The following is a 56,512-nucleotide window of genomic DNA, read 5'->3' as shown; positions in this document are numbered from 1 at the left end:
GGGGGTCATCGGGCTACGCCTCTCGGATGACCTGCCCTACTATTCGCGTAAGCTTGTCGAGCAGGTCACGCATGGCATCGAGCGAGGTGTGCTTGACCCCTTTGCGGGGGAGCTTCGTAGCCAGCTGGGCGTGGTGCAGCCGGCAGGGTCGCCCAGGTTGAAGGAGCAAGACGTTGTGTCCATGAGCTGGCTCAACGACAACATAGAGGGCACCCTTCCCGAAAACTGGCACCCCGTTGACGAGACGTCTGTGGGCGGAGGCTTGGTCTCATGAGGATTCTCGCCGTTGCCGACGTTGAGGAGCGTGCCCTCTGGGAGGGGTTTTGCCGCTCCCGCTTCGAGGATGTCGACCTCGTCCTTGCCGCAGGTGACCTTGATGCGGATTATCTCGAGTTTCTCGTCACGATGCTTTCGTGCCCGGTGCTCTATGTCCATGGCAACCACGACGAGGGCTACCGCCGAAAGCCGCCACTGGGCTGCATCTGCGTGGACGGCTCCGTCTACGTCTATCGGGGCCTGCGCATCGTGGGGCTGGGAGGCTCCATGCGCTACAAGGATGGCACCTACATGTCGACCGAGCGCGAGATGCGCAAGCGCATACGTAAGGTTGAGCCGCGGATCCGCCTGCTGGGCGGCTTCGACGTGCTGCTCGCTCACGCGCCTGCGCGTGGCATGGGCGACCTCGACGACCTGCCGCACCGGGGCTTCGAGTGCTTCAACGACCTGGCCGAGCGCTGGCGGCCCGCCCTTATGGTCCACGGCCACGTGCACGCGAACTACCTCACGAACTTCTCGCGCGAGCGGGAGCTTCCCTGCGGGACGCGAGTCGTGAACGCCTTCGGCCACGTTGAGCTGGACGCCCCCGTACCGCGGCAGCTCTCGTACGGCTGGAAGGAACACCTGGTAAACAGGCGTGCGCTGCGCGAGAGCGACGGCATTGCCTCGCAGGAGGAAGGACTTCTCGGCGCGGGGCAGTCCTATGGCCAGCGGTGGTAGTTCTGCGGCAGGCGGTGATGGGCTACCCTTCTGGGCGCCGCCTGGCGATGGGCGCCTTTCGAGGGGAGACACTGGGCATGTCAGTTCAGGACGTCCAGACTTACCTTGCGCCCTCTGGCGTTGCCGATAAGATCATCGAGTTCGACCAGTCGAGCGCCACGGTCGAGTTGGCAGCGCGTGACCTGGGGTGCGGGCCCGCGCGCATCGCGAAGACCATGGCATGCGTGGCGGGGGAGGGCGCCGTCCTCGTGGTGTGCGCGGACGACGCCAAGCTCTGGAGCTCGGCCTTCAAGCGTGAGTGCGGGACAAAGCCGCGCTTCGTGACGCCCGACGACCTACCCCAGGTGGTGGGCCACCCCATGGGCGGCATCTGCCCGTTTGCCGTAAAGCCCGGCGTGCGCACGTACCTGGACGTCTCGCTGCGCCGTTTTGACCTCGTGTTTCCTGCAGCGGGAAGCGAGAACAGCGCGATTGGCCTGACGCTTGAGCAGCTGGAGCGCTGCTCGGCGGCCGAGGGTTGGGTGGACGTGTGCAAGGGCTGGCGGGAGGAGAGCCCCCAAGGCGCGTAGGGCACAGGCCCCTTCCTTTCTCGCGTCTCAGCTCCAACAGAAAGGGCGAGCGGCCCTTGTGCCTTGGCGAGCGGTATGCGCGATGCTATCGCTAGGAACTTTCGTTTTCTTACGAAAACTTACGTATACTGTCTTCACGTACAGAGATTGTGATGGATGCATGGTTTAACGATGGTTTGTACGTGTAAATTACGTAGTTCTCTGGCATGCATCACGCACGTGCTGCATTGAGAGGAGCGAGGATGGCAAACGAGAACACCGCCTATGACCTCCTGGCTGTGACGGGATGCCCAACGGGTATCGCGCACACATACATGGCCAAGGAGGCCCTTGAGAAGGCTGCCAAGGACAGGGGCCTTACCATCAAGGTGGAGACCCAAGGGCAGGTTGGCGCCGAGAACGAGGTGACGCCTGCGGAGATTCGTGCCGCCAAGGCAGTCATTATCGCGGCGGACAAGGATGTCCAGCCCGAGCGCTTTGAGGGGAAGCCCGTCGTGAGCGCTGGCGTGACTGCCGCGATCAAGGACCCAAGCGGCCTTATCGACAAGGCGCTTGCAGCCAAGGCGAAAGGTGAGCTCTCTGAAGAGGTTGCCAAGGCCACGAGCGACGTCCCCGAGGAGAAGGAATCCGTCGCGCATATCATCTACAAGCACCTGATGAACGGCGTCAGCCACATGCTGGTCTTCGTTGTCGCCGGCGGCGTCCTCACGGCCATCTCGTTCCTCTGGGGCATCACCTCGTATGATTCCACCGCAGCCGACTACAACTCCTTCGCCGCCATGCTCAAGATCGTCGGCGGGATTGCCATGAACCTCATGGTCCCGGTGCTCTCGGCCTACATCGCCGAGTCCATCGGCAAGCGCCCCGCCTTGGTCCCCGGCTTCATCGCCGGCATGATTGCCATCCAGGGCCTGCCCGTCTCGCCTGAGACTGGTCTCATCGACGCGAGTGGCACCGGCGTCGGCTTTGGCTTCCTTGGCGGCATCGTCGGCGGCTTCCTTTCCGGTTACGTCATTCTCGGCCTCGAGAAGCTGCTGTCCGGGCTGCCCAAGAACCTTGACGGCCTGAAGGCCATCTTCCTCTACCCGCTTCTCTCTGCATTCGTGGTTGGCCTTGTGATGCTGGGCATCTCTGGCCCCATGGCTGCCATCAACACCGGCATGATGGATTTCCTGAAGGGCCTCGAGTCCTCTGGCCCCATCGTCCTCGGCCTTGCAATTGGCTGCATGTGCGCATTTGACATGGGCGGTCCCGTCAACAAGGCAGCGTACGTCACTGGCACCATGATGCTCACCGAGGCGCTTGCCGCAGGCGTTGGCACCGAGACGTACAACTTTGGCACGAACTTCATGGCCGCCGTCTCTGCCGCATGCATCGTCCCGCCCCTCATCACCACCTTTGCTGTGATTGTCGGCAAGAGGTACTTCTCCAAGGCCGACCACGATGCCGGCATCGTGAACCTGATCCTCGGCTGCACGCACATTACCGAGGGTGCCATTCCGTTCATGACAAAGAACATCTGGCCTGTCATGCCCATCATGATGCTCGGCTCGTCCATTGGCGCCATCCTCACGATCCTCTTTGGCGTGCATGACCCTGCGCCTCACGGCGGGTTCCTCGTCCTGCCCGTTGTCGACGGTGGCGGCCTCTGGGTTCTCGCGATTCTCGCCGGCACCGTCGTAGGCGGCATCCTCTACGTCATCTTCAAGAAGTACGAGTATGACAAGAGCGGCGGCGTCGTTGCGGAGTAGGGTGGTCCTGGCGTCCCTGGCACGACCCATCCCAACCCGTTCGTTTCCTCCAGGGGCCCGGCTTCTGCCGGGCCCCCTTGATGAGTCCGGCGATCCTGGAGGACCAATGATCTACACCCTCACCACCAACCCCGCGGTTGACATGAACGTCACGAGCGACCGCCCGTCGACCCAGCACGTCAACCGCACGCGCAATGCCGTGTACACCCCCAACGGCAAGGGGCTCAACGTGAGCTTCACCCTCAAGCACTACGGGGTGGACTCAAAGATCCTGGGGTTCTTCGGAGGCTTCTCGGGTGACTACATCGTCTGCGGTGCACGGAAGGTCTGCGAGGTGGAGCCCGTCCTTATCGACGGCATCACGCGCGTGAACCTCTTCATCGCGACTCCCGACGGCGAATACAAGTTCCCAAACGCCGGGGCTCCCGTGGGCAGAGAGAAGCAGGAGGAGATGCTCGGGCTTCTCCGCCAGGCCCAGGACCTCGACTGCCTGGTGGTGTCTGGCAGCCTGCCCCCCCAGATCGACCCGTCCTATTACGACGAGCTCATCGACGTGGTGCACGAGAGGGGCGCAGACCTTGTCCTTGACATCTCCCACCCGCACCTGGCCGAGCTTGTGGAGAAGCGCCCGCTGCTCATCAAGCCCAACGACGAGGAGGCTGCGGCAGTCTTTGGCGCTGATGTGGGCGACGAGTCAGCGATCCTTGTGGCGCTGGGAAAGATTCACGCGCGCGGTGCCCAGAACGTGCTGCTCACGCTGGGTGGCAACGGAGCGTACTTCTCCGACGGGGAGCATGTGTGGCGAGCCGAAGCCGTCCGCGTGCCCGTGTTGAGCACGGCCTGCGCGGGGGACGCCACGCTTGCCGGCTTCCTCTCGATCTGGTACGCGGACCGCAGCGCGATTGTGCCGGCGCTCGCGCGTGCAATGGCCACCGGGGCCAACGTTGCCATGAGCGCAGGGCTCGGAGACTTTGCTAAGGTGGAGGAGTTCGAGCGGGAGGTTCGCATCACCCAGGTTGCGTAATGCGCCTCGGCCGTGCGCTCTGTCGAGGAGGTATTGCACATGGGGACCACAGGGGGACGCCTGCTTGCCGAGGAGCGGCGGAAGCGCATCGTGGGCATGGTGGATGAGCGCCAGAGCGTGCTCGTCTCCTCCATATGCGAGGAGTTTGGCGTGTCTGCGGTCACGGCGCGCGGGGACCTCGACTACCTCGAGCAGGAGGGCCTTCTCAAGCGCACCCATGGCGGTGCGGTTGCCGTGACCCAGAACGTGATACCCCGCGTGTCGGAGAGGCTGCGCAAGAACGCCAGCGCAAAAAGGCTGATCGCCCGGCTGGCTGCAGAGCGCGTGCATGATGGCGAGATGATCCTCGTTGGCTCGGGCTCCACCACGCTCGAGTTTGTGATGGCGCTCGACAAGAAGCGCGACCTCACCATCGTGACGAATGCCTGTCACGTCATCGACTACGCAGAGGCCCACCTCCCCGATGTCACCATCATGAGTACCGGCGGCAAGCTCGAACGCAAGTATCGCCACTACTGCGGGCCTCTCGTGGTGGCTAGCCTGCGCGACGTGTACGCGGAGGAAGTGTTTCTCGGCGCGGACGGCTTTGAGCCAAGCTTCGGATTCCTTGCGGAGTACGAGCAGACGGCCATCGCGAAAGTTGAGTTTCTGAGGCACGCGCGCACGCGCACCATCCTCATGGATGAGTCGAAGGTTGGTGCGGGTAGGTCATTCGTGCGCTTCGCGAAGCCAGATGGCGTTGATGTGGTGATCATGGACGCGGACCCGGATGGCCTGGTCGCCTCTGTTGCGAAGAAGGTCGTCACCGCCGAGTAGGGCGTGGCACCAAAGGAGGAGAGCGCATGGCGGACGACTTCACATCAATCATGGGATGGCAGGGCATGGGTGCCATCGCGGTGGACGGGCTTGGTTTGGGTGGCACCGCGCCAGATGCTTCGGCGGAGGGCTTTTGACGCCATTCCCACGTGGGTCGCCGATATGGGCTTCCCAACGGCGCCATCGGTCACGCGCGCCATGGCCAAGCGAATCGAGCACCCGGCCTTTGGCTACTTCTCGCCGCGCGGTGAGTGCCACCAGGCCATCATTGACTGGCAGCGACGTCGTAACGGTGTGGATGGGCTTGAGCCCGGCCACATAGGCTACGAGAACGGAGTCCTTGGCGGCGTGGTCTCGACGCTCACGGCCCTTGCGGCGCCAGGCGACGCCGTGCTTCTCCACAGTCCCACCTACATAGGCTTCACGCATTGCATCGAGGAGAACGGCTACCGGATCGTGCTCTCGCCTCTCGTTCAGGGCGAGCGGGGCGTGTGGCGCATGGACTTTGACGACATGGCTGCAAAGCTGGAGGAGAACCACATCCACGTGGCGGTGCTCTGCTCGCCTCGCCGCACAACCCGTGCGGGCGCGTGTGGGAGCGCTGGGAGATCGAGCGCGCGATGGAGGCCTACCGAGAGCACGACTGCGTGGTGACCTCTGACGAGATTTGGTCCGACCTGGTGCTGCCCCAGGCATCATCACGTGCCGACCCAGTCTGTGGGCGACGACGCCCACAGACGTACCGTGGCGCTCTATGCGCCGAGCAAGACCTTCAACCTGGCAGGGCTCGTGGGGAGCCATCACATCATCTATGACGATTGCCTGCGCGACCGCGTGGCGTCCAGGGGCTCAAAGTGCCACTACAACTCGATGAACGTGCTCTCGATGCATGCGCTTATCGGCGCGTACAGCCGCGAGGGCGAGGAGTGGCCGGGCGAGCTTCTGCAGGTGCTGGACGGCAACGTGGCCTGGGCGTGCGACTTTATCTGCGAGCACTTCGAGGGCGTGCGCGTGAGCCGGCCCGAGGGAACCTACATGCTGCTTCTCGACTGCAGCGAGTGGTGCGAGAGGCACGGCCGCGACATCGACTGGGTTGAGCGCGCGGGATGGCGCGTGGGCGTGGACTGGCAGGATGGGCGTGTGTTCCACGGACCCTGCCACGTGCGCGTTAGCCTTGCGCTGCCGCTCTTGCGCGTGCAGGAGGCCTTTGGCCGACTCGACCGCTACGTGTTCAACGCATAGGCTACCCCGCAAGGCCCGCGATGACGCTCGCCATCGCGACAATGACGCCGACGATCGACTCGCCGCCAAGCACGCCAGAGGCCACAACAACGCCAGCCTCCTGCGCATCGGCATCGCGTGCGGCACGCTCGTCCTCGGGAAGCCCCGCGTTGCGAGTGGTGCGTGCACGGCCAATGGCCCACTTGAGCGCAGCGCCCAACGCAGCGGTGAACGACATGTAGAACGGCAGGTAGACGCCAAGTCCCAGCATCATGGCCGGCAGGCCCGCCCAGTAGAGGCCAATGCCTGCCACAAGTCCAATGGCAAACGCCGGAACGCTGGGAATGCCCGAGACCATCGTGGCCACAACGCTCGCCTGTGCCGAGACGAACTCCCTTCCCAGCCCAAAGGCGTCGGGCCCATAGGCGCTGACCAGCGCCATCATGACGGCAGCGGAGACAACCGCCCCCAGCACGCCACCGATCGCCTGCCCAAGCCACTGGGCGCGCGGGTCGGTGCCAAGGATGCTCCCGGCCTTGAAGTCGTTCATCACGTCGCCGGCAAGTCCGCATGCAACAGCCACCACGCCGGCAATAAAGAAGAGCTGTACGTCTCGTACCTGTGCAAACGCCGAGACAAGCAGCAGCACGATGAGGCCAAAGATCTCCATGGGGTCGATGCCCGTCTGTCCGCACGACTGCGCGCTCATCGCGGTGGTCACAAAGGCGAGAAGCACCACTACAACGCTTACCAGCGGCGAGAGGCCGAGTCCCATGCACATGAGGACCACGATGGCAGCGGCAATCACGGCGAAGGTGCCGGCGTCAGTGCGGACGCTGCCGGTGACGAGCGACCCTTGACCGCCTGCCGCGCCGTCCGAGGCGCTTGAGGGGCCTCGCACCCCACGCACGATGCCCGCAAGCTGCGGCAGGATGTCCTTTGCCACCACGGCCAGGCCAGCGCCCATCATGAGTCCCATGCCCAGGCTCTTCACGATGCCCTGCGCTGCGCCAACTTCCCAAAGCCCAGCGGCACTGCCCGCCACCACAACGCCAAAGTTGGCGAGAAGAGCCCCCGCAAACCACCAGGCCACGGCAGCGCCACCCACAAGGAAGCCCACCGAGACCATCATCGGCGAATTGTAGATGCCAAAGCTCACACCGGGGATGGGGAGCGTCGCCAGCATGGAGGGCACCGCGCCGAGGGCGTCGCGCAGCACGGCATAAATACCGGCAAGCCCCATCGAGGCGAAGAGGTGTCGTCCGGTCCTGCCGCCGGCCTCGGTCGCGCGCAGGGTCTGCGCCGCGGAGGCCCCCATGGGGAACTCGAGGTTTACATCAACGATGAAGTGCCGGTGGATGATAGCGGTGGCTACGAGGCCCAGTCCCGTGCCGGCAAGGGCCACAGCAAGCATCTGAACAAACCCCACTTCGCCGGCGTACCCGAGCATCCAGGCGCCAGGGATGGTGAAAGCAAGCCCGCCTGCGACCATGGCACCTGCGGACATGATGGTATGCGTGACGTTGGCCTCGTTGAGGCTGGCGTCTCCAAGAAGCTTGAGGAAGAAGAGCGAAACTATGGCTGCGAACACAATCGGCCACGGAAGCGCACCGAGTTTGAGCGCCGTGTATGCCGAGGATGCGGTGATAACGACGCAGCCAATGCAGCCAATGACGACGCCACGCGCCGTCAGCTGTCCACGCCACGTGGCGTGGCCGGAAGAATCGCCCATGTTGCTCTCCTTTGCGTATATCCGCTCCCCCTGGCGGCCGGCGAATGCAGGCCGAGGAGTCGGGTTACCTATGCCCATGCGCCGGACCAGCGCGCGGACTTGGTAGAGTATAGCGAAAGGGGCGATCCGTCAGCGTCGAGGGGAGTACGCATGGCAAAGGGCGAGCAGGCCGAGCGGTCAGTGCCTGTCGGCGAGGGGCACTGCGTCCTGGCCGTAGACGTGGGAAACACCTCCACCGGCTTTGGCCTTTTCTCGGCAGATGCTGGCGAGGCGGACGAGCCGCTGGGGACCTGGGAGCTCACCACGCCCGCAAGGATCACGGCCGATGAGGCCCGCATGCAGGTGGCGCAGGTCCTGGGCGTGCTTGCGCGTGACGTGGCCGGGCAGCGCTCGCTCTCGTCGGAGCGCGCGACAGCCGCCGAGCCGCCGCTTGACGCAGTCCTCTCGTGTGTGGTGCCGCCGCTTACCGAGGCGTGGTCGGCAGCGCTTGCCACGGCCTGTCATACGCGCCCCATTGTGGTGGGGCCGGGCCTCAAGACCGGCTTACGCATGCGCTACCGAGACCCCGCCGAGATTGGCCCCGACCGCATAGCCGACGTTGTGGCAGCCAAATCCGCATATGGCTCGCCCGTTGTTGTAGTGGACTTTGGGACAACCGTGAACATCGAGGTAATCGATGCCGAAGGTGTCTTTCTCGGTGGCATCATTGCGCCGGGCCTCGCACTTGGGGCACGGGCGCTCTCCCATGCGGCCGCCCGGCTGCCCGTCATCGAGCTGCAGGCGCCGAAGGAGGCTATCGGGCGCTCCACGCGCGAGGCCATGCAGTCTGGCGTGGTCTTTGGCGAGACTGCCCGCGTGGACGGCCTTCTCAGCCGCGTATTCGAAGAGCTTGGTGGAGAGGCCCGCGTCGTTCTTACAGGCAGCAGCGCCAGTCGCGTGGCGCCGCTCATGGCCCATGCCGCCAAGGTGGACGAGACGCTCACGCTGCGCGGGCTTCACCAGCTGCGGCTTGGAGCGAACCGGCGCGGCTAGCGCTGCGGACCGCAAACTGTTCGGCTGCACCATACACAACGACGGCCCGGGCGGGGTTTCCGCCCAGGCCGTCGCGAGCCTCCCATGCGCTTGGTGCCAGCGCTCTCGCCTGCGCTTCTCGCCGGCGCCTAGAAGCGCGGATAGAGCATGGTTGGGTAGGTGGTCACATTCTCCTGCGGGCCACGCTGGCCACGAACCTTGTTCACGATTACCTGCGCCGCTGCCGCTGCGAGCACGGTACCAAAGAGCAGCGCAAGCATGATGAGGAACACGGTTAGGATGATGGGCGGGCTGGATGTGGAAATGATGGGCATATGCCGTCACCTGCGACTTTCTTGAGCGGCCTTCAACTTTGCACCTCTTTTGTAACACGTCGGCAATATTGTTTCAAGTATGTTACGAGAAGTACGGGCAACGGTCTCTCCTGCCGGCTTGCCGGTGGCTCTGGCCGATGCAAAGACCACGTGAACCGCACGCATAACGCTAGTCGGGTGAGCGAATGGGGTACGATTTGGCTGCGGCGCATCTGCGCGCGCCCGAAGGGAAGGTTCTCATGATTATGTTGCTTCTCGCATCAGCCCTTGCCGTTGTCTTGGCGCCGGTCATGCTCGCCGTGCTGGCGGTCTGGCTGGTCTTTGCCCTTGTTGTGGGCATCTTCCGTGCCCTGGGATGGGTGATTGGCGCGGGGCTTCGGGCGTTTTGGTGGCTCTTCGCCGCGTCGCTCGTTCTTGGGCTCATTGGATTTGCGCCTGCCATTCTCTTGGCAATTGTTGTCGCCGTTGCGGCTTGCGCGCACCCCACGCGTGTAGGATGAGGGCATGATTATCATTTGGATTTTGATGGGGGCGTGCGCGTGAACGGTACGATGCTCCAAGGCTTCTCCTGGTACCTAGACGCAGATGGCAGGCACTGGCGTCGGCTGGCAGAAGACGCCCGGCTCTTTGCCGACAACGGAATAACTGCCGTATGGCTGCCGCCTGCCTACAAGGGGATGGCTGGGGTAGACGATGTTGGCTATGGCGTGTATGACACGTACGATCTAGGAGAGTTTGACCAGAAGGGCTCCGTGCGCACGAAGTATGGTACGAAGGAAGAGTACCTTGCCGCGATAGACGCCCTGCACGCGGCGGGCATGGAGGTTCTCGCCGACGTGGTTCTCGACCACCGCATGGGCGCCGATGGCACTGAGCGCGTGCGCGCAACAGAGATGGCATCGTACAACCGCGAGCAGCCCACATCGGCCCCGCGTGACATTACCGCTTGGACGCGCTTCGACTTTCCGGGGCGCGGTGACACGTATTCTGGCTTCAAGTGGAACTGGACCTGCTTTCACGGGGTCGACTATGACGAGGCCACCCACACAAATGCGATTTACCTCTTTGACGGCAAACACTGGAGCGAGCAGGTCGATCATCACGACAACGGCAACTATGACTATCTCATGGGCTGCGATGTGGACGAGATGTACCAGCCTGTCTATGACGAGCTCCTGCGCTGGGGCGAATGGTACCTCTCAACCTGCAACCTTGACGGCTTCAGGCTCGACGCGCTCAAGCATATGGGCCGGCAGTTCTTTCTCCGCTGGCTTCCTGCGCTTAGGCAGGAGTTTGGCAAGGAGCTTTTCACGGTGGGGGAGTACTGGTCGCCCGACCTGGGAGAACTCAAGGCCTACCTAGGTGCCGAGCGTGCCATGAGCCTCTTTGACGTGCCCCTTCACTACCACCTCTACGAGGCGTCCTGCTCCTTTGGCAACGTTGACCTGCGCCATCTCTTCGATGGGACCCTTGTGGGGTCAGACCCAATGCGTGCCGTTACCTTTGTTGAAAACCATGACACCCAGCCTGGCCAGGCGCTTCAGTCCTTTGTCCAGAGCTGGTTTAAGCCCTCGGCGTACGCGCTCATCCTGCTGCGCGAGGCGGGCTACCCTTGCGTCTTTTACGGTGACCTCTTTGGCATGCCTAATGACGGCAACATCCCCGCCGTTCGCGAGCTGCCTCTCCTCATGGAGCTTCGCCGTCGCTTTGCCTACGGCCCACAGCACGACTACCTGGACGACCCGGACGTTATTGGTTGGGCACGCGAGGGTGACGGGCGCCATGGCGGCTCTGGTGTTGCCTGCGTGCTTACCGATCGCGAGGGCGGCTCAAAGCGCATGTACGTGGGCGCTCGCCATGCCGGCGAGCGGTGGGTTTCCGTTCTTGGCGGAGAGTCTGATACCTGCGTGGGCGACGATGGCTGCGCAGAGTTCGTCTGCAACGGGGGGAGCCTCTCGGCATATCTGCCCGAGGATACGGCTGGCGTTCTCGAGAACGACATCGTGCGGTACGGCCAGGATGCCCCCGCAGACTTGAGCTCGCATCTGCCGGTTCCGAGTGCAGGGGAGAAGCGCGAGGCAGACCGCATCAAGCGGGATGCCGATCGCTACGCGTCCAACCAGGCAAGCAGGTAGTCCACCACCAGGCCGTATGAGGAGCCCCATCCTTTTCGCCAAAGCTCCTGAGGTAGGTGTCGTTGGCCGTGGTGCCCACGTCTTCAAAGGGGCCCTTGTAGGCCTGGTAGTGCTGCCGTGCGGCTGTTCGGTCTTGCAGTACAAGCTCAACGCCTGAGCCGTCCTCGCCCGCGGGAGCCTCTGAGACCACCCGCTGGGCACGCTTGGGGTTCTCTGCCAGCAGGGCGTTTACGCAGTGGTTGAAAGCGGAGTAGCAGCCAGAGTACGAGAGGCGCACGTCATCGCTACAAGAGCAGGCGAGAAAGGCCGAGAGGTTCGCCTCCCCTTCGTTGGCAGTGCCCAGGCGGTGGGCTGCCTCGTGGCACATCGTGAAGGGCAGCTCGGCGGTCGCGGTTTTGAGCGGTACGCTGGATTCTGCAGTGTCAAGAAGATACCTGTGTGGCCGCTGTAGAGCAGGGGCTCGTCAAAAAGCAGGTGCGACTTTATGGGTGCAGTGCTTCCCGAGAAGACCTCATAGCGCTGGGCGAGCGGGATATACGACACTTCGGCAATGCTTGCGAGCTCGTAGGAGTCCTGTTGGGGGAGTACCGTCCTCCTCGCGCGGAACCAGTGACGCGCGGCTGGCGGCTTGGCCCAGATAGTACGCGGTGACGCTTGCCAGCTGGCCCTCGCTGTGCTGAGCTTTCAAGGCCAAGGTCTCGGGAGAGTTCCGGCGCGTAGTGGTTGAGCGCCCATCCGGCGGTGCCGAGAAACGCGGTTACTGCTATGGTCAGAGCTACCATCGAGAGCCAGGGGAGAAAGCGCTTGCGGTGGCGTATGCGGTGAACCAGCGTGGCGATTGCCGCCGCCACGAGGCCAACGGTGTCCAGTCCCATATGGCGAAGGGGGCTATGCTTGCGGCCGTTGCCAGGGCAGCCATGAGAGACTTTGAGAACTGGCAGTAGCCGGGGAAGAGCATTGCCTGCAAGTCTTGGTCGAGAGAAAAGCGAGGCGAGTGCTGGGCTGGAAGAAACCGGCGGAGGCCATCGCCGAGGTGCTCGCCGAGGCGAACGGAAATCCGCAATGGCCGCGTTAATCCGCTGTCGGTTGTTGTCATTTTGCCAGTTCCGGCGTCGGTTTGACGCCGGAGCCTGCGTTTGCGCAGCCATCACAAGACCCCTTCGGCGCTGAAATGACATTGCGGAGCTCGTTCCCGCAGCAACTACGTACAAAAGCGCCCCTCCGTCATCAACGGTGCGCATCGCGCAGCCCTACCTGCAGCCGAACTCAATATCCAAGCGTAGTAAACTTAGAAAACCTTAGATTGCTTGTATAAAGAAACCATAGTGGGGAACATACAAGAATGGACCCAAAGAAGCCCAAAGAAGGGGCTTCCACCACATAGAAGGAGTGGTAACGATGGCTGGCATGATTCCTTATAGTGATTACGAGAAGGCACTTCGCAGGGCATGGCCGTTTGGAGCCTTCGACGACTTCTTCGCTCCTCTCGCAGCGATTAACGCCGATGATGCCTTCAAGATGAACGTCGAGGACGCGGGTGACAAGTACATTGTGACTGCGGAGCTCCCGGGTGTTAAGAAGGACGAGGTAGACGTCGAGCTCAACGAGGGCAGGCTTTCCATTAGCGTGGACAAGAAAGAGTCCGACGAGGAGGAGAACAAGAACTACCTGCAGAAGGAAACCTCTGAGTGGCAGGCAAGCCGTGGCGTGTATCTGAAGGATGCCGCGACTGAGGGTCTCACGGCCAAGATGGATGGCGGCGTCCTCACCATCAATGTTCCCAAGCAGGCCGAGAAGGCCAACGTCACGAAGGTTGCCATCGACTAACAGCGATGCGTTTGCCCCTTACAACACGCAACGCGTAAGGTGCCCCGGTTTCGGCCGGGACACCTCCTTTTGTGCATCGCTGTGCCATCGCGGCTGCCACTCACCTACTAGATTTGAACGTATTTCAAAAAGCGGACTCATCTCGCACGGCTTGGGGGATGATACTCTCTATGCGATGGGAACCACGGCTTCACGCGGCGTCAGGCATTCCGATAGTTGCCTTGAGGTGGTTGCCCGTAGAACCCGCAGGAGAAGGAGAGGCCCATGTCCGCGTTCACCTCCATCAAGGCCAAGGCCATCGGTGTTGCCGTCGACCAGGGAGTCAACATGCTCTACGATGACTTCGACGGCAACTTACCCAAGGTAGAGTCTCTCATCAACAAGTTTGCCGGCTCTGGTGACTCCATCAACGATGCCCAGCTCAAGCTCTTCAACATGGTCATGGGTTACATGAAAGACCCCACTAACAACTGGCGTCATCTGGTCGACAACATCATCAACAATGTTGACAGGGACGTCGTCAAAACCTTTGCGCATAACTTCTTCGTGAACTCCGTGACCATTGGCGGCGCACGCCAGCGCGAGGTCAACGACACCGAGGGCTGCAACTGCCCGTGGGCCATCCTCATGGACCCCACTACCCGCTGCAACCTGCACTGCAATGGCTGCTGGGCAGCCAACTACACTAGCGCCAACCACAAGGACCTCACGTTTGAGGAGCTCGACTCCATCATCACGCAGGGCAAAGCGCTGGGCACCTACATCTACCTCTTCACTGGCGGCGAGCCCATGGTGCGCAAGCACGACCTCATCCGCCTGTGCGAGAACCATCCGGATTGCTTCTTCTCGGCGTTTACCAACGGAACGCTCGTGGATGAGGCGTTTGCCGACGAGATGCTGCGCGTAAAGAACTTCATGCCCGCGTTTTCCATCGAGGGCTTTGAGGAGGCCACCGACTCCCGGCGCGGCAAAGGTACGTTCGAGAAGGTCACGCGTGCCATGGACATTCTCCGCGAGCGCAAGCTCCCCTTTGGCGCCTCCATGTGCTACACCAGCGAGAACTACGACTCCATTACCAGCGACGAGTACATCCAGCTCCTTGTCGACAAGGGCGTGCTGTTCGCATGGATCTTCACGTACATGCCTGTGGGCCTGGGCGCTCCGGTGGAGCTTCTCGCCACGGCGGAACAGCGCGCGGGGATGTATGACAAGGTGCGCAAGAACTGGCGCAACAATGTGCCCATCTTCTTCGCCGACTTCTGGAACGACGGCGAGTACACGGGCGGCTGCATCGCGGGCGCCCGCCGCTACATGCACATCAACGCTGCGGGTGACGTTGAGCCCTGCGCGTTCATCCACTACTCCGACTCCAACATCCGCGAGAAGAGCCTGCTCGAGTGCTACAAGAGCCCGCTCTTCAAGAGTTACCAGGCGCACCAGCCGTTTAGCTCCAACATGCTGAGGCCGTGTCCTCTACTGGACAACCCCGGCAAGCTCTCCGAGATGGTGCACGAGACCGGAGCCAAGTCCACGGATTACGTGCATCCCGAGGACGTGGACGAACTCGAGAGCAAGACGCAGGCGGCAGCTGCGGCATGGGCTGAGAAGTCCGCGCCCATGTGGGCCAACAGCCCTAAGGGCCGCCTGTCCGACCGCCTGGCCAAGGAAACCGGCGACCCAAACGCCTGGGTCAAGTACTGAGACAAGGGGGCAGTCCCTTTGTCTCATCCACGCGCGGCGCTAAGATATGGTCTGCTTGAAAACAGCGCCCTGCAAACGGGTGCCCCTTCCGAAAGGAACGTACATGATTCGCGAGCTCTGCAAGGACAACGCCATTCTCTCCAAGAAGTGCCAGCGCGCCACACCCGAGGACGCATCCCTGGCGCAGGATCTCATCGACACGCTGCACTCCATTGAGGATGGTGCCTGCTTGGCGGCCAATCAGATTGGCGTCACGAAGGCCGTCGCAGTCTACCTTGATGACAGCGGCGAGGCGCACGTGCTCTACAACCCGCGCGTCATGATGGGCCTCAACGCTGTGCGCACGGCCGAGGGCTGCCTCTCGCATGACGAGCCTGCCAAGGTCACGCGCTACGGCAAGGTCAAGGTCTCCTACGACGAGCTTGTCGACGGCCAGTTCGTGCAGCGCCGCCGCGACCTCACGGGCTGGGAGGCCCAGATGGTGCAGCACATGGTTGACCATTGCAACGGCAAGCTGGTCTAGGAGGTGCCCGTGGCTAACGAGGACGAGAAGGTCATCGATTTTGATCTTGCAGCAGGAGAGCTCTTCTCGAGCTATCCCGACCTCCCCGCGCTTCTTGAGGAGATGGGAATCGAGAACGTCGACACGGGCAAGACCATCCCCCAGATTGCCTCTGAGCTGGGCGTGGAGACAAGCGTTATCGCCTTGGCGCTCGAGGCGTCTGGTTTTGTCGTGCATGGCTTGGAGCCCTCGGCGGATGGCTACAAGAGCCCGCTTGACGATGTGGTGAGCGTGCTCTTCGACAACTCCTATCACGGCGAGCCGCTGCCAGACACCCCATCGTCCGGCCCCATGCTGGCTCACATGGAGATGGCCATTCGCCGCGCGCAGGACGAGGGCAAGCTTCCCAAGTGAGACAGAGGAACTCCCCTTGTCTCACTTCGTAAAGAGGGCGGTGAGGCGGTCGAGGAACGACTGGCTCTGCTGGCTGTCATCGGTTGCCTGCGAGGTTTGGCCGTCTGTGCTAGAGGAGTCAGACGAGCTGCTCACACCGTCTACCACGTAGACAAACTGCACCTCACGAACATTGGTGTTGGTGGGGTCGACAAAGGAGTGCAGCTGATAGCCACGCCCGAGCTCCTCGTCAATCGTGTCCTGAAGCTCGTCGAGGACCCTCTCGTCCATGCCGTCAACAGATTCTTGTAGTTCGTCGAGACCGTCGGACAAAGTGTGGCTGCCGCCTGCTGCCTGAGAGGTGCCATCGGCAAGCGTGCCCAGACCGTCGTCCAGCTCGTGGGCGCCCGCGGCAAGGCCCTTCGCCCCTGCGTCGAGCTTGGTGGAGCCGCTGCTCAGCGTGTCGAGCCCCGCGGCCAGCCGCCCAGCCCCATCCTTTGCCGAGGAGGCCCCGGCAGCAAGCGTGCCGAGCCCGGCGTCAAGGCCAGATGCGCCGGAAGCAAGCGCATCAACTCCGCCCTTGAGCCCGCCGCCCGTCTGCATCGACCCGGCCAGCGCGTCTACACCGGCAGACACCTGGTGCGCACCGTCGTTGAGCCTCTGGAGGCTCGTGACGTCGATACTGCCGAGCTGCTGCTGAGCGGCACCCACTATCTCCTGCGAGTTCTTTACGAGCTCGTCAGACTGCGTGAGTACGGCCTGAGACTGCGCGAGCATGCCCTGGATGCCCGTGCCATCGCCGGCACTGCCCTCAAGGGAGGAAAGCGTGCTGCTCAGTGCCTGCGAGTCTGTCTGGAGCTGTTGCGCTGCTGTGCTTACGCCCTGTATGCCCTGCGCAAGTGCTCGGATGGTGTCCGCCGCACTCTTTGCATCGCCGCCAGCGCTACCTGCAGCGCTGGCTGAGGTGGTGCCGGCGTCAGCTGCATTCTTCGCGGATGCCATGGCGCTCTCGACGGCGGACCTCTGGTCGTCAGTGAGCGTTGTGTCTTTATCGAGTGCAGCAAGCGTGCCGTAGGCATCCGAAGCGCTGCTCGCCGCCTGAGTTGCTGCGTCCTGCGCTGCTGCAGCCTCGCCGGCGGCGGCGCCTGCCTTCGTGGCTGCAGAGCCAAGCGCCTCTCCCATGCCTGAGGTGGCCTCCGAAAGATCCTCAAGGTCAGCCTTCACAGCCTCAGCCTGGGTCACGGCGGCCTGCCCCTCCTCGTCCATGCCCTGGGCGGAGGTCTGTATTGTCGCAAGCTCCTGCTGGATGCCATCTACAGATGTCTTAGCGGTGTTGAGCTTGGCGTTCATGCCTGCAAGCTGCTGTGGGAGCGTGCTAGATAGTGCGTCATAGAGCTGCTGCGTACCATCGGCAACCTGCGATGCCCCATCTTTCAGCGCCGTTAGCGAGCCGTCTTTCGCCTCGAGTGCTGCCCTGAGCTGTTCGGCACCGCTCGCAAGCTGAGAAGACCCCGCCTTCGCGCTCTGGGCTCCGGCGTCAAGCTGTGCGGTGCCGCCTGCGAGTTCGTGCCCGCCATCTGCAAGCTGCGACGTCCCGCTTGCGGCCTCCGCAGCTCCCGCCGCAAGCCCATCCGCACCACTTGCCAGCGAGCCAGACCCACTCGCCGCACTTCCGGCCCCGGCATTGATGAGGTCCAGCGTGCCTGCAAGCTCGCGCCCGCCAGAGTCAAGCTGGTCCACACCGTCTGTGAGCCTTGACGTGGCATCTGTGAGCTTTGACGTGTCGGCATCTCGTACGCTCACGTCCATGGAAAGCGGCATGGCGCTTATCTGCCAACCGGAGTACGTGAAGTCTTTGGCGTCACCCGTGATGTGCCAGTCTCCATTGGTACCAGGCAATAGCAGGTAGGTGACAAGGGTGTTGCTGCCTACCACGGCCACGGTGCCATCGTCGGAGTCGTCGAGGTCAAAGTTGTCGTTGGGGAAGGTGCCTTGCGCCTGCAGCATGAAGCTCTTGGCAAAGTCCGACTCCGGCGAGTTGCCATCCACGCCTGTGACCTTGAGCTCGATGTCGAGCTTGCCGCTCTTTCCAGAAAGCTCGTCAGGCGAGACAGGCTTCCCATCAAGGTGATACGTTACCTGTATGTCCCAAGGCAACTGCGTGGAGGCGTCAAGGTCTCCCTGGTAGTAGGTGGGCTCACCCGCCTGGGTGGTAAGGCTTACCGAGCCGTTCGCGTTGTCAAGCGCCTCTGTGGTCGAGAGGTTCTGCACCTTGGTGTAGGTGCCTGGGTCTTTTATGGTCTCTGCGGTGGCCGCCTGGAAATCGTTCACCACGTAGATGCCGCTCTTCTTTCCCGTTGCGTCCGTGCGCGCGTAGACAATCTCCGTCTTCGCGCTTTGGGGCTCGCCACTCTGGGTGTTGGTGTCGGGCTCGCTCGGCTGGTCGTTCATTTCGTCGGCAATCGCTTGGGTGGCGCCAAACGGAATGCTCATCGAGACGCCCATCAGCGCGCCCATGGTACCCGCAAGCGCCTTGCGACCAAGGGAGGCTACGCCCTTCTCGCTGCTGTATTTCATGGTCCTGCTCATTGTCCTCACTCCAAACGTGTGTGGTGGATGCTAGGCTGCCGTTGAGTCCGGTAGCGTCTGGTTCGAACCCTTGCCGGGCTCCTGGTAGAAGCCAATCTTATAGCTGGTGTGGCGCACAAAGCCATCGAGCAGCTGGAAGAGGAGCGGCAGTATGAAGAAGATTTCGATGACGGAGATGAGCGCACCACGGGCGATAAGCTCGCCCACCTGCTGAATCATGGGGCTTGAGACGGCAACCGTGATGCCCGCGCAAGCAAGGATCAAGATGGAGCTCGACGTGATGATGGGCTGGGCGGTCTTCTCGACAGACTGGGACGCTGCATCCTTCTTGACCATGCGCTTGCGCCGTGCGAGATACTCCTCGGTGAAGATGATTGCGTAGTCCACGGCTGCGCCAAGCTGGACAGCATCTATCACAAGGAATGCCACAAAGTTGATTGTGTCGCCCGCAAAGTAGGGTACGGCTTCGTTGATCCAGATGGAGACCTCAATGGCGCTCACCAGGATGATGGGAATCGAGATGCTCCTGAACATGACGAGCAGCACGGCACTAATGGCGAGAATGGAAGCCATCTTGACGGTGGTACTGTCTGTTGTGGTGACAGACTTGATGTCTGCGTAACTCACGGCGTTGCCCACGAGCCTGTAGTTGTCGCCATAGTGGCTCTGGCAAAGACTACGCACGGTATCCACCAGGTTAAAGGCGCCCTTGGACTCGTCGGGGATATTCGAGGTGAGCACGATGCGGCTCCAACCATTGTTGAGGAGCTGCTTAACCTGGCTCTCATCGGCAAGCTCGGAGGGGAGGGCAGAACCCGCAACGGTGGAGTACGAGAGCACGCTCTTGGTGGTTGGCAGTGTCTTTAGGTCATCGACCAGGCTATCCTCTTCTGCCCAGTTGCCCTCGGGTATCATGATGGCCCACGTCTGGGACTCGCCAAACGCATTGTTGATGATGTCGCCATCGATCTTGATTTGGGAGCTTTGGGCAATGTTTGCGGCCGAGCCATACGTGAAACTAACGGCGCTTGACGCCTTGAACGCAGGGACGGCAATCACCAAAGCGATGATGAGTGCAGGTACGGCTCCGGCACGGCATACCCTGGCCAAGCGGTTGAAAGATGAGAAGAACGGCTTGTGCGAGGTCTTCTCGACGGCTTTCCTCATGTTGTAGAGGATGCAAGGCATGAGTAGCGTAATTGAGAAGAACGAGCACACGATTCCCTTTGCCAGCGCGATGCCCATGTCGGCGCCAATGAGGAACTGCATGGCAGCAAGCGAGAGGAACCCAAAGAACGTGACGGCTGCCGAGGAGAGAATTACGGGGAAGGATTTGGTCATGGCCTTCACCATGGCCTCGAATTGGTCATCGGTATGCTGGCTGTAGCGACCAAAGTTCGTGAGTAGCACAATCGAGTAGTCCATCGAGACTGCCAGCTGCAGCACGCTTGCCACAAGCTGCGTGATCGAGGAGATGGTGCCGCGAAAGATGTTGGTGCCCATGTTGAGGGCGATGGCCACGCCAATGGTGAGAAGCATCACAATGGGGTGCAGGTAGCTCGTGGTGTTGAGCATGACCATCACGAAGACCACTATCACGGCGATGGTCAAAATCTTGGCCATGTCGGTATTGATGGTAGCGAGGTTTGCCGCATCGCTTACGGCCGAGCCATCGATTGCCACGGTCTGCGCGCCGGGGATTGCCTGCGCCATGGAGCGGATGGAGCCTATCTCAGACTGGTCCACGCTACTGGTGAAGACGCACTGATAGAGGTACCCCTTGCCGTCGTACCACTCTTTGACGGTGTCTGCGCCAGCAACTTCGAGCGGCTCGTCTAGGTCGACCTCGTCGCCGAGCCAGGTAACGGAGGTAACGCCAGGCTGGCCCTTGAGCTGCTCGTCAAACGAGGCCGCATCCACTTGGGAGATTCCCGTCACATAGACTCGTGCGTTTGTGATGTCGTTGCCGTAGATCTGCTTCATGGCATCGAGGTCTTGCGATGACTTTGCATTGAGTGGCAGGTAGTCACTCATGTTGGCATCGATTTTCACCTGGGGGATGCACGCCAGGCACAGGCAGGTGAGTATCACAAAGACCGTGATGACCAGTCTCCTGTGGCGAAGCACTCCGCGAAACAGCCGCTCCATCTCATTTCTTCTCTCTTTTATATTGGCCATCTGTATGTTGTCAAACACATGGCTGTTTTCTACCCAGGTTCAATTATCATGAATGTTACAGAGAGACTTCGGGTCACCGCAGCATTCACTTCGTCCGGACTTGTACACTAGCTTCGTCATCTGTTGTACTTTGGAGGGGGCACGAATGGCAGAGAGGGCCATGAACAGAAATGCGCAACGCTCCATACGCCTGCTCAAGGAGGCGTTCATGGAACTGCTCGCCGAGAAGTCCTACCAAAGCATCACGGTCTCCGACGTGGCTCGCAAGGCAGACCTTAACCGTGGCACGTTCTATGCGCACTTTGACAACGTGGATGACCTCATGAGGTCTGTAATGGCAGACGCAGCAGACAGGATCTCGGAGTTTCTCTCGAAGGCGGTGGAGACCGGTTTTCTCGAGGACCCCATGCCCGTGCTCACGCAGGTGGGCGACTACCTCGACCAGAACAGGGAGCTCACGCGCAAGCTCGTAGAGTCGAGAAGCGTAGAGCCATTTGTCTTTGCGCTTGAGGCCCGCTTTCGCGAGTGGGTGCAGCGGCGCATCCCCGTGCGTACGCCGCAGGAGAAGAGCGCCAGCGCCGTGCTCACCGACTACGTGGCCGGAGGCGTGCTGCAGACCTACCGGTCATGGATCGTGGGAGACTGCCCTGGCGTAGAGATTGGGGAGATAAACAAGTACCTCTGCGAGTTTGTGCGCTCGACAGGCGCGGGGCTTCAGGGGCTGCGTCTGGGATGAAGCTCTAATCTTGCTGCCCGCTTGCGAGGTCTTCTCGCACGCTCTTCGCTCGGCTGTACCGATGCGGGTTGCAATGGCGCACAATAGACGCATTGGGCACACGAGACGGAGGCAACATGGAGATCAAGGACTTCACCCTGCATCACGACGGTGTGGACGGGGACTTTGATGTGACGCTGTACGGCACCGCTGGGCGGCCGATCATTGTGTTCCCCGAGGGGGACTCCTCATGTGCAAGCTGGGAGGAAGGCGGCATGGTCGATGCCTTGGCCAGTCTCATCGACGCTGGCCGCGTGCGTCTCTTCTGCGTCGATTCGGCCGATGGCTCCAGCTGGTATGCAGGTTGTGCTCCCGTGGACTACCGCCTGGCGAGCCTTGGTGGGTACTTCGACCTTGTCGAGAACGAGCTTCGCAGGCTGGTGCGCGACGAGGCGCCCAACACCGAGGCGCCCATCGTTGCTGGCGCGGGCATAGGTGCGCTCAACGCGACCATAGCCATGCTGCGTCGGCCGGATCTTTACGGCGGGCTGCTTGCGCTCTCGGGCACCTACGATGCCGCATGGGTCGTGGGAGATGCCATGAGCGATGGCTGGCGTGCCTTCTCGCCCGTTGATGTTGTGCGCGGCCTGGGAGACAATCCGCTGCTGGTGGAGGCTCTGTCTGAGAAGCTGCTGACGTTTGTGTGCGGTACGGGCGCTGGCGAGGAGGGCGGAGAGACCCAGCGCACGCTCCAGGGCGAGCTTGCCTCCGCGGGCGTGGACGCGACCTTCGAGTACTGGGGCACAGATGTCGACCACAGCTGGGGCTGGTGGCAGGAAGAGGCCCGGCAGCTTCTCCCATGCCTGCTCGACGAGGGCGGGTTGCAGCGCAGGCATGCAGCTTCGGTTGTGGGGGATGCTCGTGCGGCTGCAAAGGCTGCGGGCGTGGACCTTGCCGGTGCCGGTGAGAGGCTTGAGCAGGCAAGGCATCACCTCGACGAGACGCGTGGCGCGCTGACCGCGGCAGAGGAGCGCAGCAAGGTAGAGCGGCAGTCTGTCTTGGGGCGCAAGAAGGAGGCGGAGCGCCTCGCCACTGTGGCGCGTGATGCGTGGGCTGAGAAGGACCGTCTTGCCGCACTGCTCGAGGATGCCATTAGGAAGGGAAACGAAGCCCAGGCAGAGGCCGATAGGGCCGCGGCAGAGCTCTCTTCTGCGGAGTGGATTGCGGGCGAGGCCGAGGCTGCCGTCGCGGGCGCGAAGTCCGGACTTGCTGCGGCGAGCGGCGAGGCCGAGCGGGCCAAGGAAGCCGTCAAGGCAGCGCGTGCGCGCGAGGCCGAGGCAAAGGCCAAGCTGCAGGCCGTGCTCGACGAGGCGGGCGCGGCGAAGCCGGCCACGGTGCCAGCCGAGAAGAAGCCTGCCGCCAAGCCGGCCGCCGCGCCGGCAAAGAAGCCCGCTACGAGGAAGAGGCCTGCCGCCGAGAAGAAGCCTGCGACCAGCACCAGGCGGTCCTCTCGCACGCGCAAGGCCCCTGGCAGCGAGGGCAAGGCCAACTAGGTCGCGCGCAATACACACGAGCAAGGCCATCCGCCGTCACACATTCGTGTGCGAATGTGTGACGCGCGCAGGTCGTCACAGAAACGTCGACGATTGTGTTGCGGTCTGCAACACAATCGTCGAGTCACGGCCGGCCAGGACACTCCCTAGAGCAGCGGGTCAAACGCACGCGCGTACTGTGCGAACAGTCGGTCGAAGAAGTACGTGACCCCAAAGGTCGCATAGATCCGGTGGAGCGACGAACCCTCGCTTGCGTCTCTGCCTATCGCCAGCACGTCATCGAAGATGGCGTGCAGCTTTGGGTCCTCGCTTGCCGTAACGATGACCTTATAGGCATGGCAGCGCTCGATTGCCGCACGCTGCCTGCGGGCAAAGCCATTCGAGGTTGTCACAACAATGAGCAGGTCACTGGGAGTGAGCGTGTCGATGAGGCCCACGCTTGGCGAGTCCTCGGACACAAGGTGGACGATTTTGTCCTCAACGAGCATGGCCTGCTGGAACTCGCGCAGCGCCAGTGTCGACGACTCCGTTGAGAAGACCACGATGCGCTTGCACGTGTTGAGCGAGTTCACGATGGGCAGAAGGCCGCCTCGAGTGACGAGCCCGTCTATCTCGGTGTATATGGTGTCAAGGTCTTTGTGCAGGTTGCGGTGCTCATCCCTCTCGGCCCAGGCATAGACAAGGTAGTGGCGGCGCAGGGCGTTGAACTCATCATCGGAAAGTTTGCCCGCCTCCCTGATGTGGAAGCCAATCTCGCTCATGCTGCCTCCTGGGTCACTGGGTCGACAATCTGTGCAGACAAGAACAGTTTACGCATCGCGTGCGGTGTTCGTGCCCGCTTGCCCGAACGACCCCGCAAACGTGATATAGACCGGCAGGCGTAGGTGCTAACAGGGCCTTGGTTTCGTTGATTCCCAAGCCGCCCGTAACAAATCATTGCGCGTTCTCTTACCATACCTACGATATCATGCCAGTTGGCTCTTAATAGCTGAGAATGAGCGCGCAATACTTGTCGGCGGAGAGGCCCTATCGGCACCACGGGCACAGCCGGTGTCGCGGGCCTTCTCGCGCGGCTGCAGGCACTGCCTGCCGCCACTCCCCACGGCGCACCTGCCTCCCTACAGGACCATCTCCGCCTCGATAACCGTTGGGTTCTTGAGCCTTTGGAACTCTGCCTGCTCTCGTCCAGGACCTCGTTCAAGCAGTCCGCGCGCGTAGCGGCACCCCTTCTCCCAGGCGAGAAGGGACCAGATGAGGTCCTGCCTTCGCCTGCAAACGGTTCGCGAGGCAAGTGCGAGGCGGCTCTCAGACATGCCCCATCCAGAGAAAGGCTCGATTGCTCGGAACACCTCGGGCATCAGAGCGTCGAGGCCGTACTTCTCGTAGAGGTCTTCGCTTGTTGCCGGGAGCACCACAAGCCCCTGAGCAGTCAGCTCCCGGTTGCGGCGCAGGTCACATCTACGACCTTCTCGCGCACTGAGCCCTGTGTCTCCCTGAGGGCTTCAGCCGCGCTAGCATCTCCTGGCGCCAGCGCGTAGGACATAGCTGTCTTGGTCACACCATCCAGGTCAAGGTGGTAGAGGCTGTCGTAATTGATGCCAATGCAGGTATTGGGGACAAGGATGTCTGGCACGCGAGATGCCCGCGCTCCGGCGCGTGCAGGCTCGTCTGGCGCCACCTGCCTCTCGTTGAGAATGAGCCGTCCCATTCCGTATCCAAGGTACTCAAACGGAAGGGTCATGAGAGCTGCGACCACCGCTTCTGCGGGAGACCAGGCGTTGTCGGCAACATGCTGGAGCATGCGCCTTGATTGCGCGATGCCGGGAAGGCCCTCGCATTGCGAGAGGAACTGCCCGATTTTCTCGACGGTCGTTGCTGGTGGCGTGCCAAAGGCTGCGGCTCCGCCACGAGGATCCAGGGGGTTTCTCGAAAAACTGCCCGTGAGTTCGTAGCCGAGAAGTACCTGCACCTCCGGCTGCATGACGGCGCCCATCTCAACAAAGACGAGCTTGGGGGAGGCAATGCGAAAACCATTCCCCACGTCGAGGAATGCCTGTGCAGAGAGAGGGGCTTGGTGGATGACAGACGAGAAGGCCTTGGACCGGATGCGCTCACCTGCGCTTCTGTGCTTGCCACGGCAACACTAGACGAGCGCTTGCCCCACGCCTCGCGCGAAAGCCCCAGACCAGAAAGGTCGACGCAGCTTGCGCTCCAGCGGCACCGTTTCTCTGGTGGCTTTGGCGCGGCGGTGCTCGTCCTTTTTAGTGAGGAAAGACCGTGTGCACGTCAGGTACCGTGCCACTTCTGATTGACCTGATTACAGCAAGCACACTGAGGCAATCAGGCGTGAGGTTCATGGGACCTCCCAAGCGTGCTCCGAGCTTCCCCAAAAACTATTGCGCACTATTTTACGGTAACGGTGATGTCTCACCAGTTGAGATCGAGAACTGTGAATCAGCGCACAATAACTGCCGTCATCGGGACCCGGAGTCGGCTGGGCGACCAAGAATCTGCTGCCGAGACGCGCTACCATAGGGCCATCGCGGGCGCCTGCGGACTGGCGCACACAGGTACGAGAAGGGAAGCAGCATGTACGACTTCACATTTCACGTTCCCACCACCATCCACTTTGGCAAGGGCCAGATCTCTCACCTCTCCGAACTTGCCCAGTACGGCAAGAAGGCCCTGCTCTGCTATGGCGGCGGCTCCATCAAGCGCAACGGCATCTACGATGAGGCGCTGAGCATTCTCGACCAGGCGGGCGTCGAGGTCGAGGAACTCTCCGGCGTAGAGCCCAACCCCCGCATCGAGACCGTCCGTCGTGGCGTCGAGACGTGCAAGGCCGCAGGCGTTGACATGGTGCTGGCCATTGGCGGCGGCTCCACAATCGATTGCGCCAAGGTGGTCGCGGCAGGTGCCCGCTACGACGGTGACCCTTGGGACCTGGTGATTCATCCTGATAAGATTGCCGCCGCGCTCCCCATCTTCTCGGTGCTCACGCTCTCTGCTACCGGCTCCGAGATGGACGCGTTCGCCGTGATTTCGGACATGAGCAAAAACGAGAAGTGGGGCACTGCTGCCGAGTGCCTCAAGCCCACGATGTCCGTGCTTGACCCCACCTACACCTTTACCGTCTCGCGCCGCCAGACGGCAGCGGGCACGGCGGACATGATGAGCCACACGTTCGAGAACTACTTCACCATGGAGCCAGGTGCCTATGTCCAGCAGCGCATAGCCGAGGGGCTTCTCCGCACGATGGTTCACTACGGCCCTGTGGCGCTTGAGGAGCCGGACAACTACGAGGCCCGCGCCAACCTCATGTGGGCGGCCTCGCATGCCATCAACGGCCTGGTAAACGCTGGCGCGGCCAACGCATGGTGCGTGCACCCCATGGAGCACGAGCTCTCCGCGTTCTACGACATCACCCACGGCGAGGGCCTGGCCATCCTCACACCCGCGTGGATGGAGCACGTGCTCTCCGTCAAGACCGCGCCCATGTTTGCGACGTACGGCCGCAACGTCTGGGGCCTTCAGGGCACAAACGACATGTCCGTCGCACGTGATGCCATCGCAAAGACCCGCGAGTTCTTCTTTGCCACTATGGGCATGCCGGCCGACCTGCGTGCTGTTGGCATTGATGACGAGAAGAACTTCCGCGTGATGGCCGAGAAGGCCGCCGCTGGCAGCAAGGGTAGCTTCGTTCCCCTCACGGCCGATGACATCGTGGAGATCTATCGCGCGGCGCTCTAACATCAGCGCGGAAGGCGTTCGCAGCAAGCGCCCCTCCCGGCACTGGCCGAGAGGGGCGCGTTGCGTTGGGCGGACTAGGGCAGACCAGGGCCCTGCAGCACTGCTCCCTACAGTACGGCGCCCTTGTAGTTGGCCTCGTAGGCGCCAGAGAACCCCAGCTCGAAGGCAGCTCCGTCATAGGTCTGGAGGTTGGGGTTTCTCCCCGCGCCCCAGCACCCAAAGGCCCAGGTGCCGTACTCGTCTATGGTGCGCTGCGAGTAGGACATGAGTTCTGCCCTCAGGCGAGACTCGTACGATGGCGAGCCAGGCCGGTCCTCCTCGGATATGAGGGCCCCCAGGCGAGAGGTGAAGCGTGGGACGGTCTCCCGCGCGCGAACCTCCCAGATGAGCGAGAGCTTGGCGACGAGGTCGACCCGCTCGCAGAACTCGTAGGGCTTGGGCGGCAGCATGAGATGGGCGTCGGGACGGTATGAGGTGCCAAAGAGATAGGCAGCCCGCTCCAGCACGATGGACTTCTCGCATGCACGGGCGTTCTCGAGGTCCTGTAGGTATGCCTCTAGGAGAGGCTCCGGCCACAAGGCAAGCTGAGACGAGCGAAAGCGGTTGAGCACCAGTCCCAGCGACTCGGCATTGCACGGTGGGCTAGGCTCCTGGAGCGCGCGCTCGAAATCCTCGTCCTCCCGGCTGAGCACGGTCTCGACAAGCTCGGAAACAGACATGAGCCTCGCCTCCTTAAAGGGTGACGTGTTCGCAGTGAGAGAAAGGGGCGCCAGCCGAGCTGGCGCCCCGTGGGGGAGTGTCACGTTTTGTGCGGGGTGGCCCCTACTCGCCCTCGACCTTGCCGGGGAGCAGCAGTGCCGAGATGGTCGATACCACGTACGCGCCGATGCCAAAGTAGAGCGCGGGCACGTAGGACTGGAAGGTGTCGAACAGGAAGGCGCCCATGAAGGTGCCGAACGACGGGCCGATGCCCATGATGATGAGCGTGGCGAGGCCCCAGATCTTGCCGAGGGAAGCGCCACCGAAGACGGTGCCGGCGTAGCCCGCAGCGCCGCCGGGCTCGATGCCCCAGTACACGGCGAGAAGGACCATGCCGATGACGACGACGGGCAGGCTGCCAGAGAGGGCGAGGAGCACGCCCGCGATGCCGAAGAGCGGGGAGATGACGAGCATCATGCGGCGGGCCGGGCGCTCGACGCCCATCTTCCTGACGAGCGCATCGGACGCCTTGCCGGTGAGCGGCATGGTGAAGATGCCCGCGAGACCGATGACCATGTAGATTACGTTGGCGAGGGGCATCCCCAGGAGCGACGGCTGCGTCCAGCCGAGGTCCACGGTGAAGTAGCGCACGATCTGCGACCAGATGAGGAACTCGCCCATCACGGCGAACATGAAAGCGAAGATGTCGCACCAGAGGGCGCGGGTCCTGAAGGCCTCGCCGAGAGTCCAGACCTTGGCGGGCTTGGCCTTGGTGTCCTTCTTGGGGAGGGAGTCCAGGCCGAAGGGCTTCGCGCCGACCTTGTCCGGCATGGGCTTGGCGACGGAGGCGGCGATGAGGAGCATGACCGCCATGATCACGGAGAGGACCTTCATGCCCATCGACCAGCCGGCGGTCTTGAGGACCGGGGAGACAACGATGGTGAGTAGCAGCTGCGCCATCGGGGCGCCCATGAAGGCGAGGCCCCACTTGGTACCGTACTCGGTTCCCACGTACCACTTGCGGCAGGAGATCGTGGACGAGACCCACAGCATGCCCGTGCCCACGCCGGCGAAGATGCCATAGGTCACGAGGTACACCGGGAACGACCAGCTCGCGCCCTCGGGGATGAAGGACGTGAGGAAGAAGCCGAGGAAGCAGCAGGCCGCGCCTATCGTGTAGGCGGGCTTGGTGCCCCTCTTGTCGATGAGGCCGCCCGAGAAGTAGGCGGTGATGGCGTAGAAGGTCATCATGAAGCAGTAGCCGAGCGAGGCCTGCGTCGAGGTCCAGCTCATGCCCTCCATGAGGGAGGACTGCATGATCGAGAACGAGGAGCGGTAGCCGAAGAGGCAGAAGACCGCGAGCCAGGCGGCGATGACGGTGCAGGTGCCATACTTCTTCGCCGTCTCCTTGGTGATTTGCTCGGTCGTTGGCTCCTTGCCGGTCTCGCCGGACGTCACTGTTTGAGCAGCAGACATGGAAGCCACCAATCTGTTGAGAGGTATTGAGTCCGAGAAAAAACGTCCCGGGGAGCCATGGTTCCCCGGGACAAGATCCAATCCCTAGGGTTGGAGCATATGGGTGGTGCAGGTGAAGCTACGCTTCGACCTTCTCGGCCGCACCGCACTCGAACTTCTCGCAGTTCTTGGCGCCGTTGTCGGCAAATGCCCAGAACTTGTCCTCAAAGCCCGTGCAGGTTCCCATGTTCTGTTCGCCGGCCTGGTAGTGGCTGCAGAACTTGCACTTGAAGCCGGGGGTGAACTTGGGGCAGGTGGGCGTGTCGATCTGGACGGTGATGTCACCGTTGGCGTGGCAGATGCCCTTGGCCACGTCGATGGGGACGTAGTTCGCGCAATCAGAGTGCTTGCACATTGTGGGATTCCTTTCTCGAGAAGGTCGTGGGAGTGCGTGGCTGGACTAGATGGACTCGTACTCGGTACGGGCGATGACCTCGTCCTGGATGGGCTTACCGATCTCGACCCAGTACTGAGTGAAGCCAGCGACGCGGATGAGCAGGGTGCGGTAGTTCTCGGGGTGAGCCTGAGCCTTCTTGAGCACGCGGGAGTCCACGATGTTGTACTGAATGTGGAAGCCGCCCTTGCGCATGTAGGCGCGGGTGAGGTCCAGGAGCTTGCGGGAGCCCTCAATGCCCTTGGTGGCGCTGGGGTGAATCTTGAGGTTCATCTGGGAGTTCTGCGACATGGCGTGATCCCAGCCCGTCGCGGACTCGAAGAGGGCGTACTGGCCATGGGTGTCGGTGCCGGGGTAGGCGGACATCGAGGCGTCGGCGAACGTTGTGCCCTCGAGACGGCCATCTGCGGTAGCGCCGGTGACGGCGCCCTCGGGGCCGTGCGTGGAGACGGACATCTGGCACACGTAGAGGGGCTCGGCGTACAGGGACTCGAACTTGTGCGGCATCTCCTCGCAGAACCAGTGCTCCCAGTCGTAGAGCATGTCATCGACATAGGGCTCGTCGTTGCCGTACTTGGGCGCACGCAGGCAGTCCGCGTGAATCTCGTCGTAACGGCCGTCATCGTCGTCGCGCTTCTCCTGGTCCTTCAGGGACTCGGAGCCGACCTCCTTGGACGTCTTGTAGCCAAAGTTGTGGTCGAGAGCGTCCTTGAGCTGGTCGAGCGTGTAATTCTTGTCGTCGTAGACAAGCTTCTTGATGGCTGCGAACGAGTTGATCTGGTTGCACATGCCGCAGCACTCGATGTTGAACGTGGCGTTGTAGCGATACCCCTTCTGGGCGATGCCAAGGCCGCGCTCGAGGCAGTTGGGCTTGAGCAGCGAGTTGACCATCGACGGCGTGAACTTGCGCCAGACGTCGTGCTGGATGTTCATGCACTTGTTGAGGACCTCGACGGACTTCTCGTAGTACTTCTTGTACTGGTCGACGAGTTCGTCGAACGTGTCGAAGGTGCGGTTGTGCGGCTCGAAGACCTGGAGGCCGGTACGATGGTCAAAGCCGTTGTTGAGCGTGAGCTCGAGGATCTTCGGGTTGTTCAGGAAGTGGACGCCAACGGAGGTGGGCTGGCCGGAGCCGCCGGGGATCCAGTAGAGCTTGCCACCGTGGCGCAGGGGCATCCAGGTGCCGGGCGAGGTCTCGAGGCAGCCGCCCACAGACCAGGCGCGGGACTCGCGGACGGTCATGCCCTCGTGCTGATACTGGTTCTGGATGAACTCCATGCCGATGCGGTTGTTCATGACGGCGGGGTAGCCGGCGCCGGTCTTGATGCACTCCATGCACTTGAGGAGGAACTCCTCGGGCGTGGCCTCGTCGTAGAGCAGCGAGAGCGTGGGCTGGGTGGTCTGGCACTTGATGCCGGCCTCGAGGATGAGCATCTCAAGACGGTTGGCGGCGGACTTGCCGTCGCGGTCGAGGCCGCCGATGCACACGTTGTTGAAGGTGTTGCCCGAGAGGACGCCGCCCACGACGCCGGTGCACGCGAAGGCGTCGATGCAGGTCATCTTGACGCGGTAGAGTTCGTTCCACTCCTCGGCCTCGGCCTCGGTGAGGCGACCGGCCTCGATGTCCTGCTCGAAGTACGGGTAGAGGACCTGACCGATGCGGCCGGGGGACAGGCCGGACATGGCGTCCTCGTTGAGCTCGGCGAGGTGTAGCAGATAGATCGTCTGGAAGGCATCCTTGAACGTCTTGGGCTTCTCATGGGCGAGAAGGTGCATGCGCTCGGCGATCTCCTGGAGCTCGGCACGCTCGGTCTCGTCCTCGGTGCAGGTGAGCAGGCGATCGGCCTCGCGACCGTAGTTATCGAACCAGGTGGACAGGCCACGGCAAAGCTCGGCCATGGACTTGTAGTAGTACAGGCGGTCCATGCCGGAGATGCCGTCTCCGCCAGCGTCGCCGGCAACCTCGCCCGCGCGCTTCTCGCAGTAGTCGATGAGGCCGTCAAAGCCGTACTCGAGGACGTAGTAATAGTTCATGACCTCGCGGCCCTGCGGGATGGTGAAACCCGAGTCGAAGTTGCAGACCACGGACTTCATGATATTTTCCTTGGTCTTGTACTCGGGGACCATCTGCTCGTACTTGCGGCCCACGTCCTCGACGGACTTGCCGGCCCAGGTGTAGGCCAGACGGTGCATGGCCGGGACGATCTCGCGGCGGACGCCATACTTGCCGCCTACGGAGACCACGTTGCCGAAGCTCTTTGTGACGTTGCCGCCGCCGGCGCCGAAGCGGGAGACCTCGGCGCTGGACTCGGCACCCGTGGCAAGGGCGGCCTTGTAGAGGTCGGAGTCCTTGTCCATGAAGAAGCTCTCGGTGAGCCAGGGCAGCGGTGCGGAGCCGCGATAGAAGCCGGCCTTGGCGCCAACGAGCAGCTCGTGCGGCCAGATGGGGGTGTCGAGGTGCTGGAACACGCTCTTCAGGCCGTAGGCGCGGCGCATGATGGGGACTTCGCCATCATGCTCCATAGCGGCGCGCGTGTACCAATAGGACTCCTGCACGTCGAGCGATGAAAGCGTGTCAAAGTATATGTTGCGCAGATAGTTGGCGCGCTTCGTGGGCTCCTTCTTGATCTCGCGGTCCTGGATTTCCTTCGGGGCCTCTCCGTTGGCCTGGCTCTCGAGCGACAGTCCTCTCTCTGCCAGGACCTCGGTCAGCTTCATCGGATGGAGTTGTGCCATTCTGACCTCCTCGATAGAAAACCATGACGGCTCTGTGCCGCCTCTTACCAACCGTCATTGTGCGTGGCCAATAGCAATTTGAGATGGGTCCAGGCTCGTGTTTGGCGGTCGTATCTTCTCGGCGTCCACTAGCGCCAAAGGTCGCATCTAGGACCAAAGTCGTATGTCCGTCTCCCGAATTCCGCCCGCCGACGGGACCTTGGCACTACGGACGAGATTCGCCCATCGCCAATAATCAAGGCCAAACGGACAGTTTCCAGGCTGTGATGTTTGCCAACGCGAGAGGAGACAGACGATGAGGAGAAGTCTTTCCGCACCATTGAGCGACAGGGACCGAGAGCTCAAGGGAAGGGTCTTCGACATACAGTCCTACAGCGTTCACGATGGCCCTGGCTGCAGGACGCTCATCTTCATGTCTGGCTGCCCCTTTCGCTGCAGGTGGTGCTGCAACCCCGAGAGCTTCTACAACCGGCAGGGCAAGCTCTATCGCGCCTCCAAGTGCGTGAACCGTGCCGACAAGCGCTGCACGCGCTGTATGGACGCCTGCCCCTACGGTGCCGTGAGCGACAACTCGCAGAGCCCGGACCACCCCATGAAGTTCGACTGGGAGAAGTGCCACGTCTGCACGACGTTCGAGTGCGTGAAGGCCTGCTTCGACGATGCCCTGGCCACGATATCCGAGGAATACACGGTCGAACAGATCATGCACATCCTCGAGCGTGACCGCCACTACTGGTCCGGCAACGGCGGCGTGACCTTCTCGGGCGGCGACCCCATGTTCCAGCCCGAGTTCCTTCTCGCCGTGCTGGAGCGCTGCGACGAGGCATACATCCACAAGGCCATCGAGACGGAGGCCTTTGCCGCGACGGACGTCTACCTCAGCGTGATGCGCCACATCGACTTTGCCTTCAACGACCTCAAGAGCATGGACACCGAGAAGCACCGCGAGTACACGGGCATGGGCAACGAGCAGGTGCTGAAGAACATCCGTGCCTTCGCGAACTCCAACTGCGCCGCTCGCCTCATCCTGCGCACACCGGTCATTCGGGGCTTCAACGACACCGAGGAGGACTTCGACAAGATTGGCGCCTTCATGAGGGAGGTGGGCCTGGACGAACTCAACATCCTCCCGTTCCACCGTCTTGGCGTGAGCAAGTGGGAGGAGCTCTCGATGACGTACGCCTTTGCGGACGACAAGCCCACCGCGCCCGAGAAGCTCGAGAGCCTCCGTAAGGTGGTTCAGGGCCATGGCGTTAAGTGCTACGTGGGGAGCGAGACTCCGTTCTGATGTCGCTGCCGCGGGATGCGACGTGTCTCTCGCCGCATCCCGCGCGCGTTCTAGCCAAAGATGTTCGATATGAAGTCGTCCGCGACGAGGACGCGGCGCAGCGACTCGACCTCGTCGCGGTTCACGGAGCCGTCTGCGGCAATGCGGTCGAGCGCCTCCGAGGGGGCGTATCCGTCAAGAATCTCCTCGCAGAACATGAGTATGAGGGCGCATGCGCCGTCCGTCGTGGCATGGTCGACGTCGAGCGAGTAGCGCTTGCCCTCGTTCCCAAATACGCAGTCGAGTTCTATCCGGGCGTTCGTGCCCTCCCAGAGGTCGTCGAGGTAGGAGAGGACTTTCTCGATGGAGCCGTAACGCGGCACCAGGTCGAGCGTGAGGTTGACCATCTCGTGGACGATGGCCTGGGATTGTTGCGCGAGACCCACGTTCTGCGTGAGGACGTCGGTCCAGCGCAGCGCGTCGGACTTCAAGAGCGTGCCGTTGGAGCCAACGATCTCTGTGGGCGGTTCGGTGGCGTTGGTGGCCTGCTTGTCGGCCACTCGGAGCATCTGCTCGAGCGGCATCGATCGCTGCATCATGCGCTTGCCGCGCACGAGAAGCATCACCACGTAGTACAGCCGGTCGAAGAGTATCGGCTCGAAGGTGAAGATGTTGGCGCCGGCGCGGAATGCGGCGAGGCGCTCCTCGGGGGAGTCGTGCGTGGAGTAGATGACGACGGGCTGCTCGACGATGTTGTAGAGCTCGCGAAGGCGTCGGCAGGCCTCATACCCGCTCATGTCCTGCAGCTCCACGGAGAAGATCACAACGTCGATGCGATAGGTGCGAACGATGCGGAACGCCTCCTCGGCACGGTAGCAGAGGACGACGTTGCAGCCATATGCGCCGAGGCCATCCTTGAAACGTCGGCGCGCTTCTTCGTTGGAGCACACAAAGAGGAGCTTGGGAGGCCGCATGGCATCACACCGCCATGGTCTGGCGCTTGTCCGTGTCGAACGAATCCGAGTACTCGCAGATGAGCTGCACGCGGTTCTTCACCCCGAGCTTGGCGAGGATGCTGCTCATGTGGGTCTTCACGGTCTTCTCGCTGAGGAACAGGCGGTCGGCTATCTGGGAGTTGCTCAGCCCGTCGCACACCAGGATGGCAATCTCGTTCTCGCGCGGGGTGAGGACGGGCGAGAGGACGCGAGTGGGTGCGGGATTGCTGGAACCTGCCGTGGCGTCGAGGTGAATGTCGAGGAGACGGCAGATGCACTCGAGCCATGAGGTGGCGTTCTTGAACTCCCCGCGGCTGATGACGGGGATGTCGAACTTGGCGCTAAGCTGCTCGGAATGGGGGGTGTCGTCGAACACGAAGCCGTCGCAGCGCCACAGGGCGACGAGGCGTGCGTTGAAGAAGACGGGAACGGCAAAGGTAGTTATGCCAAAGTTGCAGGTCCTAAGCAGAGGGTCGAAGACCCGCCTGCTTTCAAAGTAGCGAACGACGTCTGCTGCGTCATGCCCTGCAACGCCCGAGCAGTCATGGGGGACGCCCGATTGCACAAAGTCGCAGAAGTCGACTTTAAGCGAGGGGACGAGCAGGGGCTTGCCCTGTGTGTCGACGAGAAGAAGCGGTATCCGATAGTCTCGGACGAAGCAATCCTGGTAATCCTGGAGTGCACCCTTGCCGACCATGGAGACCCATCGGTCTGCGCTAATCTCCATGGGCTTCCGTCTTCCATTCCTTATGCTTCTCAGCATTGCACAAACCTCCCCCAGATGCCTATTTTGCACAATGCGACTGTCACCGTTCTGCGAATCCCCTCCTTGTGCGAGTAGCCCCCACCACTCGTCTGCGGAAGACAACATGCCTCCGCACTTTGCTTCCATTATGCCCTCTTCGCCGCTGGGCAGAGCTAATTGTTCGGCAAACGTGGCAATTGCGCCACGGCAGGCCCAGCGTAACGGTGTAGTTGGCGAGGGTTCGCCTCGAGATTCGTCACGGAATCGTCCTCGTCATCATTCTCTAGCGGTTTCCATGAACCGAGGGTCGCGTTTATCCAGTTGCCGAGAAGGTCGAGTCACGGATTCCGCTAGAGAAGGGAGGTGGGGGGCCGGCGTTGCCCCGCCTGGCTCGCTGCCCGACTCCGGGAGCCCTCCCCGCTACACATTCGCATCCGAATGCGTGACCCGTGCAGGTCGATACACGTTCGGGTGACGAATGTGTATCGACCCCGGCCCTGCCCCGGAATGGAATCCCGCTGCCAGGCAATGGGATTCCATTGCCCGGCAACAAAATCCCGCGATGCCCCGCTCTTCGGGTAGCCCCGGTCACTACGCCAGCGGCGCCACGTGTGCCGGTACGCCACCCACGAACGAGAGCGACGGCTCGCCAGTGACAAGCGGACGTGCATAGCGCAAGAACTTCTCCGTTACGCCCATCCCGTCCTTGCTCACCATCTCTGCCGGCACGCCCTTCACGGCATTTGCCACGCGATTCACGTCAACCAGGTTGTAGTGCACCTCGTAGGGGCTGTCGGACACGCGCTCGAGTGCGCTCATGACCCCAGACGCACCCCCAAGGGCAGCGTTGGTGCCGTACGCGCCAAGGCCTGCGGCCTCCGTGAGGTCCGTTTGGCTCGCAAGGTGCGCCGCGCAGCGCTGGGTGGTGCAGAGTTCGACCGCGCGCGTCTTGCACCCCAGCTCTTGGTGCACGAGGTCTGCAAGGTAGCGGCTCGTGCCCGAGAGCGCGGCTGCATGCCCAAAGGCGTCGAGGCGCGCCGTGGCGCCGCTCGCCTCGCACACGAGCGTGCCCTCTGGCGTGCGTACGCCCTCGCTTACCGCCACGACCACGGTGTTCTTTCTGACCATAAGGTCGGAGATGCGCTCGAGCAGCGTCTGCTCCACAAGGGGCACCTCAGGAAGGAGCACGAGGTCGGGCGCGTGGCCGCCAGCTTCTCCTGCAAGGGCGGCAGAGGCGGCAAGCCATCCGGCGTCGCGCCCCATGATCTCGACGAACATGACGCTCCCAAGGTCGTAGACGTCTGCGTCGCATGCCAGCTCGTCCATCGTGGCGGCAATGAACTTGGCCGCGCTGCCGTAGCCGGGCGTGTGGTCGGTGAGGATGAGGTCGTTGTCTATCGTCTTGGGCACGCCCACAAAGCGAATGCCGGAGCCCATGGCCCCGCCGTAGCGGGAGAGCTTCGCGATGGTGTCCATGGAATCGTTGCCGCCAATGTAGAGAACCGTGCGGGCCCCAAGCTCGTCGAAGCGCTCGAAGAGCCTGCGATAGGGCGCCTCGTCCGTTGTCGGGTCCGGCAGCTTGTAGCGGCAACTGCCCAAGTAGCTCGAAGGCGTGTGGGAGAGAAGCTCGAGCTCTGCCGGGCTGCCCAGCCGCTCGTCAAGGTCAACCGTGCGCCCGTCGAGAAGCCCCTGGATGCCGTAGCGCATGCCTACCGCGTCAAGGCCGGCCGCGTGCGTGGCGCTCACGACCCCTGCGAGGCTTGCGTTTATCGCGGCGGTGGGGCCTCCGGACTGCCCGACCAGAACGGTAGTGCCAACAGCTGCCATGCCAAGCTCCTCTCGCGAACGTGCACTTCACCGAACGAGGATACCGCAGGCAGCGTGGACGCTGCGCCTCTCGGCGCGACTCTTGTAAGTGAGACGTCATGCATGGGCCCTGGCGTGGTAAGGTAACACGGTCCCAATGTCACCTGAAAATCCGGGAGTCACACACAATGTTCGAGGCTCTAGCGAACTTCTTCTCGCTTATCGTACAGCCGGCCTATGACCTTACCGGCAGCTGGTGGGCGGCAATCTTTATCTTCACCCTGTTCTCCAAGGTCATCCTGATGCCGCTTTCGGTGTGGTGCCAGAAGAACAGCATCGTGATGGTGCAGCTCATGCCAGAGCTCTTCCGCATCAAGTGCCGCTACTACGGCGACCGCGAGACCATCGAGGAGAAGCAGAACGAGCTCTATCACGAGAGGCACTACCATGCCCTGCTCTCGCTCATCCCCCTCGCCATCCAGGTGATCATCCTCTTTGGCCTGGTGGACGTCATCCACTCCATCACAGATTCCGGCGCACCCGGCACCGAGTTCCTGGGCCTTGTCCCCATCGAGAACGGTGGTGCGTCGCTCATCATGCCGCTCCTCGCGGGTCTCTCGGCAGTCATCATGGGCTGGGCGTCCAACCACATCAACCCCCTCCAGCGCGAGCAGTCTCGTGCCGAGAAGAACACGACTAACGGCCTCTCCATTGCGCTCTCGCTCTTCCTGGGCTTCTACGTGGTGTGCGGCATGGCGTTCTACTGGGTGTGCTCCAACCTGCTCTCCATTGCGGTACAGGCGCTGTGCAACGTGATTGTTAAGCCGCGCAAGTACATCGACTACGAGGACCTCAACAGGGCGCGCGACGAGTTCAACGCCATCGAGGAGGCCACCAAGAGCGACCGCAAGTGGTACCAGCCGGATCCGCTTGCCCGCCGCGCCAAGGCAGACTACAAGCGCTTCTTCAAGATCGATGGCAAGCACCTGGCGTTCTACTCCGAGAGCTCGGGCTTCTACAAGTACTTCCAGGGTGCCATCGAGTGGCTGCTCAACAATTCCGACGTGCGTATCCACTACCTGACGAGTGACCCAGACGACCAGGTCTTTGACATCGCCAAGCGAGAGCCGCGCCTCATTCCGTACTTCCTCGACCAGAAGCGCCTCATCACCCTCATGATGAAGATGGACGCGGACGTCATGGTGACTTCCCTCGGCGCACTCGACGTGTACTACATCAAGCGCTCCTACATCCGCAAGGATATCGAGTACATCTACATGTGCCACCACATGACCTCGATGCACATGACTGGCACCAAGCAGGAGTACGACAACTACGACACCATCATGTGCGTCGGCCCCCACCAGAAGGCAGAGATCCGTGCCATGGAGAAGGCCTACCACACGCAGAAGAAGAAGGTCCCCAAGATCGGCTACGACCTTCTCGACCGCGAGATGGCGGACTACGAGAAGATGCCGCACGAGAGGCACGAGCGCCCCATCATCCTCATCGCCCCCTCGTGGAACACGGACAACATCCTCGACACCTGCATCGACGACATGCTCGGCCGCCTGCTGGGCCACGGCTATCACGTGATCCTTCGCCCCCACCCCGAGTACGTGAAGCGCTACCGCCCGCGCTGGGAGGCGCTCGTCGAGCGCTACTCCAAGGTGAGCCCCGACGAGCTGACCATCGAGGCGGACTTCTCCGGCCACGGCTCCATCCTCGAGTCCGACGTGCTGATTACCGACTGGTCGACGATCGCCGAGGAATTCTCGTTCACCACGCTGAAGCCGTCGCTCTTCATTGACACCCCCATGAAGGTCATCAACCCGGACTACGAGCAGGTTGGCATCACGCCCACCGACATCACGCTGCGCAACCAGATTGGCCGCTCGCTTGATCCCAAGGATCTCTCCGAGCTCGAGGGCGTCATCGATGACATGGTCACGAACTCCTCCGCTTGGAACGACAAGATCCGCCAGATTCGCGACGGCTTCATCTACAACCTCGGCCACGGCGGCGAGACGGCAGGCAAGTACATCCTCGGCGAGGTCCTCGCAAAGCAGGACGGCAAGGACATCACCGCGGCTGGCGCGTTTGGGACGGGGGATCAGGGCAGCGATGATGAGTAGCCGCTCCCTGAAGGGTGCGAACCGCATTGCTGGGCACCTGATGGTCCTTGTGTGGGACGTCCTTGGCCTTGCTGCAATAAGCGCCTGCCTGCTCACGGCGATGGCCACCCCGGCCCTCGCGTACGTGGACCCCTCGGTCATGACCTACACCATCCAGGCGCTGGCCGCAGTGGCGGTGGCGCTCTCGGCGGTGCTCGGCGTGGCCTTCAGGCGCACCCGCAAGGCGCTCGTGAGGCTCCTCCGCATAGACGAGGGCGCGGGCCGCGTGGCGGAGCCCGCGGTCTCCCGCATCGACCCGGCCAGCAAGCCGGCCGCCGACGCCGCCGCCCGCGAGGCGCTCGCCTCGGTCGGCGCGTCCGCGCGCGGGGCCAGCGCACGCCGCCCGGCGGGCCTGCCCTGGCGTCGCCGCATCGTGCTCGCGCTTCTCGCCTGCGTGTTTCTCGCCCTCACGATGTTCGTGGTGGCACCGCTTGAGCTTGTTGCCGGCAGCTCCGACAGCCTCCTCTTTGGCGTAAAGCAAGTGTGGCAGGTTGTGGTGGTGGCTGGCCTCGCTATCGCAGCTGTTTCCGGCCTTGCCATCTCGGCAATTCGTGGGCGCGTCTTTGACGTGGTCATTGCCATTGCCGTGGCACTTGGCGTTGGCGCCTATGTGCAGGTGCTCTTCATGAATTCAAGCCTGCCAGTCGCCGATGGCAACCTTGTGGACTGGACCCAGTTTGCGTCCATCACTGGTATCAGCCTGCTTGTGTGGGCGGCGATCGTCATCGTCCTTGTTGCTCTTGCGGTCAAGCGTCCGCGCGTGGGGAGGGCCGCTGCCGCAGCGTTGAGCGCTGCTCTGATCGTCGTGCAGGTTGCCGGCGTTGTTGACATTGTGTCTAAGGCGGCATCCGAGCCAGAGTCCATCACCATTACCGAGAAGGGCCTCTTTGACGTCTCGGGCAAGAAGAACGTGGTGTGCTTTGTGCTGGACATGACGGACACTGCGGATGCCAAGAAAGCATATGCCGACAACCCAAACATGCTTGACGGTTTGGATGGCTTTACCTGGTACCAGAACAGCACGGGTTCTATGATTCCCACACGCTATGGCATCCCTTCTCTGCTTACGGGCGTGCGGCCACAAAAGGGCGAGGATGCGGCGGATTTCCTCTCGTCCATGTACTCAGACAGCCACTTCTTGGATGATGTAGCGGCTCAGGGCTACACCACGGACATCTACTCTGACTCTGCGGATTGGATCGATGGCTGGAGAGAGTATCTAGGACAGCATGCCGAGAACTTCGAGAGTAACTCGGATGTTGCAAGGAGCGCCCTTGATTGGCAGGGTACCCTCCGCATTCTGTATCAGTGCGCGCTTTATCGCGACATGCCGTGGATTGCCAAGCCATTCTTCTGGTTCTATACCGACCAGCTCAACCAGGGCATGGTCTCGAGCGAGGGTGCCTCGTCTCCCGACACCACGCCCTACGCCATCGATGATCCCGCATACTTCCAGAAGCTCAAGGAGAGCGGCCTAACCGTCAACGGCGAGAATGCCTCGTTCCGCTTCATCCACCTTGAGGGGACCCACTATCCCTTCATCATGGATGCCGAGGGCAACAGGGTCGCGGAGTCGAATGACTGGGAGTCCCAGATGGTGGGCGCGTTCAAGATCGTGCGCACGTATCTGGGCGAGCTCAAGCGCTTGGGGCTCTATGACAGCACCACGGTGGTCATCACGGCAGACCACGGCACCTGGTATCTCACGCCCGATGACCTCGATGGCGTCTCGACGCCCATCATCTTCGTGAAGCCCGCCCAGTCTGCCGAGGCGGATTCTGTGCCCTGCCAGATTTCCCAGCAGCCCGCGAGCCACTACGACCTTCAGGCAACGATGCTCAAGGGCATGGGTGCCTCGCAGGATGTGCTTGACCACTACGGTGAGTTCAACCAGGCAATCGAGGATCGCAGCGATTCCGCGGATCGCCTGCGCTACTACCTCATGACGACGAGCAACGGAAAACTGGACACCAGCTGGCGCGAGTACGAGATCTCGGGCGATTCCCAGGACTTCGCGAACTGGCGCCTTGATGGCAACGAATGGATCATCACCGACGAGGATGCGGAGCGCATCTGGCACTGACGTCGGTTCGAGCAGGAAAGGAATGAGACCTTGAGAAGCACGAGAAGGAAGTCGACGGCGGCGCTCGCACTGCACGATGCGCTCTACGCCGCCGCACTCGCGGCGGTGTGGGTGCTGGTCCCCGCCACCCCGGCGCTGGCCTACGTGGACCCCTCGGTCATGACCTACACGATCCAGGCGCTGGCGGCGGTGGCCGTGGCGCTCTCGGCGGTGCTGGGCGTGGCCTTCAGGCGCACGCGCAAGGCGCTGGCGAGGATGCTCCACATCGATGAGGACGCCGGCCGCGTGGCCGAGCCCGCGGTCTCCCGCATCGACCCCTCCGGGAAGCCTGCGGCCGACTCTGCGGTCCGCGAGGCGCTCGCCTCGGCCGGCGCGGCCGCACGCGGGGCTGGCGGAAAAAGGCCCGAGAACGGCTACTCACCCAGCTGGCCGAGGCGTCTGGTCTCCGGCCTCCTGGTCGGGGCGCTCTTCTCGTTGACGCTTATGATTTCCGCCCCGTACGAGCTCATCGCCGGTAACAGCGCAAGTCTCATTTTCTCCCTCTCGCAGACATGGCAGGTGTTCGTGCTGCCGGCGGTTGCCGTGGCGGTTGCCATCGCCTCCGTTCTCGTGCTCCTTCGCGGGCGTGCCTCCAATGTGGCGCTGATGCTCGCCTTTGGCTTCGTGCTTGCCTCCTACGTTCAAGCCATCTTCCTTAACGGCAATCTTCCGAGCGCGGATGGCTCTGTGGTCGACTGGACCCAGTATGCGAGGACGGCGGTGTGGACCACCCTGGTCTGGGCAGCGATACTCCTTGCGCCACTCGAGTTGAGCCGTATCAACCGCTCCGTTGCGCAGAGCGTCGTCTCTTTTGTGGCTGCGGCGTTGATTGTGATTCAGGGTGTCGGCGTGGCGAGCCTTTTCTCCTCAGACTCGGCAATCACGACCAAAGAGGCTTCAGAATACATGATGACGGAGCGTGGACTGTTTACGGTCTCTCCCAAGAAGAACATCATTGTCTTCGTACTCGACATGTATGACACCTCGATGGACCTCATGCCTGCGGTTAAGGAGAATCCAGCCCTTCTCGACGAGATGACGGGGTTCACGTGGTATCAGAACTCGAGTGCCGTCGTCACGCCAACCCGAAACGCCATTCCCACGATGCTCGTAGGGCAGCAACGCGCCAATAGTGCGGTGCCTGACTACACGGAGGGACATCAGTACTTGACCGACCTTGCCAGCGCCGGATATGACGTAGGCCTCTACAGCGATATCCTCCCGACGGACAACCCTTACTACCGGGACAATGCGTTCAACATTGTTCCCACTGACGGGCGGCCCACCGATGCGGCCCTCGACGAGGAGGGAACGCTGCGGGTGCTCTACAAGTGCACCCTGTTCCGCGACCTTCCCTGGCCGTTCAAGCCGTTCTTCTGGTTCTACACGGACGACATCAACCAGGCGATGGTAGAGGCTAGCGAGCAGCCGACAGGCGAGGCCGACCCCAATCGCGGCTCGGAGGTTCCCTACACGACGAACGACATCGGATATGCGAGCGACTTGGAGTCGATTGGGCTTGCTGCGGTGGACGAGGGCGAGACAGGCGCCTTTAGGTTCATCCACCTCAACGGGGCGCATTACCCCTACACCATGGATGAGAACGGTCAGCCTGGGACCGACCTATCTCGTGCGCAGCAGGCAGCCGGTAGCATGAACACGGTAAGCGAGTACCTGAGGCAGCTCAAGGCTCTTGGGCTCTACGATGATGCGACAATTATCATTACTGCTGACCACGGCTACTTCGCGTCATCCGACGCGTTTGCCCTTACTGATTTTGCTGCAAATCCGATTATGCTCGTGAAACCACCCGAGACTCATGAACAGGGAAGCCAGCCCTATGCCGTCTCTCAAGAACCGGTGAGCAATGCCGATGTTCTGCCCACAGCGCTGGCTGGGCTTGACTGTGACAAGTCAGAGTATGGCGTCGATATGCTTACGGAGGATGATCCCGGCCGCGTGAGGTACTTCAGTCTCTTGAGCAAAGACAGCGAGGGTGTCGAGCATGGGCTTGTCGAGTATGAGATCGCCGGCGATGCCAATGACATAAAAAACTGGCATCCAACTGGCTGGATTCAGGATTTCTCCACCGGCTCGTGGGTCCAACGGGGTCAATAGGAGAATGAGGTGGCTTGCTCATTCGAGATAGCCCAATAATGGAAAGCGCAGTGATTTCGAGAAGAGCGATGGCGAGCGACTTCGACGGGACGCTCTTCTTTGGCATTGGCAGCCGTGTCCATCCGCTCCGCCGCTTCCTTCCTCGTGACCTAGACGCCATTCGCGAGTTTCGTGCGAGAGGCGGCCTGTTTGGCGTGTGCACGGGCCGTCCGCTCGGTGCCGTTCTCGACGATGCGGGGGATGCGCTCGGCTTTGACTTTGCCATCACGAGCAGCGGCGCGTGCGTGAGCGATGCCGAGGGGAACACGCTCTTCTCGCGTGAGATACCCAGCGACGACGTGCGGGCGGTGTTGGACGTCGCACGTGGGCAGACGTCGCGGCCGTCATTTCTGGCCGTGAAATCGGGCTATCTGGTTCTGGGGGAGAGCAGCATCCCTGGGCTGCCTGAGGCGTTTCTCAAGCGGCTGAGGGTTGTGAGCTCCGTCGATGAGGCGCTCTCGGCTGAGCCAGGGGAGCGTGGTGAATCGGTTCAGGTTGTCTCGCTGGGCTTTGCCAGCCAAGAGAGGGCTGCGCGCTTTGTTGCCGGGGTGGGAGAGCTGCTTGGCGGAAGGGTCGCGGCGTATCAGAACCTCGACTCCGTGGACGTTGTCCCAGCGGGATGCTCCAAAGGCGCTGGACTCGCGATTGCACGCGAGCGTCTGGGGCTGGGCTTGGTTGGTGGCATCGGTGATTCCTTCAACGACCTGCCGCTTCTTGACGAGGCAGATGTGGCGTATACGTTCAACCGCGCTCCGGAGGCCGTTCGGGCGGGTGCCGATGTACTGGTGGACGACGTCGCCGGGGCCCTTGCAGACCTCGAACGACGATAGGTGACCTCGAGGAGTGCCGACTGAGCCACTATGGCGCGAATTCACGGTTGGTGGCAGTTGTTTTGAGACACCTCAAGTACAAATCGCTTCAAGAGTTGATTATCCGCAGGTCAGGGAACTGCGACCATAGACCAGACATATAAAGGATTCAACGGAAACTGCCACTAACCGAATTCTTTGGATTGGACTTGATTCGAGGCTACCCCAATCGGTTCAAGACGAGTGAACGTAACCCTGTGAAGTGGTATGACATTTCAGGATCATTACCGCTTACAGACGAAATTATACCGTTCGTTACCAGCGTTTTTCTAATTGTACCGATTTCAAAGAAAAGTATTCCAGTACACATTGACAAAAATGCCAATACAAATTAATTTGCAATCTGGAATTACAAATAGGGAATCCGGAATGAAATGGAGCGGTTATGGCTGACAAGCGCACCGAGGTACTTCTCTTGACCCATGACGGATGGGGAACTGCTTTGGTTGATAGCCTTACTATGATTCTCGGCAGCATATACTGCGTTCATGAAATACCTCTTCTGCCTTCGTACACCCTTCCCGAATACCTCGGTCTCGTTCGTGAATATGCGGAGCAACTATCCAATGACTCCCTCATCATGACAGACCTCATAGGCGGAACGCCATCGAACGTCGCCGCTATGGTTGGCAATCAAACTGGTATCAGAGTCTTTTCTGGCCTTAACGCGCCCATGCTTCTCGAGGCATGCGTCGAGCTGCAAGGTGATGGCCACCTTGATTTCGACGCCATCCTCGCCGCTGGGCAGGGCGCTTGCAAGGACGTGGTTGCAGCTGTTCGCGAAAACATGAGCAAGTATAAAGGAGGTTGTGGTATGGGAAAGATTGTTCTTACTCGAGTCGATTCCCGTCTCATCCATGGGCAGGTGATGACCAAATGGGTGAACCAGGTTCAAGCCAACAAGATTGTCGTTGTGAGTGATGAGCTCGCTGCGGATGAGTTCATGAGGAGCATTTACCTTATGAGCGCGCCTGCTGGTATTACGGTTGACTGCCTTTCGGAGTCTCAGGCTGTCGAAGCTTTTAAGGCGAACTGCTTTGGCGAAGGAAACGTTCTGCTCTTGCTTCCGAGTCTCCAGGCGTTGAAAAACATCTACGATGCGGGCGTCACCGTCGAGTCAGTCCAGATTGGAGGGCTTGGAGGAGGGCCTTCTCGCAAGGTCGTCTTCCAGAACATCACACTGGACGATGCAGATGCAGATATCTGCCAGTGGCTTGCAGACAAAGGGGTCAGGGTTACATTCCAGACCATTCCCGAGGATACTCCCCAAGACGTCCAATCAATCCTAAAAAAGTATAGAGGGTAATGCGCTGGCATTGTTTGTTTCGGCCTTTTCTCACACGTTAGGAGACCTTGCATGAGCACTATGGGCATTGCAATTTGTATGGGTCTGTACTACTGGATTGCACGACTTAGGTTTGGATACACCATTTCAAGCGCGCTGCTCCAGCCAACCACAATTGCAGTATTTGTTGGCCTCATCACAGGCCAAATGGCGCTTTCGATGGAGATCGGTGCTGCGCTTCAGCTTGTGTATCTGGGCGTCACCTCAACACCTGGCGGCAACGTACCAAATGACCCCGCCCTTGCGGGAACTATTGCCATCCCCCTTGGCGTTATGGCGAACATGAGTCCTGAGCTTGCGGTGGCGCTTGCCGTTCCCTTCGGCGTCATTGGCGTGTTCGTTGACCAGCTTCGTCGTACCACCAACGCATTCTGGGTTCACATGGCTGATAAGTACGCTGAGGAGGCAAACGTTGCCGGAATCATGAGGTGCGCTTATCTCTTCCCGGCGCTGATGGGCTTTGTCATCAGGTTCCCGTTTGTCTTCGTGATTGATTACTTCGGAGCGGATTGGGCGCAGGCGCTCATCAACGTACTTCCGGATGTCCTTCTCCACTCGTTCGAGGTCATGGGAGGCATTCTTCCGGCACTTGGCTTTGCCTTAACCATCATGGTGATTGGCAAGAAGGAGCTCATCCCCTTCTTCTTCCTTGGTTACTTTGCCGTTGCGTATCTCCAGATTCCTGTCATGGGAATGGCAATCTTTGGCCTGATAATTGCTCTTGTCATGCGAATGATTGTGTTCCCCGACACTACCAACGTGAGCATCTTTGCAGACAAGACTGCTCTTGAGGAGGAGGCGGAAAAGCAGCACATCCTCTCCAAGGCAGATGTTACCAAGTCCTTCTGGCTGTACTACTTTGGTTGCGAGGAGTCGAACTCCTACGAGCGTCTTCAGTCTTTGGTGTTCTGCGCCTCTATGGCACCTGTTCTCCAAAAGCTCTATCCCGAAAAAGAAGACCTTTCTGATGCGTTGAAGCGTCACCTTGTCTTCTTTAACACTGAGGGAACGCTTGGCGGAATCATCCAGGGCATCTCTCTCGCAATGGAGGAAGAGAAGGCCATCGACGGCAAGATTCCCGGCTCTGCCATCACCTCTATCAAGACTGGCCTTATGGGTCCCATTGCGGGTATGGGAGACGGCATTGTCTGGGCAGTCGTCATGCCAGTAATCTTTGGCATCTTCATTCCCTTTGCTGAGCAGGGAAGCCCTATTGGCGGAATTATGCCCCTCATCCTTTGGCCTGGAATCACTATCCTCATCCAGTACTTCATTACTCATTACGGTTACAAGCTTGGCCGCGAGTCAATCTCTGGTATTCTTCAGTCCGGAATGATGAAGTCCATCATCTATGCGGCCAACATCCTCGGTCTCATTATGATGGGTGCGCTCTCGAGCTCGTATATCAACATCAAGACGCCGCTGTCCTTCACGATGGCAGCTGGAAACACGCTCGAGATTCAGTCAATTCTTGATGCCGTTATCCCCAACGTTCTTCCCATTATTGCGGTGTTTGCCATTTACTTCTATATGCAGAAGAAGGGACCACGATACAACAGGATTCTTCTTGCGATTATCGCGATCAGCATCGTCTGCGCTCTGCTCGGCATTCTTTAACAGTTACGGTACAAGAGTATCGCCCGACGCCAGAGTTGGCTGGCGTCGGGCACGAGTGTGAAGGGAAGGTTTGGTTTGGGAATCTACCAGGACCTCGGTCTTAGGCGCGTGGTCAACGCGTCCGGCAGGGTGACGGTGCTCGGGGTCTCGGCCTTCAGCGACCGGGTCGCCGAGGCCGCGAAGGAGGGCGGACAGTCCTACGTGGTCGTCGAGGACCTCATGAGGCGCGCCGGCGAGCTTATCTCCCGGCACACCGGCGCGGAGGACTCCTGCCCCACGTCGTGCGCGTCGGCCGCGATAGCGCTAACGGTCGCGGCGCTCGTGACGCGCGGCCGGTGGTCGGACATGATGCGCCTGCCCGACTCGTCCGGCCTGCCGAACGAGGTCGTCCTCCAGAAGGGGCACTCGATCAACTACGGCGCCCCCATGGCTACGATGATCAGGCTCGGCGGCGGCGTGCCCGTGGAGGCCGGCCAGGCCAACGAGGTGAGGCCGGAGGACATAGAGGAGGCCATCTGCGGCAGGACCGTGGCGCTCCTCTACGTGAAGAGCCACCACTGCGTGCAGAAGGGCATGGTCGCCCCCGAGGTCATGCGCGACATCGCGCACGCCCACGGGCTCCCCTTCGTGATGGACTGTGCTGCCGAGGAGGATCTCCGGAAGTACATCGCGCTCGGGGCGGACGCCGTGATGTACAGCGGGGCCAAGGCCATCGAGGCGACGACGTCCGGGTTCGTGACCGGGCGGGCGGACATCGTGGCCAACGTCCGGAGGCAGTACGCGGGCATCGGCCGCGCGATGAAGGTTGGTAAGGAGCAGATCGTCGGCCTCCTCGCTGCCCTCGACCAGTACGACGCTCGCGACCACGAGGCCGAGGCTGCGGCCAACGAGGCGAAGGTCGACTGGCTCGTCGGCGCGGTCAACGGGATTCACGGCCTAAGGGCTGAGAAGGTCCGGGACGAGGCGGGCCGCGCGATCTACCGCTGCCGCGTGTCCCTCAGAGAGGGGGCTCCCGCCGGAATCACCATGCAGGGGGTCAACGAGAGGCTGCGCGCAGGGGACCCGATCGTCTGGGCGCGCACCGAGTTTTTGAACCTTGGCAAGATCGATTTCGACCCACGCCCGATGCTCGACGGCGACAAGGAGCTCGTCGCGGAGCGACTGAGGGAGATCATGGAGGCATAGACCATGGCAATCGACTACTACAACGACCGCGTCTGCCTGAACGTCCTGGGTGGGAGCCTGGAGAACGCTCGGGATATATACGAGGCCGCCGAGCACCACGTCGAGGTCGGCGTGCTCACCGCGGACTACCCGGACGTCCCCACGTGCGTCGGGGACATGGGGCGCTACATGGAGGCCCTCGATGGCAACCTCTCGGTCGGCCTGGGTGGCGGCGACCCCAAGCAGTGCTACATGGTCGCCGAGGTCGCGAGGAGCGTCAAGGCGAACCACTTCAACCAGGCGTTCTGCCAGGTCAGCGCGACCCGCGCGAACGTCGGGAGCGACGAGTGCCACATCAACGCGATGTGCGCGCCGTCCGGCGTGCCCGGCCTCGTGAAGGTCTCGACCGGCCCCGTCTCCAAGGGCTCCAAGGCGCCGGCGCTCGTGCCCGCCGACACGGCCATCGACATCGTGCGCGAGATGGGCGGCGACTCCATCAAGTTCTTCCCGATGGGGGGCCTTCGCTGCGAGGACGAGCTGAGGGCGCTCGCGGAGGCCTGCGCGCGCAAGGACTTCGTGCTCGAGCCCACGGGCGGCATCACCCTCGACAACTTCGACGAGGTCATGCATGTCGTGCTGGACGCCGGCGTGAGGAGGGTCATCCCCCACGTCTACGGCTCGATCATCGACAAGGAGACCGGGCTCACGAGGACCGACGACGTCCGCACCCTGCTCGCGAAGGTCAAGGCACTGGTGTAGGCGGTCGCAAAGGTTCTGGCTTCTCAATTTGTTGAGGTCGAGTGGGTATAATCACTCAGGTTGGAGGAAAAAGCGGACGGGCCCGAAGCCAATCGGTGCCCGTCCGATGGGTTTATAGGTTTGCGGAGTAATGCCGCCGAGAGTACGGGAACCACATGCCTAAGTACAAGGCTATAGTCAAGGAGCTAATCGAAGCCATCAGGCGTGGTGACCTCAAACCATATGACCAGCTTCCTACTGTCGTAGAGCTTTGCGGAAAGTACCATGTTAGTAGAAGCACGGTTGAACTTGTTATGGATGACCTTGAGCGTCAGGGCTATGTCTCTCGTAAGCGTGGTTCCGGCGTCTATGTAAAAAAGGTTGCTAAAAGCGTTGCTGGAGCACCACTAAATACCATTGCGCTTACTGATGGCACAAACGTCGACTTGCAGAGCAATCCTGTATGCAGAGTGCATGAGTTCACAATCGTAAAACCCGACAGCAAGATTATCCATTTCCTTGGCCTTCATGATCACAGCTTTACATACTACATCTGCAGGTCCCACATGCTTGGTGACACAATTCTGGATGTCGAATATCTGTACTATCCGGTTGAGATATTTCGAGATATCCGGCTTTCCTCTGCAGAGACCTCGGTGCGCTCATGGATTGAGGAAAACTATGAGGTGACGCCAGATACCTATCACAAGATGCTGAGGGCTGTGAGCCCAACACCAGAGGAGCGAGAGATTCTTGGTGTCGAATCGGAGACCCCGCTTCTGGAGATTGAGCAGGTAGGCTACCTCGATGATGGAAGACCATTTGAGTATCTAGCCGCTCGTTTTCCCGGCGATACGGCTGTTTATCAGACGGTGGACTCGGACTCGCTGCCGGTTTAAGTGCTGCTTGTCCAAAAACATGGGACAACTCTTGGTTTGTTGGTTTGCTAGAGTCCCTTTCCCGAGCCTCCAGAAGAGCTGGCGTCGCTGCCCGTTGCCTTGAACTCAAAGCGATCGCCGGGAAACCGCTTAATGAAGACGCCAAAGGGTTTGCCGTCCATAAGGTATCCCACCTCTTCGACCTCGAGGAGTGGTATCCCGTATTCGAGCTTTAACCTTGCTCTTTCGTCGTTGGTTGACAGTACCGAACGTACGGTCTTCTCAAAGCTCCCTGCGGGCACTCCAGTGTGCTTCGTAGCCTCTGTGGTGACGTCTCCGCCGGCAGCGGCCATAGAGAGGCTGCCGACAGACTCAATGGGAAGATAGACGTATTCCATGCAAGTAGGTAGCGGTCCATTGTGGTGCAAGCGCGTCACTAAGTACAAGAATGACTGCCTGTTGATTCCCAGCAGACGAGAAATTCGGGATTCTGGCCTAATGACATTGAAGTCAATGACGTCGACGGAGTCTTTGCTTGGCATCTTCGCTGCTCTCGGAGCAATCTGAACAACTTGGTTCGGAGCCTTCCAGCCTATCGAGCTTGTCTCAATTGCCTTGACATATATGCCCGACCCCTGCCTACGCGATATCAAGCCCTCGTCAGACAGGGTTTGGAGCACTTGATTGATGGTGCTTTTGCTGACTCCGTATGCGGAGCAGAGCTCTGTAACGGGAGGAAGCTTCGCATAGGGCTTAAGAGTGCCATTTGCGATGCATTCCTCGATGTCTCGAACGATCTCTTCGTACTTGTACATGATTCCTCGTCGATAGCTAAGCGCGGATATAGCAAGCGGCTCTTCCACACACTTTAGTATTCTTCCGTGCCTTTCCCCGTTTCGATACCGCTTGCAGTCTCGAAACGACCGTTAAACACAATCGAGACACATACGAATTGTATCGGGACAATAATCTAGGCTGTTCCGGGTGAGTGCTATTGCTTGGCCTCAGTGAAGGGAGAAGTCAACGTGAGATCGGTAACCATAAAGAACGGAATGCTCCTCTCGCCAGTTAATGGCCTAATGGGCGAGCGCGGAGACGTGATTCTCAGAGATGGCAGAATTGCCCAAGTTGGAGAGGGCCTTCCTGAGAAAGGCGAGGTAATTGATGCGTCTTCGCTTTACGTTACCCCTGGATTCATTGACATTCACACTCACGTCTACCCAAAGTCATTCCTGGGGTTGGAGCCCGATGTGCTTGGGCTTGAGCGGGGAGCAACTACGGTTCTCGACGCAGGCAGCAGTGGATCCGATACTTATGATGACTTCAAGACAAACTATATCGATAAGGCCCAGACGAAAGTCTTCACCCTTCTCAACATCTCTAAGGAGGGAATTCTTCGCGGTCACGAGCTCAATGACCCATCAAAGATCAATGTCGAAGCCTGCGAGCGAGTTGCGCGTGAGCATGCCGACAACATTGTTGGCATCAAGGCGCGTGCATCGTCGAGTGTTGTGGGGGAAGAGGGCCTGCGTCCGATAGTCGTCGCCGCACGGACTGCCCATGAGTTGGGACTTCCGCTCTTCGTCCATGTAGGCAACTTCCCGCCTGCCCTTATGACGGTTCTTGACCTTCTTGAGAAGGGCGATGGAATCACTCATACGTACCACGGCAAGCCCGGTGGCATTGTTACGGAAGAAGGCAAAATTCTTCCCCAGGCGCTGCATGCACGTGCCCGTGGAGTTCAGTTCGACGTTGGCCATGGAATCGAGAGCTTCAGCTTCAAAACGTATGAGAAGGCGCTTACCCTCGGCTTCGACTGCGACACGATTTCCACCGATCTCCATGTAGAGAATTACGAGGGTCCCGTTTACAGCATCGCGGCTGTTATGAGCAAGCTTGTAAGCCTCGGAGAGTCTTTCCCTGACGCCGTTAGGAAGGTTACAAGCGCCCCCGCCGCACAATTCCATCTCAAGGGGCTGGGCCAGCTCAAGCCGGGCATGATTGGCGACGTCAACCTTGTCTCCCTCACTGATTCAGATGATGTGGTCGCCGATTCAACCGGAGACACCATCTCTCTTAAGAAGAAGGTCGAGGTTATCGAGAGCGTTTATTCAAAGGGGGAGAACATTGAAAGATACCGCCACTAAATCCACTCCTGCGGCCTCCTCTAAAACGTTTGATTTGTCCTCGACGGTCGATCGTGTCGAAAGCTTCCTATCGTCTCAGGGCGTTGTTTTCGATGGCACGCAGGAGCCCATGTTCCGCAACCACATTGATGCCCTGAAGCGTCGAATAGAGACGGGTGAGTTTACGGAGGGTCTCGAAGATGCTTTCGGAGAGGTTTCTTCCCATGCGTTCGACCTTGCCCGTGAGGTAGCTCGACTCGTCTATGGAGACGAGTCGAAGGGGATTAGCGAGTCGGAGATTTTCCTCCTTGCTACTCATATCGAAGTTGCGTTGAGAAAGGAAGGCATGCAATGAGCGAAGTAAAGCGTCCTCTGGTTGTAATTGGGCACAGGCTTGGAAAGGGCCAGGCCGTAGCCTGCGGGGTCGAAAAGGCTGGCGGAACCGCCTACGTTATCCCTGGCATGGCCGCAGACATGAAGCTTGGCGATGTGATGAACGAGAAGGGTGCCGACCTCGGCGTTAGCTTCTGCGGGTCTGGTGGCGCTGGCGCTCTGACCGCTCACACCAAGTACGGATGGCCTGCCATTTCCGAGCTTCGAAGCACCGATGCTGCCTATACGGCCGTGAAGGAAGGCAACAAGGTCATCGGCCTAGGCTTTCTGGATGTCGAGGAGCTTGGTGAGAAGATAGTCCAGGCATGGCGTGAGACCCATGACGAGTAAGGAAGATGCGGTTCGGACTGCCGGCAAAGTCATGGATGCCGTGTTCGAGAAGGGCGTTGATGAGGAGCTGAGCTCTCTCGAGGGAGAGGAGCTCCTGGCAGAAGACGTTCGCACGATACGGGTTCATGCCCAAGGAGAGACCCTCGTCGATGCCTCCAACGATTTGTTCAAGGCGCTACGAAACAAGGTCTTTTCGGAGATTGAGGCTCCGATAGTCCAGATGACCGCGGAAAGCGTGGTGTTCGACCGAGTCGTCAAGAACGAGTTCACTGAGCATTTCTTGGGCGTGTTTATGCCTAGGGAGAGAACGCGCTATGACGTCACGGCAAGCATAAAGGTGAACGTAAAGTACTTGAAGTTCGAGAGGGGCGAGGTCTAATGGTTGAAATCGTTATCTATTCAATCATCATCGGAGCCATTGGTGGCGCTTGCATTGCAGCGGGTGCTTCCCGCATGTTCCATGCTCCAGAGGTTCAGTCAATGGGTTCGTTTAGAACTCTCGGCGAGATGAACGCATGCGGTGGGGACTCCGTTGCGCACTTCTCATTTGGCTTGGGATTTCTCTTCTCCTCTGCAGCTTCTGCTGTTGCAGCGGGTGCGCTTACCCAGGACGTCATGCACCGTATCATTCCTAACTGGGCAGCCGGTATTCTCCTGACGAGGAACAAGAATGTCGAAGAGACCGTTCAAGACCCCGGCAAGATGGCAATCGCCGGCGCGGGCGTAGGCGCGGTTCTCGTTACCTTCCTGAACTCCCTGTCTTCGGTTATTCCTCAGAAGCTCTCTGACGTTGCCTCTGGAGTTCTTGTGCCCGCAACTACGTGGCTGATCAATCCCGTCATGCCTGCGGTGTTCTGGCTCGCGGCGTTTGATGGCGGAAAGAGCACCGGCATCTGGGGAACCGTCCTCGGTGGCATCTCTGCGCTCGTGAGCGGCAACGCTATTCCTGGAATTGTCCTCGGTATCCTGATTGGCAAGACTGCAGATGAGAATGGCTACAAGAGCAATGTAGTTAAGATCCTCATCGCAATCGTTGTCGTGATGTTTATCGCAATTGCCTACTTCCGCGGCTTCTTCAACAACTTCTAGAAACGGAGGATCTGACTATGGCAAACGAAGCAAACGACCAGGCGGTCGTTGAGGCGCCAAAGATGTCTGCATTTAGCAAGTTCATGATGAGGGATTCAACCTTCATTCTGCTGGCTATGGGTGCTGCAGCGGCGATTTTCGCCGGCACCTTCATGTACCTCAAGTTCCACACTGGAGCCTTCAATGAGGTGTCGATTGTTGCCATGCTCCAGGGTGGTATCGACACCGGTGACTTCACAGCCGCTGCAGGCTTTGCCGCAGGATTTCTGATTGCCCGCATCCTCGAGGGTCCGCTGGTCGGCCTGATGGATATCGGTGGCTCGCTCATGACAGGCGTAGGCATCGGTCTTCCCGGCCTCTTCCTCTCTATGGGATGGGAGCTTCCGTTCTCGAACTTCTTTATTGCCCTGATTATCGGTGCGCTTATCGGTGCTGCGATTGGCGCCGTGGTCATTCTGATTCGTAAGTTCATGCCCGAGGGAGTTGCGGTTGGCGGAACCGGAATCATGATGGGCGCAGGCAACACAACCGGTCGTTACCTCGCTCCTCTCATCATGATCTCTGCTGCTTCTTACAACGTGTATGCGGGCATTGGCGCAATCATTGGTGCTGCAATCTTCTACAAGATGGGCAAGGAAATGACCGGTGGAGCCATTCTCGGTGCGATGATTCTGGGCGCTTTGCTCGGTTAGGAGGTTTGGTTTGGGAATCTACCAGGACCTCGGTCTTAGGCGCGTGGTCAACGCGTCCGGCAGGGTGACGGTGCTCGGGGTCTCGGCCTTCAGCGACCGGGTCGCCGAGGCCGCGAAGGAGGGCGGACAGTCCTACGTGGTCGTCGAGGACCTCATGAGGCGCGCCGGCGAGCTTATCTCCCGGCACACCGGCGCGGAGGACTCCTGCCCCACGTCGTGCGCGTCGGCCGCGATAGCGCTAACGGTCGCGGCGCTCGTGACGCGCGGCCGGTGGTCGGACATGATGCGCCTGCCCGACTCGTCCGGCCTGCCGAACGAGGTCGTCCTCCAGAAGGGGCACTCGATCAACTACGGCGCCCCCATGGCTACGATGATCAGGCTCGGCGGCGGCGTGCCCGTGGAGGCCGGCCAGGCCAACGAGGTGAGGCCGGAGGACATAGAGGAGGCCATCTGCGGCAGGACCGTGGCGCTCCTCTACGTGAAGAGCCACCACTGCGTGCAGAAGGGCATGGTCGCCCCCGAGGTCATGCGCGACATCGCGCACGCCCACGGGCTCCCCTTCGTGATGGACTGTGCTGCCGAGGAGGATCTCCGGAAGTACATCGCGCTCGGGGCGGACGCCGTGATGTACAGCGGGGCCAAGGCCATCGAGGCGACGACGTCCGGGTTCGTGACCGGGCGGGCGGACATCGTGGCCAACGTCCGGAGGCAGTACGCGGGCATCGGCCGCGCGATGAAGGTGGGTAAGGAGCAGATCGTCGGCCTCCTCGCTGCCCTCGACCAGTACGACGCTCGCGACCACGAGGCCGAGGCTGCGGCCAACGAGGCGAAGGTCGACTGGCTCGTCGGCGCGGTCAACGGGATTCACGGCCTAAGGGCTGAGAAGGTCCGGGACGAGGCGGGCCGCGCGATCTACCGCTGCCGCGTGTCCCTCAGAGAGGGGGCTCCCGCCGGAATCACCATGCAGGGGGTCAACGAGAGGCTGCGCGCAGGGGACCCGATCGTCTGGGCGCGCACCGAGTTTTTGAACCTTGGCAAGATCGATTTCGACCCACGCCCGATGCTCGACGGCGACAAGGAGCTCGTCGCGGAGCGACTGAGGGAGATCATGGAGGCATAGACCATGGCAATCGACTACTACAACGACCGCGTCTGCCTGAACGTCCTGGGTGGGAGCCTGGAGAACGCTCGGGATATATACGAGGCCGCCGAGCACCACGTCGAGGTCGGCGTGCTCACCGCGGACTACCCGGACGTCCCCACGTGCGTCGGGGACATGGGGCGCTACATGGAGGCCCTCGATGGCAACCTCTCGGTCGGCCTGGGTGGCGGCGACCCCAAGCAGTGCTACATGGTCGCCGAGGTCGCGAGGAGCGTCAAGGCGAACCACTTCAACCAGGCGTTCTGCCAGGTCAGCGCGACCCGCGCGAACGTCGGGAGCGACGAGTGCCACATCAACGCGATGTGCGCGCCGTCCGGCGTGCCCGGCCTCGTGAAGGTCTCGACCGGCCCCGTCTCCAAGGGCTCCAAGGCGCCGGCGCTCGTGCCCGCCGACACGGCCATCGACATCGTGCGCGAGATGGGCGGCGACTCCATCAAGTTCTTCCCGATGGGGGGCCTTCGCTGCGAGGACGAGCTGAGGGCGCTCGCGGAGGCCTGCGCGCGCAAGGACTTCGTGCTCGAGCCCACGGGCGGCATCACCCTCGACAACTTCGACGAGGTCATGCATGTCGTGCTGGACGCCGGCGTGAGGAGGGTCATCCCCCACGTCTACGGCTCGATCATCGACAAGGAGACCGGGCTCACGAGGACCGACGACGTCCGCACCCTGCTCGCGAAGGTCAAGGCACTGGTGTAGGTAAC

53 protein-coding genes and 1 pseudogene (1 of these 54 cut by a window edge) are annotated in these 56,512 nt (G+C 61.1%); 38 read left to right on the top strand and 16 right to left on the bottom strand.

The window, feature by feature from the left end:
• The 9 genes from E0E00_RS02585 to E0E00_RS14880 form a co-directional block, all read left to right on the top strand.
• Positions 1 to 274, top strand: the final stretch of a protein-coding gene (locus E0E00_RS02585; RefSeq protein ID WP_130811036.1) for a BMP family ABC transporter substrate-binding protein. Its footprint begins 1,637 nt before the window's first position; 274 of the gene's 1,911 nt are visible here — the last part of the coding sequence; its start codon lies beyond the left edge, outside the window; its stop codon occupies positions 272 to 274.
• Positions 271 to 996, top strand: coding sequence for a metallophosphoesterase family protein (locus E0E00_RS02580; RefSeq protein ID WP_130811035.1), 726 nt, complete (start codon positions 271 to 273; stop codon positions 994 to 996). Before E0E00_RS02585 ends, E0E00_RS02580 begins: the two co-directional genes overlap by 4 nt.
• Before the next feature lie 77 nt (positions 997 to 1,073).
• Complete coding sequence (locus tag E0E00_RS02575; RefSeq protein WP_130811034.1) at positions 1,074 to 1,565, top strand: YbaK/EbsC family protein; 492 nt, start codon at positions 1,074 to 1,076, stop codon at positions 1,563 to 1,565.
• Between the two features lie 242 nt (positions 1,566 to 1,807).
• Positions 1,808 to 3,316: a PTS fructose transporter subunit IIC gene (locus tag E0E00_RS02570; RefSeq protein WP_130811033.1), complete on the top strand. Its 1,509-nt coding sequence runs from the start codon at positions 1,808 to 1,810 to the stop codon at positions 3,314 to 3,316.
• Positions 3,317 to 3,422: 106 nt separating this feature from the next.
• Positions 3,423 to 4,340: a 1-phosphofructokinase family hexose kinase gene (locus E0E00_RS02565; RefSeq protein WP_130811032.1), complete on the top strand. Its 918-nt coding sequence runs from the start codon at positions 3,423 to 3,425 to the stop codon at positions 4,338 to 4,340.
• Positions 4,341 to 4,379: 39 nt separating this feature from the next.
• Positions 4,380 to 5,156: a DeoR/GlpR family DNA-binding transcription regulator gene (locus E0E00_RS02560; protein ID WP_130811031.1), complete on the top strand. Its 777-nt coding sequence runs from the start codon at positions 4,380 to 4,382 to the stop codon at positions 5,154 to 5,156.
• Positions 5,157 to 5,270: 114 nt separating this feature from the next.
• Entirely contained in the window at positions 5,271 to 5,810 is a 540-nt protein-coding gene (locus E0E00_RS15295) for an aminotransferase class I/II-fold pyridoxal phosphate-dependent enzyme (RefSeq protein ID WP_371683365.1), read from the top strand.
• Positions 5,777 to 5,971 (top strand): hypothetical protein, encoded by a 195-nt coding sequence (locus E0E00_RS15290; protein ID WP_371683364.1) that lies wholly within the window; start codon positions 5,777 to 5,779, stop codon positions 5,969 to 5,971. The genes E0E00_RS15295 and E0E00_RS15290 overlap by 34 nt, the downstream gene beginning before the upstream one ends.
• Positions 5,946 to 6,398: a hypothetical protein gene (locus E0E00_RS14880; RefSeq protein WP_371683363.1), complete on the top strand. Its 453-nt coding sequence runs from the start codon at positions 5,946 to 5,948 to the stop codon at positions 6,396 to 6,398. The genes E0E00_RS15290 and E0E00_RS14880 overlap by 26 nt, the downstream gene beginning before the upstream one ends.
• Before the next feature lies 1 nt (position 6,399).
• On the opposite strand, the gene E0E00_RS02550 is transcribed toward E0E00_RS14880, so the two are convergent.
• Positions 6,400 to 8,109, bottom strand: coding sequence for an OPT/YSL family transporter (locus tag E0E00_RS02550; RefSeq protein ID WP_130811030.1), 1,710 nt, complete (start codon positions 8,107 to 8,109; stop codon positions 6,400 to 6,402).
• Between the two features lie 150 nt (positions 8,110 to 8,259).
• Here E0E00_RS02550 and E0E00_RS02545 point away from each other — a divergent pair, with 150 nt between their 5' ends.
• Positions 8,260 to 9,141, top strand: a complete 882-nt coding sequence (locus tag E0E00_RS02545) for a type III pantothenate kinase (RefSeq protein WP_130811029.1) — start codon at positions 8,260 to 8,262, stop codon at positions 9,139 to 9,141.
• 128 nt (positions 9,142 to 9,269) lie between these two features.
• Here E0E00_RS02545 and E0E00_RS02540 read toward each other — a convergent pair whose 3' ends face one another.
• On the bottom strand, positions 9,270 to 9,455 hold the full coding sequence (locus tag E0E00_RS02540) for a hypothetical protein (RefSeq protein ID WP_130811028.1): 186 nt from the start codon (positions 9,453 to 9,455) through the stop codon (positions 9,270 to 9,272).
• A 239-nt stretch (positions 9,456 to 9,694) separates the two neighbouring features.
• On the opposite strand from E0E00_RS02540, the gene E0E00_RS02535 reads away from it, so the two are divergent.
• Both E0E00_RS02535 and E0E00_RS02530 read left to right on the top strand, forming a co-directional pair.
• Entirely contained in the window at positions 9,695 to 9,955 is a 261-nt protein-coding gene (locus tag E0E00_RS02535; RefSeq protein WP_130811027.1) for a hypothetical protein, read from the top strand.
• A 39-nt stretch (positions 9,956 to 9,994) separates the two neighbouring features.
• Complete coding sequence (locus E0E00_RS02530; RefSeq protein WP_242622102.1) at positions 9,995 to 11,590, top strand: alpha-amylase; 1,596 nt, start codon at positions 9,995 to 9,997, stop codon at positions 11,588 to 11,590.
• Here E0E00_RS02530 and E0E00_RS02525 read toward each other — a convergent pair.
• Positions 11,544 to 11,999: pseudogene (locus E0E00_RS02525) on the bottom strand (DUF3810 family protein); the annotation flags it as partial. The gene E0E00_RS02530 and the pseudogene E0E00_RS02525 overlap by 47 nt on opposite strands.
• 310 nt (positions 12,000 to 12,309) lie before the next feature.
• On the opposite strand from E0E00_RS02525, the gene E0E00_RS02520 reads away from it, so the two are divergent.
• The 5 genes from E0E00_RS02520 (at position 12,310) to E0E00_RS02500 (ending at position 16,034) form a co-directional block, all read left to right on the top strand.
• Positions 12,310 to 12,534 carry a hypothetical protein gene (locus tag E0E00_RS02520; protein ID WP_130811025.1) on the top strand — a complete coding sequence of 75 codons (225 nt, stop codon included), beginning with the start codon at positions 12,310 to 12,312 and terminating at the stop codon, positions 12,532 to 12,534.
• 454 nt (positions 12,535 to 12,988) lie between these two features.
• Positions 12,989 to 13,417 (top strand): Hsp20/alpha crystallin family protein, encoded by a 429-nt coding sequence (locus tag E0E00_RS02515; protein ID WP_130811024.1) that lies wholly within the window; start codon positions 12,989 to 12,991, stop codon positions 13,415 to 13,417.
• Between the two features lie 264 nt (positions 13,418 to 13,681).
• Entirely contained in the window at positions 13,682 to 15,118 is a 1,437-nt protein-coding gene (locus tag E0E00_RS02510) for a radical SAM protein (RefSeq protein WP_207302621.1), read from the top strand.
• A gap of 103 nt (positions 15,119 to 15,221) precedes the next feature.
• Positions 15,222 to 15,641, top strand: coding sequence for a peptide deformylase (locus E0E00_RS02505; RefSeq protein ID WP_130811023.1), 420 nt, complete (start codon positions 15,222 to 15,224; stop codon positions 15,639 to 15,641).
• 9 nt (positions 15,642 to 15,650) lie between these two features.
• On the top strand, positions 15,651 to 16,034 hold the full coding sequence (locus E0E00_RS02500) for a hypothetical protein (protein ID WP_130811022.1): 384 nt from the start codon (positions 15,651 to 15,653) through the stop codon (positions 16,032 to 16,034).
• A gap of 21 nt (positions 16,035 to 16,055) precedes the next feature.
• Here E0E00_RS02500 and E0E00_RS02495 read toward each other — a convergent pair whose 3' ends face one another.
• A complete protein-coding gene (locus tag E0E00_RS02495; RefSeq protein ID WP_130811021.1) occupies positions 16,056 to 18,602 on the bottom strand; it encodes a hypothetical protein in 2,547 nt (848 codons plus the stop codon).
• A 30-nt stretch (positions 18,603 to 18,632) separates the two neighbouring features.
• The gene (locus tag E0E00_RS02490) at positions 18,633 to 20,750 is read right to left on the bottom strand and encodes an RND family transporter (RefSeq protein ID WP_165443518.1); all 2,118 of its coding nucleotides are present in this window, start codon (positions 20,748 to 20,750) and stop codon (positions 18,633 to 18,635) included.
• Between the two features lie 175 nt (positions 20,751 to 20,925).
• Here E0E00_RS02490 and E0E00_RS02485 point away from each other — a divergent pair, with 175 nt between their 5' ends.
• Together E0E00_RS02485 and E0E00_RS02480 are read left to right on the top strand one after the other, a co-directional pair.
• Entirely contained in the window at positions 20,926 to 21,516 is a 591-nt protein-coding gene (locus E0E00_RS02485) for a TetR/AcrR family transcriptional regulator (protein WP_165443517.1), read from the top strand.
• 116 nt (positions 21,517 to 21,632) lie between these two features.
• On the top strand, positions 21,633 to 23,048 hold the full coding sequence (locus E0E00_RS02480; protein ID WP_130811018.1) for a hypothetical protein: 1,416 nt from the start codon (positions 21,633 to 21,635) through the stop codon (positions 23,046 to 23,048).
• A gap of 146 nt (positions 23,049 to 23,194) precedes the next feature.
• Here the strand turns inward: E0E00_RS02480 and E0E00_RS02475 are convergent, their stop codons facing one another.
• The 3 genes from E0E00_RS02475 to E0E00_RS02465 all read right to left on the bottom strand — a co-directional run bounded on the left by E0E00_RS02475 (position 23,195) and on the right by E0E00_RS02465 (position 25,089).
• On the bottom strand, positions 23,195 to 23,809 hold the full coding sequence (locus tag E0E00_RS02475) for a hypothetical protein (protein ID WP_130811017.1): 615 nt from the start codon (positions 23,807 to 23,809) through the stop codon (positions 23,195 to 23,197).
• A 357-nt stretch (positions 23,810 to 24,166) separates the two neighbouring features.
• Positions 24,167 to 24,460, bottom strand: coding sequence for a hypothetical protein (locus tag E0E00_RS02470; RefSeq protein ID WP_130811016.1), 294 nt, complete (start codon positions 24,458 to 24,460; stop codon positions 24,167 to 24,169).
• Positions 24,461 to 24,477: 17 nt separating this feature from the next.
• The gene (locus E0E00_RS02465; RefSeq protein WP_130811015.1) at positions 24,478 to 25,089 is read right to left on the bottom strand and encodes a hypothetical protein; all 612 of its coding nucleotides are present in this window, start codon (positions 25,087 to 25,089) and stop codon (positions 24,478 to 24,480) included.
• Positions 25,090 to 25,637: 548 nt separating this feature from the next.
• On the opposite strand from E0E00_RS02465, the gene E0E00_RS02460 reads away from it, so the two are divergent.
• On the top strand, positions 25,638 to 26,798 hold the full coding sequence (locus tag E0E00_RS02460) for an iron-containing alcohol dehydrogenase (protein ID WP_130811014.1): 1,161 nt from the start codon (positions 25,638 to 25,640) through the stop codon (positions 26,796 to 26,798).
• A gap of 107 nt (positions 26,799 to 26,905) precedes the next feature.
• Here E0E00_RS02460 and E0E00_RS02455 read toward each other — a convergent pair whose 3' ends face one another.
• The 4 genes from E0E00_RS02455 to hpdB all read right to left on the bottom strand — a co-directional run bounded on the left by E0E00_RS02455 (position 26,906) and on the right by hpdB (position 32,142).
• The gene (locus E0E00_RS02455) at positions 26,906 to 27,517 is read right to left on the bottom strand and encodes a DUF4125 family protein (RefSeq protein ID WP_130811013.1); all 612 of its coding nucleotides are present in this window, start codon (positions 27,515 to 27,517) and stop codon (positions 26,906 to 26,908) included.
• Positions 27,518 to 27,620: 103 nt separating this feature from the next.
• Entirely contained in the window at positions 27,621 to 28,973 is a 1,353-nt protein-coding gene (locus E0E00_RS02450) for a nitrate/nitrite transporter (RefSeq protein WP_130811012.1), read from the bottom strand.
• 118 nt (positions 28,974 to 29,091) lie between these two features.
• Positions 29,092 to 29,367, bottom strand: coding sequence for a 4-hydroxyphenylacetate decarboxylase small subunit (gene hpdC / locus E0E00_RS02445; protein WP_130811011.1), 276 nt, complete (start codon positions 29,365 to 29,367; stop codon positions 29,092 to 29,094).
• A gap of 45 nt (positions 29,368 to 29,412) precedes the next feature.
• The gene (hpdB, locus tag E0E00_RS02440) at positions 29,413 to 32,142 is read right to left on the bottom strand and encodes a 4-hydroxyphenylacetate decarboxylase large subunit (protein ID WP_130811010.1); all 2,730 of its coding nucleotides are present in this window, start codon (positions 32,140 to 32,142) and stop codon (positions 29,413 to 29,415) included.
• Positions 32,143 to 32,437: 295 nt separating this feature from the next.
• Here hpdB and hpdA point away from each other — a divergent pair, with 295 nt between their 5' ends.
• Positions 32,438 to 33,430 (top strand): 4-hydroxyphenylacetate decarboxylase activase, encoded by a 993-nt coding sequence (hpdA, locus tag E0E00_RS02435; RefSeq protein WP_130811009.1) that lies wholly within the window; start codon positions 32,438 to 32,440, stop codon positions 33,428 to 33,430.
• 50 nt (positions 33,431 to 33,480) lie between these two features.
• Here the strand turns inward: hpdA and E0E00_RS02430 are convergent, their stop codons facing one another.
• The 3 genes from E0E00_RS02430 to E0E00_RS02420 all read right to left on the bottom strand — a co-directional run bounded on the left by E0E00_RS02430 (position 33,481) and on the right by E0E00_RS02420 (position 36,976).
• Positions 33,481 to 34,383: a PleD family two-component system response regulator gene (locus E0E00_RS02430; protein ID WP_130811008.1), complete on the bottom strand. Its 903-nt coding sequence runs from the start codon at positions 34,381 to 34,383 to the stop codon at positions 33,481 to 33,483.
• Between the two features lie 4 nt (positions 34,384 to 34,387).
• A complete protein-coding gene (locus E0E00_RS02425) occupies positions 34,388 to 35,131 on the bottom strand; it encodes a LuxR family transcriptional regulator (RefSeq protein ID WP_242622100.1) in 744 nt (247 codons plus the stop codon).
• A 609-nt stretch (positions 35,132 to 35,740) separates the two neighbouring features.
• A complete protein-coding gene (locus E0E00_RS02420; RefSeq protein WP_130811007.1) occupies positions 35,741 to 36,976 on the bottom strand; it encodes a diphosphate--fructose-6-phosphate 1-phosphotransferase in 1,236 nt (411 codons plus the stop codon).
• 167 nt (positions 36,977 to 37,143) lie between these two features.
• Between E0E00_RS02420 and E0E00_RS02415 the strand changes: the two genes are divergently transcribed.
• From E0E00_RS02415 to E0E00_RS02370, 9 genes are all read left to right on the top strand, one after another.
• On the top strand, positions 37,144 to 39,090 hold the full coding sequence (locus E0E00_RS02415; protein WP_130811006.1) for a YidC/Oxa1 family membrane protein insertase: 1,947 nt from the start codon (positions 37,144 to 37,146) through the stop codon (positions 39,088 to 39,090).
• Positions 39,080 to 41,212 (top strand): hypothetical protein, encoded by a 2,133-nt coding sequence (locus E0E00_RS02410; RefSeq protein ID WP_130811005.1) that lies wholly within the window; start codon positions 39,080 to 39,082, stop codon positions 41,210 to 41,212. Before E0E00_RS02415 ends, E0E00_RS02410 begins: the two co-directional genes overlap by 11 nt.
• Before the next feature lie 30 nt (positions 41,213 to 41,242).
• Positions 41,243 to 43,369, top strand: a complete 2,127-nt coding sequence (locus tag E0E00_RS02405) for a hypothetical protein (RefSeq protein WP_130811004.1) — start codon at positions 41,243 to 41,245, stop codon at positions 43,367 to 43,369.
• A 68-nt stretch (positions 43,370 to 43,437) separates the two neighbouring features.
• The gene (locus tag E0E00_RS02400) at positions 43,438 to 44,238 is read left to right on the top strand and encodes an HAD hydrolase family protein (protein WP_165443516.1); all 801 of its coding nucleotides are present in this window, start codon (positions 43,438 to 43,440) and stop codon (positions 44,236 to 44,238) included.
• 424 nt (positions 44,239 to 44,662) lie between these two features.
• A complete protein-coding gene (locus tag E0E00_RS02395; protein WP_130811002.1) occupies positions 44,663 to 45,583 on the top strand; it encodes a PTS mannose/fructose/sorbose transporter subunit IIAB in 921 nt (306 codons plus the stop codon).
• Positions 45,584 to 45,634: 51 nt separating this feature from the next.
• The gene (locus E0E00_RS14875) at positions 45,635 to 47,239 is read left to right on the top strand and encodes a PTS system mannose/fructose/sorbose family transporter subunit IID (protein ID WP_242622099.1); all 1,605 of its coding nucleotides are present in this window, start codon (positions 45,635 to 45,637) and stop codon (positions 47,237 to 47,239) included.
• Positions 47,240 to 47,296: 57 nt separating this feature from the next.
• A complete protein-coding gene (locus E0E00_RS02380; protein WP_242622098.1) occupies positions 47,297 to 48,424 on the top strand; it encodes a DgaE family pyridoxal phosphate-dependent ammonia lyase in 1,128 nt (375 codons plus the stop codon).
• 3 nt (positions 48,425 to 48,427) lie between these two features.
• Entirely contained in the window at positions 48,428 to 49,162 is a 735-nt protein-coding gene (locus E0E00_RS02375) for a KDGP aldolase (RefSeq protein WP_130810993.1), read from the top strand.
• A gap of 155 nt (positions 49,163 to 49,317) precedes the next feature.
• On the top strand, positions 49,318 to 50,040 hold the full coding sequence (locus E0E00_RS02370; protein ID WP_130811001.1) for a GntR family transcriptional regulator: 723 nt from the start codon (positions 49,318 to 49,320) through the stop codon (positions 50,038 to 50,040).
• 47 nt (positions 50,041 to 50,087) lie between these two features.
• Here E0E00_RS02370 and E0E00_RS02365 read toward each other — a convergent pair whose 3' ends face one another.
• The gene (locus E0E00_RS02365) at positions 50,088 to 50,834 is read right to left on the bottom strand and encodes a GntR family transcriptional regulator (protein ID WP_130811000.1); all 747 of its coding nucleotides are present in this window, start codon (positions 50,832 to 50,834) and stop codon (positions 50,088 to 50,090) included.
• A 210-nt stretch (positions 50,835 to 51,044) separates the two neighbouring features.
• On the opposite strand from E0E00_RS02365, the gene E0E00_RS02360 reads away from it, so the two are divergent.
• The 8 genes from E0E00_RS02360 to E0E00_RS02325 are packed head-to-tail and all read left to right on the top strand — an operon-like array spanning position 51,045 to position 56,507.
• The gene (locus tag E0E00_RS02360; protein ID WP_130810999.1) at positions 51,045 to 52,166 is read left to right on the top strand and encodes an amidohydrolase/deacetylase family metallohydrolase; all 1,122 of its coding nucleotides are present in this window, start codon (positions 51,045 to 51,047) and stop codon (positions 52,164 to 52,166) included.
• Positions 52,147 to 52,500 carry a hypothetical protein gene (locus E0E00_RS02355; protein WP_130810998.1) on the top strand — a complete coding sequence of 118 codons (354 nt, stop codon included), beginning with the start codon at positions 52,147 to 52,149 and terminating at the stop codon, positions 52,498 to 52,500. The genes E0E00_RS02360 and E0E00_RS02355 overlap by 20 nt, the downstream gene beginning before the upstream one ends.
• Complete coding sequence (locus E0E00_RS02350) at positions 52,497 to 52,868, top strand: SFCGS family glycine-rich protein (protein ID WP_130810997.1); 372 nt, start codon at positions 52,497 to 52,499, stop codon at positions 52,866 to 52,868. The genes E0E00_RS02355 and E0E00_RS02350 overlap by 4 nt, the downstream gene beginning before the upstream one ends.
• On the top strand, positions 52,858 to 53,247 hold the full coding sequence (locus E0E00_RS02345) for a DUF4312 family protein (protein ID WP_130810996.1): 390 nt from the start codon (positions 52,858 to 52,860) through the stop codon (positions 53,245 to 53,247). The genes E0E00_RS02350 and E0E00_RS02345 overlap by 11 nt, the downstream gene beginning before the upstream one ends.
• Positions 53,247 to 53,957 carry a DUF4311 domain-containing protein gene (locus E0E00_RS02340; RefSeq protein ID WP_130810995.1) on the top strand — a complete coding sequence of 237 codons (711 nt, stop codon included), beginning with the start codon at positions 53,247 to 53,249 and terminating at the stop codon, positions 53,955 to 53,957. The genes E0E00_RS02345 and E0E00_RS02340 overlap by 1 nt, the downstream gene beginning before the upstream one ends.
• A 17-nt stretch (positions 53,958 to 53,974) precedes the next feature.
• Positions 53,975 to 54,649: a DUF4310 family protein gene (locus E0E00_RS02335; RefSeq protein WP_207302620.1), complete on the top strand. Its 675-nt coding sequence runs from the start codon at positions 53,975 to 53,977 to the stop codon at positions 54,647 to 54,649.
• A 10-nt stretch (positions 54,650 to 54,659) separates the two neighbouring features.
• Entirely contained in the window at positions 54,660 to 55,769 is a 1,110-nt protein-coding gene (locus E0E00_RS02330) for a DgaE family pyridoxal phosphate-dependent ammonia lyase (RefSeq protein ID WP_130810994.1), read from the top strand.
• Between the two features lie 3 nt (positions 55,770 to 55,772).
• A complete protein-coding gene (locus tag E0E00_RS02325) occupies positions 55,773 to 56,507 on the top strand; it encodes a KDGP aldolase (RefSeq protein ID WP_130810993.1) in 735 nt (244 codons plus the stop codon).
• Positions 56,508 to 56,512: the final 5 nt, after the last annotated feature.

The organism is Olsenella sp. Marseille-P4559, assembly GCF_900605015.1.
Classification (GTDB): Bacteria; Actinomycetota; Coriobacteriia; order Coriobacteriales; family Atopobiaceae; genus Tractidigestivibacter.
This window is presented reverse-complemented; position numbering and strand designations above follow the sequence as displayed.

What these genes read in the sequence shown, in the direction of transcription:
- E0E00_RS02460 (WP_130811014.1), top strand. Translation starts at nt 25,638, where the DNA reads ATGTACGACTTCACATTTCACGTTCCCACCACCATCCACTTTGGCAAG.
- E0E00_RS02335 (WP_207302620.1), top strand. Translation starts at nt 53,975, where the DNA reads ATGGCAAACGAAGCAAACGACCAGGCGGTCGTTGAGGCGCCAAAGATG.
- E0E00_RS02450 (WP_130811012.1), bottom strand. Translation starts at nt 28,973, where the DNA reads ATGTCTGCTGCTCAAACAGTGACGTCCGGCGAGACCGGCAAGGAGCCA.
- E0E00_RS02420 (WP_130811007.1), bottom strand. Translation starts at nt 36,976, where the DNA reads ATGGCAGCTGTTGGCACTACCGTTCTGGTCGGGCAGTCCGGAGGCCCC.
- E0E00_RS02580 (WP_130811035.1), top strand. Translation starts at nt 271, where the DNA reads ATGAGGATTCTCGCCGTTGCCGACGTTGAGGAGCGTGCCCTCTGGGAG.
- E0E00_RS02490 (WP_165443518.1), bottom strand. Translation starts at nt 20,750, where the DNA reads ATGGAGCGGCTGTTTCGCGGAGTGCTTCGCCACAGGAGACTGGTCATC.
- E0E00_RS15295 (WP_371683365.1), top strand. Translation starts at nt 5,271, where the DNA reads ATGCTTCGGCGGAGGGCTTTTGACGCCATTCCCACGTGGGTCGCCGAT.
- E0E00_RS02495 (WP_130811021.1), bottom strand. Translation starts at nt 18,602, where the DNA reads ATGAGCAGGACCATGAAATACAGCAGCGAGAAGGGCGTAGCCTCCCTT.
- E0E00_RS02565 (WP_130811032.1), top strand. Translation starts at nt 3,423, where the DNA reads ATGATCTACACCCTCACCACCAACCCCGCGGTTGACATGAACGTCACG.
- E0E00_RS02350 (WP_130810997.1), top strand. Translation starts at nt 52,497, where the DNA reads ATGAGCGAAGTAAAGCGTCCTCTGGTTGTAATTGGGCACAGGCTTGGA.
- E0E00_RS02395 (WP_130811002.1), top strand. Translation starts at nt 44,663, where the DNA reads ATGGCTGACAAGCGCACCGAGGTACTTCTCTTGACCCATGACGGATGG.
- E0E00_RS02340 (WP_130810995.1), top strand. Translation starts at nt 53,247, where the DNA reads ATGGTTGAAATCGTTATCTATTCAATCATCATCGGAGCCATTGGTGGC.
- E0E00_RS02540 (WP_130811028.1), bottom strand. Translation starts at nt 9,455, where the DNA reads ATGCCCATCATTTCCACATCCAGCCCGCCCATCATCCTAACCGTGTTC.
- E0E00_RS02510 (WP_207302621.1), top strand. Translation starts at nt 13,682, where the DNA reads ATGTCCGCGTTCACCTCCATCAAGGCCAAGGCCATCGGTGTTGCCGTC.
- E0E00_RS02415 (WP_130811006.1), top strand. Translation starts at nt 37,144, where the DNA reads ATGTTCGAGGCTCTAGCGAACTTCTTCTCGCTTATCGTACAGCCGGCC.
- E0E00_RS02550 (WP_130811030.1), bottom strand. Translation starts at nt 8,109, where the DNA reads ATGGGCGATTCTTCCGGCCACGCCACGTGGCGTGGACAGCTGACGGCG.
- E0E00_RS02560 (WP_130811031.1), top strand. Translation starts at nt 4,380, where the DNA reads ATGGGGACCACAGGGGGACGCCTGCTTGCCGAGGAGCGGCGGAAGCGC.
- E0E00_RS02515 (WP_130811024.1), top strand. Translation starts at nt 12,989, where the DNA reads ATGGCTGGCATGATTCCTTATAGTGATTACGAGAAGGCACTTCGCAGG.
- E0E00_RS02365 (WP_130811000.1), bottom strand. Translation starts at nt 50,834, where the DNA reads ATGTACAAGTACGAAGAGATCGTTCGAGACATCGAGGAATGCATCGCA.
- E0E00_RS02375 (WP_130810993.1), top strand. Translation starts at nt 48,428, where the DNA reads ATGGCAATCGACTACTACAACGACCGCGTCTGCCTGAACGTCCTGGGT.
- E0E00_RS02410 (WP_130811005.1), top strand. Translation starts at nt 39,080, where the DNA reads ATGATGAGTAGCCGCTCCCTGAAGGGTGCGAACCGCATTGCTGGGCAC.
- E0E00_RS02475 (WP_130811017.1), bottom strand. Translation starts at nt 23,809, where the DNA reads ATGAGCGAGATTGGCTTCCACATCAGGGAGGCGGGCAAACTTTCCGAT.
- E0E00_RS02535 (WP_130811027.1), top strand. Translation starts at nt 9,695, where the DNA reads ATGATTATGTTGCTTCTCGCATCAGCCCTTGCCGTTGTCTTGGCGCCG.
- E0E00_RS02430 (WP_130811008.1), bottom strand. Translation starts at nt 34,383, where the DNA reads ATGCGGCCTCCCAAGCTCCTCTTTGTGTGCTCCAACGAAGAAGCGCGC.
- E0E00_RS02505 (WP_130811023.1), top strand. Translation starts at nt 15,222, where the DNA reads ATGATTCGCGAGCTCTGCAAGGACAACGCCATTCTCTCCAAGAAGTGC.
- E0E00_RS02455 (WP_130811013.1), bottom strand. Translation starts at nt 27,517, where the DNA reads ATGTCTGTTTCCGAGCTTGTCGAGACCGTGCTCAGCCGGGAGGACGAG.
- E0E00_RS02345 (WP_130810996.1), top strand. Translation starts at nt 52,858, where the DNA reads ATGACGAGTAAGGAAGATGCGGTTCGGACTGCCGGCAAAGTCATGGAT.
- E0E00_RS02400 (WP_165443516.1), top strand. Translation starts at nt 43,438, where the DNA reads ATGGCGAGCGACTTCGACGGGACGCTCTTCTTTGGCATTGGCAGCCGT.
- E0E00_RS02480 (WP_130811018.1), top strand. Translation starts at nt 21,633, where the DNA reads ATGGAGATCAAGGACTTCACCCTGCATCACGACGGTGTGGACGGGGAC.
- E0E00_RS02425 (WP_242622100.1), bottom strand. Translation starts at nt 35,131, where the DNA reads ATGGAGATTAGCGCAGACCGATGGGTCTCCATGGTCGGCAAGGGTGCA.
- E0E00_RS02570 (WP_130811033.1), top strand. Translation starts at nt 1,808, where the DNA reads ATGGCAAACGAGAACACCGCCTATGACCTCCTGGCTGTGACGGGATGC.
- E0E00_RS15290 (WP_371683364.1), top strand. Translation starts at nt 5,777, where the DNA reads ATGGAGGCCTACCGAGAGCACGACTGCGTGGTGACCTCTGACGAGATT.
- E0E00_RS02545 (WP_130811029.1), top strand. Translation starts at nt 8,260, where the DNA reads ATGGCAAAGGGCGAGCAGGCCGAGCGGTCAGTGCCTGTCGGCGAGGGG.
- E0E00_RS02575 (WP_130811034.1), top strand. Translation starts at nt 1,074, where the DNA reads ATGTCAGTTCAGGACGTCCAGACTTACCTTGCGCCCTCTGGCGTTGCC.
- E0E00_RS02370 (WP_130811001.1), top strand. Translation starts at nt 49,318, where the DNA reads ATGCCTAAGTACAAGGCTATAGTCAAGGAGCTAATCGAAGCCATCAGG.
- hpdA (WP_130811009.1), top strand. Translation starts at nt 32,438, where the DNA reads ATGAGGAGAAGTCTTTCCGCACCATTGAGCGACAGGGACCGAGAGCTC.
- E0E00_RS02325 (WP_130810993.1), top strand. Translation starts at nt 55,773, where the DNA reads ATGGCAATCGACTACTACAACGACCGCGTCTGCCTGAACGTCCTGGGT.
- hpdB (WP_130811010.1), bottom strand. Translation starts at nt 32,142, where the DNA reads ATGGCACAACTCCATCCGATGAAGCTGACCGAGGTCCTGGCAGAGAGA.
- E0E00_RS02485 (WP_165443517.1), top strand. Translation starts at nt 20,926, where the DNA reads ATGGCAGAGAGGGCCATGAACAGAAATGCGCAACGCTCCATACGCCTG.
- E0E00_RS14875 (WP_242622099.1), top strand. Translation starts at nt 45,635, where the DNA reads ATGAGCACTATGGGCATTGCAATTTGTATGGGTCTGTACTACTGGATT.
- hpdC (WP_130811011.1), bottom strand. Translation starts at nt 29,367, where the DNA reads ATGTGCAAGCACTCTGATTGCGCGAACTACGTCCCCATCGACGTGGCC.